46 protein-coding genes (1 of these 46 running past the window's edge) are annotated in these 57,671 nt (G+C 41.8%); 32 read left to right on the top strand and 14 right to left on the bottom strand.

Features of this window, described 5'->3' with window-relative positions; translation table 11 throughout:
• A protein-coding gene (locus EHS13_RS31320; protein ID WP_155704131.1) for an LPXTG cell wall anchor domain-containing protein crosses the window boundary here: on the top strand, positions 1–305 show its end. It extends 871 nt beyond the left edge of the window; the window shows 305 of its 1,176 coding nt (coding positions 872–1,176); its start codon lies off the left edge, out of view; the stop codon is at positions 303–305.
• A 241-nt stretch (positions 306–546) separates the two neighbouring features.
• Here the strand turns inward: EHS13_RS31320 and EHS13_RS31315 are convergent, their stop codons facing one another.
• Positions 547–1,134, bottom strand: a complete 588-nt coding sequence (locus EHS13_RS31315; RefSeq protein WP_155704130.1) for a P-loop nucleotide/nucleoside kinase family protein — start codon at positions 1,132–1,134, stop codon at positions 547–549.
• Positions 1,135–1,325: 191 nt separating this feature from the next.
• Here EHS13_RS31315 and EHS13_RS31310 point away from each other — a divergent pair, with 191 nt between their 5' ends.
• The 10 genes from EHS13_RS31310 to EHS13_RS31260 all read left to right on the top strand — a co-directional run bounded on the left by EHS13_RS31310 (position 1,326) and on the right by EHS13_RS31260 (position 14,414).
• Positions 1,326–2,711, top strand: a complete 1,386-nt coding sequence (locus EHS13_RS31310) for an MATE family efflux transporter (RefSeq protein ID WP_405083598.1) — start codon at positions 1,326–1,328, stop codon at positions 2,709–2,711.
• Between the two features lie 14 nt (positions 2,712–2,725).
• A complete protein-coding gene (locus EHS13_RS31305) occupies positions 2,726–2,983 on the top strand; it encodes a YqkE family protein (protein ID WP_155704128.1) in 258 nt (85 codons plus the stop codon).
• 82 nt (positions 2,984–3,065) lie between these two features.
• Positions 3,066–4,394 (top strand): redoxin domain-containing protein, encoded by a 1,329-nt coding sequence (locus EHS13_RS36490; protein ID WP_193571458.1) that lies wholly within the window; start codon positions 3,066–3,068, stop codon positions 4,392–4,394.
• A 103-nt stretch (positions 4,395–4,497) separates the two neighbouring features.
• Entirely contained in the window at positions 4,498–6,291 is a 1,794-nt protein-coding gene (locus EHS13_RS31290) for a sensor histidine kinase (protein WP_155704127.1), read from the top strand.
• Entirely contained in the window at positions 6,251–7,882 is a 1,632-nt protein-coding gene (locus tag EHS13_RS31285) for a response regulator transcription factor (protein ID WP_155704126.1), read from the top strand. The genes EHS13_RS31290 and EHS13_RS31285 overlap by 41 nt, the downstream gene beginning before the upstream one ends.
• A 114-nt stretch (positions 7,883–7,996) precedes the next feature.
• A complete protein-coding gene (locus EHS13_RS31280; RefSeq protein WP_155704125.1) occupies positions 7,997–9,340 on the top strand; it encodes an ABC transporter substrate-binding protein in 1,344 nt (447 codons plus the stop codon).
• Positions 9,341–9,418: 78 nt separating this feature from the next.
• On the top strand, positions 9,419–10,300 hold the full coding sequence (locus EHS13_RS31275) for a carbohydrate ABC transporter permease (protein WP_155704124.1): 882 nt from the start codon (positions 9,419–9,421) through the stop codon (positions 10,298–10,300).
• A gap of 69 nt (positions 10,301–10,369) precedes the next feature.
• Positions 10,370–11,200 carry a carbohydrate ABC transporter permease gene (locus EHS13_RS31270; RefSeq protein ID WP_227013621.1) on the top strand — a complete coding sequence of 277 codons (831 nt, stop codon included), beginning with the start codon at positions 10,370–10,372 and terminating at the stop codon, positions 11,198–11,200.
• Between the two features lie 6 nt (positions 11,201–11,206).
• A complete protein-coding gene (gene glpK, locus EHS13_RS31265; protein ID WP_155704122.1) occupies positions 11,207–12,703 on the top strand; it encodes a glycerol kinase GlpK in 1,497 nt (498 codons plus the stop codon).
• Between the two features lie 40 nt (positions 12,704–12,743).
• On the top strand, positions 12,744–14,414 hold the full coding sequence (locus EHS13_RS31260; RefSeq protein WP_155704121.1) for a glycerol-3-phosphate dehydrogenase/oxidase: 1,671 nt from the start codon (positions 12,744–12,746) through the stop codon (positions 14,412–14,414).
• 637 nt (positions 14,415–15,051) lie between these two features.
• Here the strand turns inward: EHS13_RS31260 and EHS13_RS31255 are convergent.
• Positions 15,052–15,798, bottom strand: a complete 747-nt coding sequence (locus EHS13_RS31255; RefSeq protein WP_227013620.1) for a polysaccharide deacetylase family protein — start codon at positions 15,796–15,798, stop codon at positions 15,052–15,054.
• Between the two features lie 113 nt (positions 15,799–15,911).
• Here EHS13_RS31255 and EHS13_RS31250 point away from each other — a divergent pair, with 113 nt between their 5' ends.
• A complete protein-coding gene (locus EHS13_RS31250; protein WP_155704120.1) occupies positions 15,912–16,394 on the top strand; it encodes a YhcN/YlaJ family sporulation lipoprotein in 483 nt (160 codons plus the stop codon).
• A gap of 72 nt (positions 16,395–16,466) precedes the next feature.
• Here the strand turns inward: EHS13_RS31250 and EHS13_RS31245 are convergent, their stop codons facing one another.
• Together EHS13_RS31245 and EHS13_RS31240 are read right to left on the bottom strand one after the other, a co-directional pair.
• On the bottom strand, positions 16,467–17,648 hold the full coding sequence (locus EHS13_RS31245) for an MFS transporter (RefSeq protein ID WP_155704119.1): 1,182 nt from the start codon (positions 17,646–17,648) through the stop codon (positions 16,467–16,469).
• 68 nt (positions 17,649–17,716) lie between these two features.
• Entirely contained in the window at positions 17,717–17,998 is a 282-nt protein-coding gene (locus EHS13_RS31240; RefSeq protein WP_155704118.1) for an ArsR/SmtB family transcription factor, read from the bottom strand.
• A 194-nt stretch (positions 17,999–18,192) separates the two neighbouring features.
• Here EHS13_RS31240 and EHS13_RS31235 point away from each other — a divergent pair, with 194 nt between their 5' ends.
• The 4 genes from EHS13_RS31235 to EHS13_RS31220 all read left to right on the top strand — a co-directional run bounded on the left by EHS13_RS31235 (position 18,193) and on the right by EHS13_RS31220 (position 20,397).
• Positions 18,193–18,543: a type 2 periplasmic-binding domain-containing protein gene (locus EHS13_RS31235; RefSeq protein ID WP_155704117.1), complete on the top strand. Its 351-nt coding sequence runs from the start codon at positions 18,193–18,195 to the stop codon at positions 18,541–18,543.
• Positions 18,544–18,552: 9 nt separating this feature from the next.
• Positions 18,553–18,828 carry a hypothetical protein gene (locus tag EHS13_RS31230; protein WP_155704116.1) on the top strand — a complete coding sequence of 92 codons (276 nt, stop codon included), beginning with the start codon at positions 18,553–18,555 and terminating at the stop codon, positions 18,826–18,828.
• 88 nt (positions 18,829–18,916) lie between these two features.
• Positions 18,917–19,852, top strand: coding sequence for an ABC transporter permease (locus EHS13_RS31225; protein WP_162463340.1), 936 nt, complete (start codon positions 18,917–18,919; stop codon positions 19,850–19,852).
• A gap of 11 nt (positions 19,853–19,863) precedes the next feature.
• Positions 19,864–20,397: an ABC transporter permease family protein gene (locus EHS13_RS31220; protein ID WP_155704115.1), complete on the top strand. Its 534-nt coding sequence runs from the start codon at positions 19,864–19,866 to the stop codon at positions 20,395–20,397.
• 40 nt (positions 20,398–20,437) lie between these two features.
• On the opposite strand, the gene EHS13_RS31215 is transcribed toward EHS13_RS31220, so the two are convergent.
• Positions 20,438–20,767: a winged helix-turn-helix transcriptional regulator gene (locus tag EHS13_RS31215; RefSeq protein ID WP_155704114.1), complete on the bottom strand. Its 330-nt coding sequence runs from the start codon at positions 20,765–20,767 to the stop codon at positions 20,438–20,440.
• A 158-nt stretch (positions 20,768–20,925) separates the two neighbouring features.
• Here EHS13_RS31215 and EHS13_RS31210 point away from each other — a divergent pair, with 158 nt between their 5' ends.
• The 3 genes from EHS13_RS31210 to EHS13_RS31200 all read left to right on the top strand — a co-directional run bounded on the left by EHS13_RS31210 (position 20,926) and on the right by EHS13_RS31200 (position 24,008).
• Positions 20,926–22,095: an MFS transporter gene (locus tag EHS13_RS31210; RefSeq protein ID WP_155704113.1), complete on the top strand. Its 1,170-nt coding sequence runs from the start codon at positions 20,926–20,928 to the stop codon at positions 22,093–22,095.
• A 134-nt stretch (positions 22,096–22,229) separates the two neighbouring features.
• Positions 22,230–23,561 carry a multi antimicrobial extrusion protein MatE gene (locus tag EHS13_RS31205; RefSeq protein ID WP_155704112.1) on the top strand — a complete coding sequence of 444 codons (1,332 nt, stop codon included), beginning with the start codon at positions 22,230–22,232 and terminating at the stop codon, positions 23,559–23,561.
• Between the two features lie 33 nt (positions 23,562–23,594).
• Positions 23,595–24,008 (top strand): DUF6855 family protein, encoded by a 414-nt coding sequence (locus EHS13_RS31200; RefSeq protein ID WP_155704111.1) that lies wholly within the window; start codon positions 23,595–23,597, stop codon positions 24,006–24,008.
• Positions 24,009–24,366: 358 nt separating this feature from the next.
• On the opposite strand, the gene EHS13_RS31195 is transcribed toward EHS13_RS31200, so the two are convergent.
• Positions 24,367–25,236 carry an NAD-dependent epimerase/dehydratase family protein gene (locus EHS13_RS31195; protein WP_155704110.1) on the bottom strand — a complete coding sequence of 290 codons (870 nt, stop codon included), beginning with the start codon at positions 25,234–25,236 and terminating at the stop codon, positions 24,367–24,369.
• A 284-nt stretch (positions 25,237–25,520) separates the two neighbouring features.
• Here EHS13_RS31195 and EHS13_RS31190 point away from each other — a divergent pair, with 284 nt between their 5' ends.
• Positions 25,521–28,082: a carbohydrate-binding protein gene (locus EHS13_RS31190; protein ID WP_227013619.1), complete on the top strand. Its 2,562-nt coding sequence runs from the start codon at positions 25,521–25,523 to the stop codon at positions 28,080–28,082.
• Between the two features lie 70 nt (positions 28,083–28,152).
• Here EHS13_RS31190 and EHS13_RS31185 read toward each other — a convergent pair whose 3' ends face one another.
• The 4 genes from EHS13_RS31185 to EHS13_RS31170 form a co-directional block, all read right to left on the bottom strand.
• Complete coding sequence (locus EHS13_RS31185) at positions 28,153–28,977, bottom strand: effector binding domain-containing protein (RefSeq protein ID WP_162463339.1); 825 nt, start codon at positions 28,975–28,977, stop codon at positions 28,153–28,155.
• Positions 28,978–28,993: 16 nt separating this feature from the next.
• Positions 28,994–29,488 (bottom strand): GyrI-like domain-containing protein, encoded by a 495-nt coding sequence (locus EHS13_RS31180; RefSeq protein WP_155704108.1) that lies wholly within the window; start codon positions 29,486–29,488, stop codon positions 28,994–28,996.
• Positions 29,489–29,512: 24 nt separating this feature from the next.
• Entirely contained in the window at positions 29,513–30,298 is a 786-nt protein-coding gene (locus EHS13_RS31175) for a VOC family protein (RefSeq protein ID WP_162463338.1), read from the bottom strand.
• A gap of 88 nt (positions 30,299–30,386) precedes the next feature.
• The gene (locus EHS13_RS31170) at positions 30,387–31,112 is read right to left on the bottom strand and encodes an RNA polymerase sigma factor (RefSeq protein ID WP_155704106.1); all 726 of its coding nucleotides are present in this window, start codon (positions 31,110–31,112) and stop codon (positions 30,387–30,389) included.
• A gap of 257 nt (positions 31,113–31,369) precedes the next feature.
• On the opposite strand from EHS13_RS31170, the gene EHS13_RS31165 reads away from it, so the two are divergent.
• The 4 genes from EHS13_RS31165 (at position 31,370) to EHS13_RS31150 (ending at position 40,747) form a co-directional block, all read left to right on the top strand.
• Positions 31,370–37,330 (top strand): fibronectin type III domain-containing protein, encoded by a 5,961-nt coding sequence (locus EHS13_RS31165; RefSeq protein ID WP_155704105.1) that lies wholly within the window; start codon positions 31,370–31,372, stop codon positions 37,328–37,330.
• Positions 37,260–38,192, top strand: a complete 933-nt coding sequence (locus tag EHS13_RS31160; protein ID WP_319633400.1) for a DinB family protein — start codon at positions 37,260–37,262, stop codon at positions 38,190–38,192. The genes EHS13_RS31165 and EHS13_RS31160 overlap by 71 nt, the downstream gene beginning before the upstream one ends.
• A gap of 120 nt (positions 38,193–38,312) precedes the next feature.
• A complete protein-coding gene (locus tag EHS13_RS31155; protein WP_155704104.1) occupies positions 38,313–38,978 on the top strand; it encodes a hypothetical protein in 666 nt (221 codons plus the stop codon).
• A gap of 434 nt (positions 38,979–39,412) precedes the next feature.
• Entirely contained in the window at positions 39,413–40,747 is a 1,335-nt protein-coding gene (locus tag EHS13_RS31150; protein ID WP_227013618.1) for an ATP-binding protein, read from the top strand.
• A 288-nt stretch (positions 40,748–41,035) separates the two neighbouring features.
• On the opposite strand, the gene EHS13_RS31145 is transcribed toward EHS13_RS31150, so the two are convergent.
• Positions 41,036–41,515: a DinB family protein gene (locus tag EHS13_RS31145; protein ID WP_155704103.1), complete on the bottom strand. Its 480-nt coding sequence runs from the start codon at positions 41,513–41,515 to the stop codon at positions 41,036–41,038.
• A gap of 76 nt (positions 41,516–41,591) precedes the next feature.
• On the bottom strand, positions 41,592–42,017 hold the full coding sequence (locus EHS13_RS31140) for a hypothetical protein (protein ID WP_155704102.1): 426 nt from the start codon (positions 42,015–42,017) through the stop codon (positions 41,592–41,594).
• A gap of 297 nt (positions 42,018–42,314) precedes the next feature.
• Between EHS13_RS31140 and EHS13_RS31135 the strand changes: the two genes are divergently transcribed.
• The 8 genes from EHS13_RS31135 (at position 42,315) to EHS13_RS31095 (ending at position 56,459) form a co-directional block, all read left to right on the top strand.
• The gene (locus EHS13_RS31135; RefSeq protein ID WP_227013616.1) at positions 42,315–45,686 is read left to right on the top strand and encodes a carbohydrate-binding protein; all 3,372 of its coding nucleotides are present in this window, start codon (positions 42,315–42,317) and stop codon (positions 45,684–45,686) included.
• A gap of 703 nt (positions 45,687–46,389) precedes the next feature.
• Positions 46,390–47,892 (top strand): sugar ABC transporter ATP-binding protein, encoded by a 1,503-nt coding sequence (locus EHS13_RS31125; RefSeq protein ID WP_155704101.1) that lies wholly within the window; start codon positions 46,390–46,392, stop codon positions 47,890–47,892.
• A gap of 10 nt (positions 47,893–47,902) precedes the next feature.
• Entirely contained in the window at positions 47,903–48,892 is a 990-nt protein-coding gene (locus EHS13_RS31120; protein WP_155704100.1) for an ABC transporter permease, read from the top strand.
• A gap of 66 nt (positions 48,893–48,958) precedes the next feature.
• Positions 48,959–49,978 carry an ABC transporter substrate-binding protein gene (locus EHS13_RS31115; protein WP_405083530.1) on the top strand — a complete coding sequence of 340 codons (1,020 nt, stop codon included), beginning with the start codon at positions 48,959–48,961 and terminating at the stop codon, positions 49,976–49,978.
• Between the two features lie 93 nt (positions 49,979–50,071).
• A complete protein-coding gene (locus EHS13_RS31110) occupies positions 50,072–52,078 on the top strand; it encodes a methyl-accepting chemotaxis protein (RefSeq protein WP_155704099.1) in 2,007 nt (668 codons plus the stop codon).
• Between the two features lie 16 nt (positions 52,079–52,094).
• Positions 52,095–53,711 (top strand): response regulator, encoded by a 1,617-nt coding sequence (locus EHS13_RS31105; protein WP_155704098.1) that lies wholly within the window; start codon positions 52,095–52,097, stop codon positions 53,709–53,711.
• Complete coding sequence (locus EHS13_RS31100) at positions 53,708–55,486, top strand: cache domain-containing sensor histidine kinase (protein WP_155704097.1); 1,779 nt, start codon at positions 53,708–53,710, stop codon at positions 55,484–55,486. The genes EHS13_RS31105 and EHS13_RS31100 overlap by 4 nt, the downstream gene beginning before the upstream one ends.
• Complete coding sequence (locus EHS13_RS31095) at positions 55,479–56,459, top strand: substrate-binding domain-containing protein (protein WP_227013614.1); 981 nt, start codon at positions 55,479–55,481, stop codon at positions 56,457–56,459. Before EHS13_RS31100 ends, EHS13_RS31095 begins: the two co-directional genes overlap by 8 nt.
• 284 nt (positions 56,460–56,743) lie before the next feature.
• Here EHS13_RS31095 and EHS13_RS31090 read toward each other — a convergent pair whose 3' ends face one another.
• Positions 56,744–57,280, bottom strand: coding sequence for a C40 family peptidase (locus tag EHS13_RS31090; RefSeq protein WP_155704095.1), 537 nt, complete (start codon positions 57,278–57,280; stop codon positions 56,744–56,746).
• A 121-nt stretch (positions 57,281–57,401) separates the two neighbouring features.
• Positions 57,402–57,548 (bottom strand): hypothetical protein, encoded by a 147-nt coding sequence (locus EHS13_RS31085; RefSeq protein ID WP_155704094.1) that lies wholly within the window; start codon positions 57,546–57,548, stop codon positions 57,402–57,404.
• Positions 57,549–57,671 lie beyond the last annotated feature (123 nt).

Genomic DNA, 57,671 nt, shown 5'->3' with positions numbered 1-57,671 from the left:
CGCCATCGGAAGCGCCGACAGCCACACCGACGGCAACGCCAACTATCATTACATCGGATGATGACGATGTACCTACAGGTGCCGTTCCAACACCTGATGTTAATGAAGGTGTTCCAAATGCACCGGGTGCAGGCAGCAATCCCCAGAGTACACCTACTCCTGATGAAATAATAACCGTAGGGGACGAAGAAGTTCCTCTTGGTGTTCTTCCACAGACAGGTGAATCCAGTCGATTGCCCTATTATGTAGCAGGTCTAGCGTTTGTAATTTTAGGAGTAAGATTAGTTAGAAAACGTAGAAATTAACTGACACTGGAGTAAAGAGGGGATTTTCCTTCTTTACTCTTTTTTTGTTTTGGGAGGAAATCTCAGCATACCAAATAAGGTCATAAATTCTACTTATTCTGACAGCCTGATCGAAGTATAAGTACATTTCATGACCTTATTACGACTCTCTGCACCAAATTTAACGCCTTACAGGAATGCTGAGCCAAAGGGATAACAGTCAAAAGAAATAAAAACAACGATCAAAAACAGCAGATGAACATTACTCCCCATAAACAAATTCCTCGATAATCAACGGAATACCCTGAGTTAACATTTCAGAATTATCAAAATATAGAATCGATGCCGGAGGCAGCTTCCATTGAATTTCTCTGCGGATAAGAGACGGACTAAAGCTGCTCCAATTCTCCAGCTTCCAATCATCTAAAGCAGAGTTTCTCTCCTCAAGACGATCACGATAAGCCTGATCATCGGGTAGATAGATAAACAGCACCTTAACCTCAACAGTCTCCAAAGACAATCCTTGCTTCGAGAGCTCTAGCTCAATCCACAAAGGATCCTCTAGCTCTTTAGTAAAAGGGCCAATTACAACAGCATCTATTCCAAGCTGGAGATTCTCAAGCGCAGCATCCATCGTTATTCTATAACCAAGATCACGGCAATATTGCTTATATATAGGCGAATCTCGATCGTTTGGATCTAATCCAGATAGGGTCATGATTGTTTCTGCTGCAGGTCTAGATAAGGTATCCATATCGAAGAAAGCGGCGCGATGCTTCTTCACCAGCAGTTTAGCAAGCGTGGTCTTGCCAGCGCCAGCAGGGCCTAAGAAAAAAACTAATTTGGGCATGATAGTGGATAAACCTCCAGATAAGTATTTTAGAAGCCGACTTCTTCAATAAGCATACCACATTACCCATTCCAAGCTGTATGAGGTTTAATGGCAATTCCTTCATAGTTGTTTTACAATGAGTAAAACGACTAAACGGATATCGAGCAATCCTAATTGTTGGACGTTAACCGTAACGAAGGATGTTTACATTGAGTGAAGCAGCTACTAATGCGAGACCAATAGATAATAAATTAATTACAGGGCCGATTGCCAGTACATTGTTTTTCTTTGCGATGCCTGTGTTGCTGGGAAATGTGCTGCAATCGCTCAATGGATCTGTTAATTCCATTTGGGTAGGGAAGTTTCTTGGTGAAAATGCGCTGGCTGCAACCTCAAATGCAAATATAATTATGTTTTTTCTCTTAAGTACGATTTTCGGAATTGGGATGGCTGCTACGATCTTAATCGGTCAGAGTATCGGTGCTAAGGATGTGGACAAAGCCAAGCGGGTTGTCGGAACAAGCGCTGTATTCTTTGTTATTCTTTCGATCTTCATTACAGCACTAGGGGCTGTGTTTACGCCGCATATCTTGGTTTGGATGAATACGCCAACCGAGGTTATGCCGTTTGCATTGGATTATATGCGGATTATGTTTCTAGGGATTCCGTTTATGTTTGGCTTAAACTATGTGATGACTGTGCTGCGTGGCTCTGGCAATTCGAAGACTCCATTTTACTTTTTATTGCTTGCAGTTTTTCTTGATATTGGGTTGAATCCGCTGTTTATTTTTGGAATGGGTCCGTTTCCTGAGATGGGGATTGCCGGTTCAGCATTATCCACGGTGATTGCTCAGGTTGTAAGCTTGGTGCTATTGATTATATATCTATATAGAAAACAGTACTTTCTGCGAATTAAGCGGGATGAGCTGTATCTGCTTCGTTTGGACCGTGAAATATTAAGTGCATTAATTAAAAAAGGTCTGCCGATGGGGCTGCAAATGATTGTAGTCTCCTCAAGCGGAATTGCTCTAATTAATCTTGTCAACACCTTTGGGGCCGATTCAGCCGCTGCTAATGGTGCTGCGATGCAGCTTTCAAGCTATATCCAGATGCCTGCCATGGCGCTTGGTGCTGCTGTATCGTCGATAACTGCACAGAATATAGGAGCTAATAAATGGGATAGGGTGCATCGGACGACCTTGATCGGGGTTATATACAATTTTCTGATGGCAGGCGTTGTTGCGGGGATTATCTATGTATTCAACCGTGAAGCATTGTCGTTGTTTTTGCCTTCTAATGGTCCGGCAATTGAGATCGGGATCCAGATTAATAATCGGACCTTGGCTGCTTTTGTATTATTTGGAGTTTATATGGTTGTTGCGGGGGTTATCCGTTCCACTGGTTCTGTTATGGTGCCATTGTTAATTACATTTACAGCACTTTGGGTCATCCGAATCCCACTTGCTTATTATCTTGCCGATCAGTATGGCTTTAATGCACTCTGGTGGAGCTTTCCGGCTAGCTTCGGGATGGCTGTAGTTGTAACTTGCTTGTATTATTCCTTCGGTGGCTGGAAAAAAGCGAAAATGATCTAATGGAGATGAAGAGGATGAAGAAAAAGACACATAATGCTCCTAAACAGGCAACCAATCTAGATAAACCTGCTACATTAAAAGATCTTTTGAATCCAGATATTATTAAGAAGCTGCAAGATCAAGTGGATCAAATGAAAGCAGCTGAAGCGGCTGAGCAGGAAAAAGTGCGATTACAAGCACTGGAAGCCAAAAAAGTCGAGCAAAAGAGACTTGATAATGATTTTGAATATTTACTTGAAAACAGCAGCATGGATTGGCGGAAAAATAAATAATAAGGATAGCAATCCAATTCGATTTCAGCTACGATTAATAAAGTAAGTTTACAATTAAATAGCTGAATAGGAGTGTCCAAAGATGGCGAAAAAGGGATTGGCAATCGGTAAGAAAGCAGCTCCATTTAAATTGGATTCTACACAAGGGATCAAGTCATTAGAGGATTATAAAGGCAAGCCGCTGGTGATTGTTTTTTTGCGGGGCACCTGGTGTCAGAATTGCCAAAAGCAAATGCCGGAATTAAATGCATTTTATGAAAGATTCCTCGAAAAAGGGGTTAATCTAATTGCCATTGCGGGTCAGAATTTAAAGGGGATTAAGGTTTACACCGATAGCTTTAAGATTAAATTCCCGATTCTTTCTGATGAAACCAGAGAAGTCATTAAAGCCTATGAGGTTTTTACACCGATTAAATGGGATTCATTTCGCATCGCTATTCCGAGCACTTATATCATTGATGAACAACAAAACATACGCTACTCCTACATAGGTGAAAATCAGTCCGACCGCCCTTCAGCACAAGAGATTCTCGAAATTATTGATACTCTATCCATTGCTAATAACCATCATTCGATGGATGATGAGCTGCCGATTTTTTTATCGAATATGAAAGCGACTTTGAGTTATGCGAGCAGCTCCGCTACCTATGTCACCCAGAACGTGGAGAGTAATCTCAGCCATATGGAAGATTTAAAGAATGTTTCTTTGAAGAATTATGCGCAGCTGGATGGATTCGTTGGTTCTTATCATGATAAATATGAAGAGCTTAACCAATATAGCTTGAAGCTTAATACGACCTCAGATGAATTCACTAATATTCAGCAAATGAATGATATTTTAAGTGGGAATATCCTTAAAACACGTGGTTTAATGGACGAATTAATCAGTATGACGCAAATTGTGAATGAAATGAGCGGAGTGATTACTAAGATCTCGAGCCAAACCAAGGTGCTTGCACTCAATGCTTCGATCGAAGCAGCGCGAGCGGGTGAGCATGGTAAAGGCTTTGCGATTGTTGCACAGGAAGTAACCAAGCTGGCTAATGATACGAAGGATTCGGCGATGAATATCACCACGCAGCTGCAAGCGATTGATGATAAAATCAATGAGAGCTTCTCCTCCTTCACTTCCTTTGAAGAAACGATGAATACCGTGAAGGAACGAATTACGACGAATTCGTCCAATATTATTCAGATATCAAACGGAGTTAAACAAATTGCAATCGATACGCTGCAGCTTGGCAATGAACTCAATGAAATCAAGGAAAGCCAGCAAAAGACGCAAACGGATTTAAGCAAAATCCAAGAGGTCGAAACGACGATTAATAGTGAAGTTGTGGGGATTCTTGCAGACATGCAATATCATGTAGAGCAGCTTAATACGATAGATGAGCGCAGCAGGAAGCAATAAAATTAGTAAACAGCAATTATATAAGACCATCAGGACTTCATGTCTTGTATGGTTTTTTTGTTGTATAATGAACTCCATTAACTCGAAATAAGGGAGATAGACCATGCATATCTTTGCACATGCCTTCCAATGGTTTCACGATCGACGCATACGTTCGAAGATTTTTTTGGTTTATTTGCCCTTGATATTAATACCTTTGCTTGTACTTGGCTACACATCAAGCATCGTTTATTCCAATGCAACTATTGAGAAAACGAAAAAAAGCGTGGCTGATACCTCCTTCCTCATTCAAACCCGGCTCAATGGGATTATTACGAATGCCGAAAGCTGTGCAGCCATGCTTACGTTAAATTTAAATAAAATCATTTCTTTAACCGATCTACCAACAGACGATAATTACAATTTACAGCGTTATACACAGATTACCAACCAACTGGCTTTTGCTTTGCTGGTATTTCCAGATGTCGAATCAGCCGTTTTACTAGATACACAAAATCAGTTATATGGAACAACCCCGGAAATTGAAGCTAATGCAGAAGCTGCTTTTGCAAGTAAGCTTTATGAGGAAACGCAGAAAACCAATGGACGCAATAGCTGGTTCCCCATGGAGAAGCGTGATTTCCTCGTTAAGCAGGCTAATGAACCAGTAATTACCTTAGGTAAAAAAATCTTTAATATCAATACAGGCCAAGAACTAGGTATTCTATTTCTTAATATCAGAGAGAGCTCACTTTCATCGGTGTATCGGACTAATCTTGGAAACGGAGAAGGGGATTATTTTATTACGGATGTGAACGGAACTGTAGTCTCGTCACTGGATTCCCAAAGCTTATTGAAGCCAGTTGCAGATACAGAGCTCAGGCAATGGATTATCTCCAATGAGGAGCGGACGGACGTTCAACAGATTGCTGCCGGGAAAATGCTGTTGGCTAGCAGTACGTTCGAGCGGCTTGGTTGGAGAATGGTAAGTGTAATTCCGATGAGTCAGCTGATGGCGGAGACCGAAAGAATTGCTTTGTTGATTCTGATGATTGGCGTTGTTTGTTTTATATTTGCTGTTTCGGCAGCAGGCATTTTGTCCAAGCTAATTTCCAATCCGATCATAAAGCTTTCTAAGAGTATGAAACGGTTTAGCGAAGGGAACTTGAATGTGGTGATGGAGGTCAATTCGAAGGATGAAATGGGCCTAATGGCGTCGGGGTTTAACACGATGAATCGGACAATCAGCCAGCTGCTGACCAACATTAAGCTTGAACAGAAGAAGAAGCGCGAATACGAGCTTGCTTTGATTCAAGCCCAGATAAAGCCGCATTTTTTATATAATACGCTTGATGTTATTTATGCACTATCGGAGCTGGGAAGAGTGAAGGATGTTCAGAAAACGACAAAAGCACTAGCAGATTTCTATCGAGTTACCTTAAGCAAAGGCAAGGATAGTATTACGATTGAAGAGGAAATGCGCAATGTGAAGGATTATTTAGCGATTCAGCAAATTCGTTATTCCGATGTATTTGATTACACGATTGATGTGGATAACGCCGTGCTGAAGCATTCCATTCTCAAGCTAACGCTGCAGCCCTTAGTGGAAAATGCAATTTATCATGGTTTAAAGGAAAAGGGGGAAATGGGAGCCCTAGTGGTTAAGGCTTATTTGGAGGATGAATGGATCAAGCTGCAAATTATCGATAACGGTGTAGGTATGGATGCGGATAAGCTGGCAGAGGTTTTGCAAACGAATGAAAGCGGGCAAGCCCAGGGAATGTCTTATGGGCTGCACAATGTGGACCATCGGTTAAGACTGTATTTTGGCGAGGATTATGGGTTGATCATAGACAGTGAAAGGGGAAAAGGGACGGTTGTCACGGTACGAATTCCGCTCGATTTCCAAGGTGAATGATATGCAGAAAATTATGATTGTCGACGATGAAGCTATTTTTCGTGATTACTTAAGGCAGGCAATTCCATGGGGAGATTATGATTTTGAGATTTGCTGTGAAGCGAAGAATGGAGTGGAAGCACTTGAGTTGATGCCTATTCATCTGCCGGATATCGCCTTGGTCGATATTAATATGCCTTTTATGGATGGGCTGCAGCTGACCGAGCAATTGAAGGCTCGCTATCCGCGAATGGGAGTTGTGCTGATTACGGGGCACAGTGAATTTGAGTATGCCAGAAAAGCAGTGAGATTAGGTGTGGAGGATTATATTCTCAAGCCATTCTCCAAGGAAGAGCTGATTCTGACCATGCTTAAGCTGCAGAAAAGCATCATTGAAGCGCAGGAGGTTAGCTTAACGCTTAAAGACAATCTGGCCCTGTTGAAGGAAGGAATTCTGAATCAGCTGATTGGCAGTGATTACAATGATAAGGATGAGATTACGGAGCGAAAGCTCGAGGGGATTGGCTTTACCCCTTATTCCAAGTGCTTTCAGGTGACTTGTATTGAGATAGATAATCTAGATCAGAAATGGAATAAAGCCAGTGAGAAGCTGCTGTGGAAATATGCGGTTACGAATATTCTCAACGAACTGATGGAGATATCTGGCAACCATTATGTGTTTAATGGTCCGGAAGGCCGCATTATCTGCATTCTTGAATTTGAGCGTGAAAATGAGGAACGAAAGTCGTATCTAGAAGGGTATGCCCAACTATGCGCCTTGATAAAAAAATACCTTAAATTTACAGTGACAATAGGCGTGAGCAGCAAAAAATCAGGCTACAAAACGATTCGCGCTTCCTATCTGGAGGCATTGGAGGCACTTCAGCAGAAGTTTATTCTTGGCAATGACCGCTTAATTGAATATGGGCAACAGCTGAATAATACCGTGACAAGCGGGTTTATTTCTATGGAGACGAGTGAGCAATTACTGATTCATTTACGAATGGGTGAATGGGAAGCTTTGCATATAAAGCTTAATTTGATCTTCGAGCAAATTCGGCAGCAGCGACTGTCGATTGATTATACGTATGTGATTTGTATGGGACTGGTTTCCTTATGTTTGTCGTATGTGACAGAGAAAGGGCATCCGATTGAGGATTGCTTCGGTGAAGACTTTTTTCCCTATAATGAGATCATGAAGCATGAATCGATAGAAGCTGTGCAGCAATGGATAATCGCGCTTTTTCAGCTTTCCATTCAGTATACGAAGCTGCACAAACCAACCAAATCCAACAAGATGGCTTTGGCAGCCAAGCTCTATATTGAGCAGCATTATTCGGATCCGGAGCTCCAGTTGGAGGAGGTTGCTAAGCATGTGTTCGTAAACTCCAGCTATCTGCGTGCCTTGTTTAAAAAAGAAATTGGCATGACCCTAACCGACTATGTAACTCATGTGCGGATGCAGAAAGCGAAAGAGCTGCTGAGTCGTGGAAGCAGCAAGCTAGCAGATATTGCCGAGCAAATTGGCTATAATGATCCGGCTTATTTCAGTCGCTGCTTTAAGAAATATTATGGGTCTTCCCCCAGCGAGTATGAAAATTCGAAGAAATAGCCGACTAAGAGGATGCGCAGATAATCCAAGAACACAGCGTTTTGTGCATTAATTAGCTGGCTGTTTCCCTGTATACTCATAATTGTTCCTAAACAATATCAGGGAGGTTTCACAATGAAAAAGATTTTAATAGTGGTTTTATGTTTCAGCATTATGATCGTATTGGCAGCTTGCGCCGGTGTTAAGGATGCAGTAGATACAGCAGCGCCATCGAGCGATGCAGCAGCATCAGTTGCACCAGCAGCAACGGCAGCACCAACAGATAAGCCAGCAGATAAGCCGGTAAAATTACGCATTTATGCGCAATACGCTGACGAAGATACTAAGACTCCCTATGATTATGCAGTGGCAGAATTAAAGAAAGAAATGCCAAACGTTGAATTAGAGCTTGAAATTCAAGCTCAGGATGATGGACAGAAGTTAAAGACTTATGCAGCAACAGGCAATTTGCCGGATATCTTCCAAGCAGGCTTGGATCAAATCAATACCTTCAAAAAATCCAATAACATTCTTATGTTAGATGAATATGTTGATAAATTTGGCTTTAAAGACAAAATGCAGCCAAGCGCAATGAACACTTTGTACACAGAAGATGGTCATGCTTACGCCTTTCCATATGCGGGTAATGAGTTGATCTTGTTATATTACAACAAAGAGCTATTCGAGAAAAATAACATTAAAGTGCCTACTACTTACGATGAAATGATGACTGCGGTTAAAGGATTTAAAGCAGCTAACATTACGCCTATGGCTTTGTTCGCAAAAGAGAAATGGCCGGATGTGGCCTTATATGATATTTTCGCATCACGCTACAGCCCAGCAGGTATTCTTGATTTAGACAAAGGCAAAACACAAGTAACCGACCCGATTTATAAATCGGCAGCACAAAATATAATTGACTTAGTGAAAGCCGGTTTGCTTCCAAAAGGAGCAACTAACTTGAACTATGATCAAGCAGCGGCCTTGTTCCATGAAGGCAAAGCAGCGATGTTCATTAATGGGCAATGGGAAATTGAAGCGGCAACTAAAGCTTTAGGCGATAAAGCAGCTTATATGTACTATCCTGCGGCTGATGCAGCAAGCTATGAGAAATCCAAATATGCCTTCAGCGGCAGCGGTGGTCCAGGTGGTTATGCTGTTTCAGCTAACACGAAGGATAAAGAACTAGCAGCTAAGGTGGCAAGCTTCATTTCGTTGAAGTATGCCGAATACAAATACACTCAAAGAGCTAACCCGATCGTAGCTACAAAAGTAGACATTCCAGTAGTAAAAGCTTTCCCAGCGATGATGGAGCAGCTTTCTAAAGATATCCCGAACATTACTAGCACAACTGCTTTTGCTTGGGGCTTATCGAATCCTAAATTTAAAGCTGCTTTGGAAGACGGCTCACAAAACCTGATGACAGGCGCTTATTCAGCAGACAATTTTGTTAAAGATTTAGCAAATGCAATTAAGTAAACCAGATTAGCTTATACAACTCACACCGGTTTTTAATAGCCGGTGTGAATGTATTTTAAGGTACGGGAGGAACTGTTAATGAAGAGTTTTATGGGGAATAAGCTGGCGATTGCGATCTTTATTGTGCCCACCCTGCTGTTATATTCAATCATCGTATTTTACCCGATTCTGCAGGTGTTTTTCCGCAGCCTTTATGAGTGGGATGGCTTGTCGGAAGGTACATTTATTTTTCTGGATAATTATAAGCAGCTGTTTCATGATCACATTTTTTATACCGCTTTATATAATGGGCTGGTATTTGCCGGTATTCTGGCTGTGCTGCAAATTGGGATCGGCACGATTCTAGCTTTGACGATTGCTAATGCCAAATTCCGAGGCAAGAAAATCCTGCGAATCAGCTATTTTATTCCCGTTGTTCTATCGATCACAGTAGTTTGTCAGCTTTGGTTAGCGATGTATAACAGCGAATATGGACTTTTTAATAAAATCTTCGAAGCCTTGGGTTTATCGTATCGTCAAGATTGGCTGACTAATGAAAAAACAGCGATTTATGTGATTGCGCTAGTGAATGCCTGGCAGTTCATGGGGTATCATTTCGCATTGCTGCTGGCAGCAGCCAAGTCCGTGCCTGAGCAATATCTGGAGGCAGCGCGAATTGATGGTGCAGAGGGCTGGAAAGCACATTGGAAAATAACGATTCCGCTTATGTCGGAAACCTATAAATATTGTTTGGTGCTTGCTGTAACAGGCGGCTTAAATGCTTTTGCCAATATGTTCATTATGACCAGCGGTGGTCCAGGTACAACAACCTATACCCTGACTTACTTGATGTATCGCTCCGCTTTCCGTGTTGGCGAATTTGGCTATGGCAGCGCAGCGGCCGCATTTCTCGTCATTGAATGTCTAATTGTCACTCTGGCGATTAATCGGTTGATTGCAAGAGAAAGAATCACCTATTAAGCATATGCTGATCCTAATTAATGTTCAAGAAACTCTGTCCGGAAAGGAATTTACGCTATGAGCTGGGCTATGAAATTACGCAAAAACCAACCGTTTTTCCAAATCTTCCTCTGGGCTTACGCGATAATATCCGTTTATCCACTGATATGGATGATTTTCTATTCTTTAAAAAATAATAATGAGATTTTTGTGACCAATCCGTTTGGCTTCCCGACTCATCTTCGTTTTGAGAATTACGTGGAGGCATGGACACGGTTTAATGTTCCGGTATATTTTTTCAATAGTATGCTGGTTTCTGTATTAACGGTTGTCGGAACTATTACGCTTGCAGTGATGTTTTCCTATGCTTGTGCGAGAATGTTTTGGAAATTTAGAGAAACTGCCCGTACTTATGTTATTATCGGATTATTCGTACCGATTCAAGTGATTATTATTCCACTGGCCATACTGGTGCGGGACTTTCATTTATCGAACACACTGGCTGCGCTGATTGTCCCTTATATTGCTTTCAACCTCAGCTTCTCCACGCTCGTTTTTTATGGGTTTTTTCGGACTATTCCCATTGAGCTTGAAGAATCGGCGTGTATCGATGGAGCTTCCATCTATCAAACCTTTAGACGTATTATTCTCCCGATTGTTAAACCAGCGATTGCAACGATGATTATTTTTGTATTCTTGAATGCTTGGAATGAATTTACGATTGCACTTATGTTAATTACCAAAGAAAGCTTAAAAACATTGCCGCTCGGCTTATTGTTCTTCCAAGGTCAATTCACGACAGATTGGGGAGCAATGGGAGCAGCCATGACTATAGCCAGCTTACCAACTGTGCTCCTCTATATGTTCTTTAGCAGGCAGGTAGAGAATGCCTTGACGGTGGGATCGGCAGTGAAGGGGTAAGGTTCTATGAAACAAACGTTTGTAATGGCCATTGACCAAGGAACGACGAGCTCGCGTGCTGTATTGTTCAATCATCAAGGGGAGCCTGTTCATCTGGCTCAGCAGGAATTCAGACAGTACTTTCCCCATTCTGGTTGGGTTGAACACGATCCTGCAGAGATCTGGCAATCTGTGCTGAATGTGATGACAGAGGTGCTGCGAAAATCGGGAGCAACGCCTGACCAAATCGCGGCTATCGGTATTACCAATCAACGCGAAACAACGATTGTTTGGGATAAGGCAACAGGCAAGGCGATTTATCCAGCGATCGTATGGCAATCACGGCAAACCTCGGCGATTTGTGATGCACTCAAAGCGGATGGCCATCAAACGATGATTCAAGAGAAAACAGGCTTAGTGGTGGATGCTTATTTCTCGGGAACGAAGATCAAATGGATTCTCGATCACGTCGAGGGTTCTCGTGCCAGAGCGGAGCAAGGTGAACTGCTGTTTGGCACAATCGACTGCTGGCTCATCTGGAATCTGTCAGGTGGGTTGGCCCATGTGACGGATTATTCGAATGCATCGCGAACGATGCTCTACAATATTCATGAGCAGCAATGGGATGAAGCTATATTGCAGCTATTGGATATTCCAAGGCAAATGCTGCCTGAGGTGCATGGATCTTCAGAGATATACGCCCATACTGCTGAGTCGTATCTAGATGGCTGTCGAATACCTATTGCTGGTGCAGCAGGTGATCAGCAAGCGGCCTTGTTCGGGCAAGCTTGTTTTGAGAAAGGTATGGCCAAAAATACCTATGGTACCGGATGTTTCATGTTGATGAACACGGGTGAAAAAGCGGTTAAGTCACAGCATGGCTTGCTTACGACAATTGCTTGGGGAATAGACGGCAAGGTTGAATATGCACTGGAGGGCAGTATTTTTTCGGCTGGCTCGACGATTCAATGGTTAAGGGATGAGCTTAAGCTGATTGATTCGGCTAATGATACGGAAGCAAGCGCTATGCGAATTACATCTACTGAGGGAGTCTATCTGATCCCGGCTTTTGTCGGTCTAGGCACCCCTTATTGGGATAGTGATGTGCGTGGAGCGGTATTTGGTTTGTCGCGTGGTACGGGCAAGGACCATTTGGTGCGTGCCGCCTTGGAATCGATTGCTTACCAAACGAAGGATGTATTAACTGTGATGGAGCAGGATTCGGGAATTCCGATTACGGTCCTGCGTGTAGACGGAGGAGCATCAATGAATGATTTTTTGATGCAGTTTCAGAGCGATATGCTGGATACACCTGTTGAACGAGCGGCAGTTAGTGAAACAAGTGTATTGGGCGCCGCTTATTTAGCGGGTCTTGCTGTAGGTTTTTGGGGTCATAAGGATGAGATTACGCAAATGTGGCAATTGGGACATTACTATGAGCCTAAGATGCTTGAAGAAACCAGACAGAACTTATACAAGGGCTGGAAAAAAGCCGTGCATGCAGCAATTGGGTATAAGGCATAGAGCAAGCATTGAGCATAAGCCCCCAAAGGATGGTAGCATAATGGATAAATCTACAGAATTCTCAGGCAAGCGCCGTAACGAAATTTTAGCCTCCATGGAGCAGGAAACGTTTGATTTGCTGATCATTGGAGGTGGCATCACAGGTGCAGGCATAGCTCTTGATGCTAGCGTTCGCGGGATGAAAACGGCACTGGTAGATATGCAGGACTTTGCAGCGGGAACCTCAAGTCGTTCCACCAAGCTTGTCCATGGCGGTCTGCGTTATCTCAAGCAGCTGGAGTTCAAGATTGTTGCAGAGGTCGGCAAGGAGCGCGCGATTGTTTATGAGAATGCGCCGCATGTCACAACGCCAGAATGGATGCTGCTGCCGATAATTAAAGGCGGTACGTTTGGCAAGCTGGCTACATCTTTGGGACTGAAGGTTTATGATTTCTTAGCGGGCGTGAGGAAAGGCGAAAAGCGGCGAATGTTAAATCGCGAGATGACACTGCAGCTGGAGCCGCTGCTCCGCAAAGAAGGTCTTAAGGGCGGCGGATACTACGTGGAATATCGTACAGATGATGCGCGATTAACGATTGAGGTGCTGAAGGAAGCTGTGAAGCGTGGTGCTATAGCGGTGAACTATTGCCGCGTGGAGCAGCTTATTGTCGAGAACGGCAAGGTAGCAGGCGTGCAGGTGAAGGAGCAATTTACTGGAGCGGTCAAGCAAATTCGAGCTCATTGTGTGATTAACGCTGCCGGACCTTGGGTGGATACGATCCGTGAAGTGGATGGCTCCAAGCAAGGTAAGCATGTTCAATTAACCAAAGGAGTTCATTTGGTGTTTGACCAGCGGAGGTTTCCATTAAAGCAAGCTACGTATTTCGATACAGCAGATAAACGTATGGTTTTTGCAATTCCAAGGGATGGCAAAACCTACATTGGGACAACGGATACAACCTATACAGGAGATATTGTACATCCACAGATGACAGTGGAGGATCGGGATTACATTCTCGCTGCAGCCAATTTCATGTTCCCAACACTGGAGCTTACTGCGCAGGACATTGAATCCAGCTGGGCTGGGTTGAGACCGTTGATTCACGAAGAGGGTAAATCGCCTTCCGAGCTGTCACGTAAGGATGAGATTTTTATTTCCGCTTCAGGGCTAATTTCTATCGCAGGCGGCAAGCTAACTGGCTATCGCAAAATGGCAGAACGCGTGGTAGATCTTGCAGCAGAAGCTATTGCTACAGCAGTTCGCAGGTTTCCGCGAAGTTCTACTTCGCAGATTAAGCTATCAGGCGGTGAGGTAGGCGGTTCTCAGAATTATGAACAATTTATTAGCCGTACAATAGCCAAAGGAATTCAAGCTGGCTACTCTGGAAGCGAAGCCGAGCAATTGGTTAGAAGGTATGGTTCGAATGCTGAGCTAGTATTCGCTATGCTGGATAACCACAAAGGTCTTCCGCAAAATACAGAGCTATCCAAAGCAAGATTAGCTTCATTGTATTACGCCATTGAACATGAAATGGTGGTTACACCTGCTGATTATTTCGTGCGACGGACCGGTGAATTGTACTTTGATATTAGAGCGGTGCATGAAGATAAGGATGCGGTAATCTCATTTATGGAAGCTTACTTTGGCTGGGAGCATGCTGAGACAGAGGAACACCGCGCACAACTGGAGTTGCTCCTCAAAGATGCTGTTACACCAATAGACTCACAATAAAGAAGAAGCCGACAATTTCCTTGCTAAAAGGAGAGTTTCGGCTTCTTCTTATTACAGCACGGTACTAAGCCAATTTCCCAGCTCCCACTCCCACCCAAGCGATATTAAATATCTCTACAGACAGTTACTTCAACTAACTTAGATCTGTAGCGATAAATTTGAACGCTACAGCACAGCACTTAGCCAATTCCCAGCTACCACTTCCACCCAAGCGATATTAAATATCTCTACAGACAGTTACTTCAACTAACTTAGCTTTGTAGCGATAAATTTGAACGCAACAGTCAGTACTAAGCCAATTCCCCAGCTTCCACTTCCACGCAAGCGATATTAAATATCTCTACAGCCGATACTTCAACTAACTTAGCTCTGTAGCGATAAATTTGATCGCTACAGCACGGTACTAAGCCAATTTCCCAGCTCCAACTTCCACCCAAGCGATATTAAATATCTCTACAGACAGTTACTTCAACTAACTTAGCTCTGTAGCGATAAATTTGATCGCTACAGCACGGTACTAAGCCAATTTCCCAGCTACCACTTCCACCCAAGCGATATTAAATATCTCTACAGGCAGTTACTTCAACTAACTTAGCTCTGTAGCGATGGCGTTACAGTTCCTCTGCTATCTTACTGCTCACTTCTTAACCGTTGTTGTTTTCCTATAGGTAAGCAATTCGGATACTGTAACGAAACGGTAACCTTTTGCCTTTAGCTGAGGAAGGATTTGTTTCAATGCTTCGATAGTTTGAGTTTCGCCTTCGACGTAATCATGCAAAAGCACGATATCGCCGTTACGCGTTTTTTGAATAACGCTGCTGACGATTCTATCAACACCAGGCCTGTTCCAGTCCTTGCTATCCTGATGCCAAGACCACATGATCATCTGATAGCCTGTTTTTTGCAGGACATGAATGAGATTTTCGCTATAGAAGCCTCCAGGAGGGCGGAACAAATGTGGCTTAAAGCCAGTGGTGTTGATGATCGTTTGCTCTGCTTTGAGGATTTCTTTATGTATGCTGTCTTCCGTCATTCGTTTATTAATATAAAGGTGATTATAGGTGTGATTAGCCAGTTCATGTCCCTCAAAAACCTCTCTTTTGGCTAGCTCGGGGTACATATCCACCTTCTTGCCAACTACAAAAAAAGTTGCTTTCACCTGATATTGCGCTAAAAGATCGAGGATAGTGGGAGTGTCTTCTGGATCGGGTCCATCATCAAATGTGAGTGCTATTATTTTTTCGCTGTTGGGTACTTCCCAAACAATATCACCCCGTTTTTCATAGTAGTAGCGGTTTTTGTTGATAAGTGGCGCCTCTTGAGCATGACTAAGCGTACCTGTCATTAAAGCTGTTATTAGATAAGTGCTGCTTAAGATACCCACTGTACCCTCCTGAATGTTAGTTAATTTGTGCATGTGATTGCATAGGTTTTCCCAAAAACAGTCATAATAATCGAAGGATTTGGGAATAACATGGTAAGAAAGGAGTGGGCTAAATGTTCACTAAAGCAACTAAAGTAATGGTAACACTTGTGTTTGTATTTTCTCTTGTTACAGCAGGCTGTACAAGCAATGCAAAGCATCAAGTGAAGCAGCAAGGAACCACGATGCAGCAAGCTCCAAATAATGTAAACATGAAAATGGATAACCGTTTTGATATTGCTCAAGCTGCGGCTGATCGGATTATTCGAATTACAGGTGTAAAAGGTGCAAATGTGTTAGTGACTAAACATAATGCTTATGTAGCAGCAGTAGTTAATACGCCTGCTAATCAGATTTCGAGAGCTCTTGAGGATCAAATTGCAGCAGAAGTGCGCGCAACAGATCCGACTATTAAGAATGTTTATGTTTCAACAAATCCTGAATTCGTTGATCGAGTTAAGCAATATGTGTATGAAGCAAGAACTGGTAGACCCGTTTCTGGTTTCTTTAATGAATTGAACCAAATGATCCAGCGGATTTTCCCAGTTTCACGTTAAGATCGAATAAACAGTTAACCCCAGCTGAAGAGCTGGGGTTATGCATTATTCAGATTATCTCATCTATGTTGTTTAAACTTCTTCCGCAAGCTGGCTTGCACGAGAGCTGGAGCGGGTTACTCGCAGCGAAGCGAGAGCTGTTGCGGCAGCGACTGTAACTCCGACTGCCCCCATCCAAGTAATGGAGGATAATGAAGCTTGGTTAACGACGATACCTCCGATTCCCGCACCAGCAGCCATTGCAAGCTGTACAGCGGAAGTGTTCAGACTAAGCATAATGCCAGTAGCTTGCGGAGCTAGAGTCATTAAATGGTACTGTTGAGTAGGACCTGAAGTCCAAGCAGAGAATGCCCATAACATAAGTATTGGGAAGACTAGTGCAGGCGACTGAGCAGATAACGACAAGAGGACAAGAGCTACTGCGTGAAGCAGCATACCACTAACTAGTGTACGAGGGAATCCCCATTTGTCAGTACTATATCCGCCGAGCTTAGAACCAAACAAGCTAGCGATCCCGAAAGCGAATAAAGCTATACTAACCGTTTTTCCACTCATACCTGTAACAGTAAGTAAAAAAGGAGAGATGTAGGTGTAGACGATAGAATATCCAAAGATCCAGAAAAAGGTAACCATTAAACCTACTGCAATCTTGGGTTGTTTCATCAAAGCAAGCTGGTTGCGAAGCGGTACCGGTTCATCTCCATTTGATCGTGGAATTACTATTAGAATAAGGAGCATGGCGACTAAACCTAATAAACCAATGCCTCCAAAAATCATTTTCCAATTGTAAGCGGAAGCGACAACTCTCCCCAATGGAACACCGATAATCAAGGAGGTGCTAAAGCCCATAACCAGTGTCGCAATCGCGCTTCCTTGCTTCTCAGGAGAAGCCATCTTGGAAGCTACGGTTAAGGCGGTAACAACGAAAACCCCTGTGCTAAGTGCCAAGACAATTCTTGATGCGATCAGGAATTCAAAGCCCGGTAACGCGACGGCTATTATGTTTCCTACTACGAATATAGCGAGCGCGTAAAGTAACAATTTGCGTTGCTCCAAACGGGCTGTGAACGCTATAAGAAAAGGAGTCCCGAAAGCGTAGGTAAGTGAGAAAACGGTAATTAACTGTCCAGCGGTGGATACTGAAACTCCTGTATCATCGGCTATCTTATCTAGAATGCCTGCAATAATAAACTCTGACGTACCTACTAAAAAGCTGACAGCAGCCAGTAAATAAATTTTCCATGCGTTGGACATGATTTTTCTTCCTTTCTCCATCTAAAAATTCTATATTTCTAGATCTATAGAAATAATAACGAAAAAAATTATTCGAGCAAATAAGATGCGTACTTTTGGGCAATTTCGCGATTCACACTGTAATAGATATAGGTTCCGTCCTTACGAAGATCCAGAAGACCACAATCCATTAGCTGCTTTAAATGGTGTGAGAGAGTTGAGCCAGCTACGGATTCGAGTTTGCTCCCAATATCAGCACAGCATAAATTCTTCTCCTCTACAAGCATTAAGGCAATTTGAAATCGTGTTGGTTCTCCGAGTGCTTTATAAATTTTGACAGCTTGTTGATCTCCCGCGTTAACTGTACCCATCGTAGCATCATCCTTGTCAAAAATGTTATTTCTATAAGTATCGAAATATAGAATACCATACTCTTTTTCAAATGTAAATATTAAAAAAGGAAGCCTTCGGGCTTCTTTTTGCTTAATGTGATGATCATGTTGGATGTATTGATGAATTTTCTTATGCTCTTGCAGGCGGCGGAATTGGCAAGTGGCTGGGAGCGATGAAGGAGAAGGATCCTAAATATAATTTGGTTGGCGTACCTTACCCAGTACTGAATAAAGGAGATACTCCTAAGTTTGGCCAGAAGGATTTCTCGGCACCACAAGGCGGTAATTTTGCGATCTCCCCGAAAAGTAAGAATCCAGAGCTTGCCGTTCAGCTATTGGATTATGGCTATAGTGAGGAAGGCAAGAAATTCTTCAACTTCGGAGCTGAAGGCGTAGGCCACACCATGGTAGGCGATTACCCGACTTATACGGATACAATCAAAAGCAATTACTCGCTAAACCTAGGTTTATATACTCGTGCTACAGGTGGACCAACGATTCAGGACAGACGTTATTATGAGTAATTTGCCGCATTGCCGCAGCAGCAAGCAGCTGTAGCAACATGGGGGAAGACGGATATTGATAAATACTTATTGCCGCCAATCTCAACTACACCGGAAGAAAGCACGGAGTTTGCCAAGATTATGAACGAAGTAAACACGCTAGTGGATGAAACAACGATTAAAATTATTCTTGGAACCGATTCAATTGATTCCTACGATAAATTCCTTGCAAAGTTGAAAACGTTGAAAATTGATCGTGCTTTGGAAATTGAACAAGGTGCTTTAGATCGTTATAACAAGCGCTAAATAAGGAAGGGCAGGGAGGAGTCGCTTCTCCCCCTGCCTTTTTCAACTAATAGCTGCTTATGCAGAAAGGATGGGAGGAAGGTGAAGCATGATGCAAACCACACCGAAAAAAATCAGCTTGCGTAAGTATTTTCTCAAGGACTTATTACGCAATAAACTCTTATATGTCATGATGCTGCCTGCTTTAGCTTACTATTTTATTTTTCAATATGGCCCGATGTATGGAGCGCTTATCGCCTTTAAAGACTATACGCCGTCTGTGGGGATTTGGAAAAGTGAGTGGGTCGGCTTCGTACATTTCAAGGATTTTTTTGAAGGCTTTTATTTCGGGCGGACGTTCAAGAATACGATGATGATCAGCTTGTATACGCTAGTTTTTGAGTTTCCGGCTCCTATTATCCTAGCTTTGTTAATTAACGAGCTGCGCAGCAAAAGGTTCAAAGGTTTTGTTCAATCCGTTACGTATATGCCTTATTTCATCTCACTGATTGTGATTTGCGGGATCGTTAAGGATTTCACCAATAGTGGCGGTCTTATTAATAATATGTTGGGTTACTTCGGTGGGAACGGCAATGCGATGCTGCAAAATCCTGATTTCTTTCGATCGATTTATATTAGCTCTGAGATCTGGCAGCGTTTCGGTTGGGAATCCATTATCTATATTGCGGCGTTAAGTGCCATAGATCAGGAGCAGTATGAAGCCGCGAAGATCGACGGGGCTGGCAGATGGCGGCAAATGTTTAGTGTGACTATACCAGGAATATTGCCTACTATAATGATTTTGTTGATTCTGCGAATGGGGAATTTGTTCAATATTGGGTTTGAGAAGATTATTCTGCTGTATAATCCTGCGATCTACGACACTGCGGATGTTATCTCCTCTTATGTTTACCGAAAGGGATTGCTTGAGTTCGATTGGAGCTTCAGTACAGCGGTCGGATTATTCAACTCGATGATCAATCTAGTTTTATTAATCACAGCAAATTATGTAAGTCGTAGAGTAAGTGAAAATAGCTTGTGGTAAGGAGGCGCAACATGGGCCTGAAGCCTGCGTTTACAGAAAGATTGACTGATCGGATCATTATTGGGTTCTTGCTATTGTTGGTTGTGATTACGGCTTACCCTCTGATTTATGTCGTGCTTGCTTCCGTTAGTGATGGCAGCGCATTGCTGGCGCATTCAGGTATCCTGCTGAAATCCTATGGCTTTCATTTGGCTGCTTATGCCAAGGTTCTCGAAAATCCGGGTATTCTTAAAGGTTACTTAAATACGTTCTATATTGTGTTTGCTTCTGTAGCTGTGAATATGAGCATTACCTCGTTAACCGCCTATGTTTTATCACGTAAGCAGGTATTATGGAACAAAGTGGTTATCTTTAATGGAGCTGAGATTATGAAAGCTTTATTCGAAAACTATACGCCGGATATTCCATCGGAAGAAGGGCTGCTGATGAGAGCAACTGGCAGTGTTCCGCATAATGCTGAAATTGAGGTGCCTATTATTTACGGTGATTATTTCTATGTAGAAGCGCTGTTGAAGTTAAAAGGGGAGACAAAGCTATTTTGGTAGCGAAAATAATAAATTGATCTGGGCAGTCTGGAACTTTATTTCAAGTTCTCGGCTGCCATTTTACGGCCCATTTATCCATTTCCTTTAGGGCAATTTGAAAATCACTGCCTTTTTCCGTTAATGAATATTCAACAGTTACAGGAACGGTAGGGAATACTTCACGTAAGATAATCCCGGTTTGCTCCAGATGGCGCAAGGTATTGGTTAGAGACTGGGTTTTTATAATCGCTACGTCTCTTTGCAGCTGATTAAACCGCTTAGGTCCTTTATATAATTCTGTGATGACCATGAAAGCCCATTTCGTACCAAGGATTTGCAAAACCTCGCATATATTAGAAAACACAATCTCTTCTTTAATAACCGTATTCATCTAAACACATCCTTACTATAAGTTAGTTAATCCAATTAAATGTGCAATGTCCAAATACTTTGCCTTCTTACAATATAATAGCAACGACATTATACTGTCAATTACAAGGACCTCAGCTATTCATTTTATACGGGGATCTGGAGAAGGGGTTGAAGATAATGAATCGTTTGAATATTTTTTTACTTGCTATAGGTGCTTTTGTAACGGGAACTGCTGAGCTGATTGTTGCTGGAATTCTCAACATAATTGCGGATGATATGCACATATCTATTGCACTGGCTGGGCAGCTAGTAACAGCATATTCACTAGCTTTTGCGATTGGGACTCCAATTGTTATTGCATTAACCTCGCGAATAAGGCAGAAAAAATTACTGGTTGGAGCGATGCTGTTGTTTATTGTGGGGTGCTTAGCTTCTTTCGCCAGCTCAGATTTTACGGTTTTGTTGCTGTCACGCTTATTGCTTGGGTTGAGTGCTGGAGTATATACAGTTGTTGCTTTCAGCTCAGCAGCCAAGCTGGTCTCACCTGATAAAATGGGAAGCGCAGTGAGTATGGTAGCACTTGGCATAAGCAGTGCTATGGTATTGGGTGTACCTGCCGGTGTGTTAATTACCCAATGGTGGAGCTGGCAATCTATTTTTATCGTATTAGCAGTTGTCAGCCTACTGATAACGATCGGAATGCTTCGCTTACTCTCTGAAATTGCGGGTGATGATCCTGTCCCTTTAAAAAAACAGCTAACTGTGCTAAGAAATCCGACTATTGTTGCTGGTTTATTTATCGCCTTTTGCTTTAGTACTAGCAGCTCGATGATGTATAGCTATGTTACACCTTATTTTGAAAAAATTCTTCAGCTGAAAATAGAGAACATAGGTGTGATGCTGTTTATTATGGGTATATTCGGAGTGATTGGTTCGCGCTTAGGCGGAATGGGGGTTGATAAATGGGGTGCTGTTCGCATGCTACTGTTGACTTTAGCAGTTAGTTCATTGTCTCTTGTAATAATTCCCCTAGTTACCTCCTCGATATTTGTTGGATTGGGGTTTGTAACTATTTGGGTAGCTTCATTTTCTGCTGCTGTTCCAGCTATTCAGACATATTTTATTCAACTGGCTCCGCAGTCGTCCAATTTGGTGCTTGGTTTGAACACATCGATCCTGCATTTAGGTGTAGCGGTTGGGGCGGGTGTGGGAGGACTAGTTGTCGATTCAACTTCAACTGTCCAATATAATCCGTGGATTGCAGGTTCTATTCTAGCACTCGGATTAATTGTTGCTGTGGTCACTTTTTCAATTCGCAAGAAGAGTCGTAATTCGACAAAAGCCTAATTAATAGAATATGCAATTAATAGAATTTGCAATTACATCAGAGAAATTAATGAAATGACCGAGGCAGGCAACACAATTAAGTGGTATACTAATCGATAGGTTTTAGGTAACGGTGGAAGGAGAAGTCATCGATTATGTCCTTAGGGATAGTAGAAGAACAACCCAAAGCGTTGTCGCAGCAGGTCACTCAGGGGAAGCTTTTTCGATTTTTTATCCCGCTAGGCTTATCTGCTAGCTTGGTCACTATTTCACATGTCATCATTACCAGTACATTAGCTCAGTCCAAGCATCCAGAGATTGTCATATCAAGCTATGCCATTGCGATGAGTTTGATTGGTGTCACAGAGAGACCGGCTGTCTTATTGCGGCAGACCTGCTCCAATCTAGTACGGGACAAGCTTTCTTTTAAGGCAGTATCGGATGTGGCGTTATATGTGTTTATCAGTATTATCGTTTTTGGCTTATTAATTTGCTACACGCCTTTAGGTCGCTGGGTTTTCCAGTATGTATTTGGTGTGAATGATACTCAAGTCCATGCTGTTATTGGGGTATATCGAGTGTTAATGTATGTCAGTATTTTTTCGGGAATTCGTTGTTTGTATCATGGAATTATTATCTATAATCGCAAGACGACATGGCTGACTATCGGGATGATTTTTCGTTTAATCAGTATGTATGCTGTTGCGCAATATTTCATTAGTACGGACAGCGTCAATAGCGGCAAGGTTGGTGCGATTATTTTCTTGATGGGTATGTTTGTTGAGAGCCTTTGTGCTGTTTTTGAAGGGCGTTCTTTACTGAAAAAAACCATTCCGGATAAATTGCAAGACCATCCCGTTGTAGATAAAAAACAGGTGTTTCAATTTTACCGTCCTTTGCTGTACTCATCAGCCATTGCAGTCATTGCGGCTCCTGCGATTAATATAGTTTTAGGCAAAACGCTAGATTTGAATTTAACAATTGCCTCATTTGCCGTAGCCAGTAGTGTCGTGCAGCTGGTTTTAAGTTTTTTCTCCTACATGCACCAGATTGTGCTGAATTTCTATCGGCATGATGAAAAGCAGGCGAAGATATTCTTGCGTTTAATGGGCGGTGTCCCGGCATTATTGCTAGCTGTTCTTGTCTATACACCCGTTGGAGCTTGGCTGATGCAATCTGTTATGGGTGTTAAAGAATCACTAGCTTCCCCGAGCTTAGAAGTGTTAAAAGTATTCTTGCCAATGGCTTTAATTTTTCCGTTATTGGATTTCTTGAATGGGATTTTAATGTTAACGGGGCAAACCAAGGTGATGATATGGTCGCAAGTGGCCAATGTTTTAGCAACATTAATTACTTTAATAATCTGCATAGGGTTATTTCCTAGCTTGAACGGTATCATTGGCGCGCTTGCTCAATCGGCAGGTATCGCGGGTGAATTGGGCATGGTGGTCTACATATTGCAGCGCAATAAAAGAACAATGATTTAGATCATTAGAAATTAACTAATTGGAGGCTATAAGATGACAATCGAACAAGGAACCAAAGAAAACCCATGGAAGCTTCAAACGCCACCACAATCCTCAGAATACGAAATGTACAAAAGTGAAAAAGACGGCAAAGAAATATTGGTGTGCACTGTAGGCAAGACGGTGCTGCATTACGACTATCGTTGTATTGCTGACTTGCATGAAATGCTTAAACAGCATGGGGATTGGATCGATTTAGGAAGCACAGATGAACAAAAGCCTGCAAAAGAAGGCACTGTAGAAGCATGGGGACGTTCGTTGGAGAATCCAGTAGGCGGTTGGTACGGACTGAAAAAGGGACTTCGCGGCCGCTTCGGCATGTACCTGCCTCCTTTGCTGGAAGTGTTGGGGCTTGCAGAAGTTGAGCATAATCCTAAGAATAACCGGATGCGGGCAAGGGTATCTTAAGTAAATTTAATTAAAAAAGTGGATTAGCTGATTTAATAGCTAGTCCACTTTTTTAATTGTCATTTTAATGATAAAAACCAACTCTGTACAGTATCCCAGTCAATTTTCAGTCTCAAGAATTTCCCTAATGATAAAATATATTGCTATAGTGAGTTGCTTTAATAAATATATGTCTGTAGCGATAGTTTATATCGTTGCGGGATAACACTAGGTCAAATGACTGCACAAACCAGTTCCCCAAGCGATAAAAAACATCACTACAACCAGGTACTTTAACTAATATATTACTGTAAGCATAATTCATATCGCTTCGGGTTAGCCCAACTCTATCGCTTCCGGCCACACTTTACCGATAAGGTTATTCAGGCAATTCTGAAGGAACCCACAAGCTGTGAACATCCTCGCCTTGCTCATCTCTTATTTTCAAATCTCTCAGAAACTCTACAAACCCTACGCGCGGCTTCCAGCCAAGCAACCGCTCTGCTTCAGATAGATCATGCTGTTCAACTGTATGTGGAAGCTCGATTTGATATTTACTTATCAGCTCACGTGAGCCAGGAACCATTAGTTCACACCAGTCGGGACCTAACTCTTTAAAGTTAGCAATGACTGCTTCCGGCATACCGTGGTGGGTATGAACAATGGTAGTGAATAAACCAATCTTACGCTCAATAACAGCTTGTAGTGCAGCGACCGTAGCTAGAGCAACATCACTGCGATCGACCCCATTGCGAAGTAAACGTGCACCGAACTCTAAATACGGACGTGGGATAAATTCATGATAACGAAGATTAGCTATGGATGCGCCTGTCATTTCATGATAAGCACGGGATAAATCCTCACCGATAACTTTAGTCACTCCATATACAGAACCATGACCATAAGCCATAGAAGAAGCATAGACAATAGCTTGAATGCCAAATTTACGACAGGCCTCAAACATATGAAAAGTCCCATCGACATTAACAGCAAAAATAGTTTCGTCACTCACAGGGGGCTGATGTGCCGAATGCCAAGCGGCAAGATGGATGACGGCATCGACTCCGTTTACAGCATTTTGAATATCACCAGGAGATCGCATATCGCAGCGCATAAATTCGGTGGATGGAATCACGCCACCAGCTGGTGGCATAACATCTGCCATGCGTACGCTAAAGCCTGCTTCCAAGAGCTTATGACAAATGGCTTGTCCGCCATTTCCGGATGCGCCAGTTACAAGAATCTTCATAATCGAATACCTCCTATATTGGGATATATTCATTTTAACATGTATGGGGGAGTTAGTTTAAAAAAGTAGATAAGTATCGCCTTTAAAATTTAATAATGCCATCTTAAATAGGAGATGGTTTTGAGCTAAACTTAAGGTGATAATCTTCTGCCTCTACAACAGCTCAGAGAATTGGAAAGCAAGCTGCAAAAGGATTTTCATATTTTATAAAAGGTGGTGATGCAAGAATACTTTAGTGTAAGGGCTCATGAAATGATCATCCAAAATTTGAGGAGGAATTGTTTATGTTATTTAATCAAAAATGGTTCAGAGGCAATAAGCTTATGATTGGTTTACTAATGCTCGCGCTTATAGTCACCCAGCTTGCTATTACACCATCGACTACCTTAGCAGCAACGAACTTAGCAGCAGGGAAAGCCATTACTGCAAGCAGTGCTAATAGTGGTTTTGCAGCAACGAACGCTAATGACAGTAATCTAACAACCTATTGGGAAAGTAATAATAATGCATTCCCGCAATCGATTCGCGTGGACTTGGGGAGCGCAAGCTCGATAAACCAAGTGGTGCTTAAGCTGCCTGCAACATGGGGAGCACGAACACAAACTCTTTCTGTACTGGGAAGCACGAATGATACGAGCTATACCACCATTGTTGCATCAGCAGCTTATGTGTTTGATCCGACAAGTGCTAATACAGTGACGATTAATTTTACAGCCACGAGCACGAGATATGTCAGAGTAAATATTACTGCAAACAGTGGATGGACAGCAGGTCAGCTAGCTGAGTTTGAAATATATGGAGCAACTGCACCAACTACACTACCTGGGAAACTTGAAGCTGAAAGCTATACAACCATGAGCGGCATCCAAACGGAAACGACTTCGGATACTGGCGGAGGGCAAAACGTTGGCTTTACGGATACCGGGGATTGGTTGGATTACAGTGTTAATGTGCAAAGCGCAGGTACGTATACTGTCGGTTTCCGCGTAGCGAGTCCCAATACAGGGAGTCAGCTCCAATTGAGGAATTATGCAGGCACCGTTTTAACCACGGTAACCGTACCGAATACAGTCGGTTGGCAGACTTGGACTACTGTAAATGCCAATGTAACCCTAACAGCAGGCACACAAACGTTAAGGGTTTATGTATCCAATACAGGGTTCAACATCAACTGGTTAAACTTTTCCACTAGTGCAACACCGACTCCAACACCCACAGCAACCCCAACAACTAGATCAGCATTTACTCAAATAGAAGCGGAGAGCTTCAACAGCCAAGTTGGCATCCAAACAGAAACTTCAAGCGAAGCTGGTTTGAACGTTGGATTTGTTGATAATGGTGACTATTTAGTTTTTAATAGTATTAATTTTGGTAGTGGGGCCATATCATTCGATGCGAGAGTTGCCAGTGCCGCAACGGGAGGGAACATCGAAGTCAGGCTGGATAGTTTGACCGGAACTCTTGCAGGTACTTGTGCAATAGTAGGCACAGGTGGCTGGCAGACTTGGATAACCAAAACCTGCAGTATGAGCAGCATATCTGGCGTGCATAATCTCTATCTTAAGTTTACTGGCGGGGCAGGCAACCTATTTAATCTAAACTGGTTTAAGTTTGCTGCCACATCGCCAACACCTACTCCAACTCCACCACCTGCTGGCCATGACGTTGTAGGTAAAGTTTTTGCAGGCTATCAAGGCTGGTTCAATGCGACTGGGGATGGTTCACCTAACGGAGGGTGGATCCATTGGTCCAAGAATAGCAGTGCGCCAACAGCTAACTCGAATGTGAATTTTGAGCTTTACCCGGATACTAGAGAGTACACAACGCTATATTCAACCAATTTAGCGAATTTTGGCAATGGGACACAAGCGAAGCTGTTTTCCTCTTATGATCAGAGCACAGTTAACAAGCATTTTGAATGGATGCAAACCTACAATATTAGCGGAGCTGCATTGCAGAGGTTCGGAGCTGATCTTAGCGATACCCCGAATAACTGGAAAACCAATCGCGATAGTGTTGCAGTCAAAGTAAAGAATGCAGCAGAAACCTATAACCGCAAGTTTTATGTCATGTACGATATTACCGATATGAATGCAAGCACTTGGGTAGCTGCGGTAAAACATGACTGGACAACTAACATTGTTAATACTATGCATCTAACCACCTCAAGCGCTTATGCAAAAGAAAGCGGAGAACCTGTTGTTTGTATATGGGGAATTGGATTTACAGATCGACCTGGTACAGCGGCAGAAGCAACCGATTTGATCAATTGGTTCAAAAACCAGGGGATTTATGTAATCGGTGGTGTACCTAATTATTGGCGCACAGGCACTAACGATTCTAAAACAGGGTTTATAGATGTATATAAGAGCATGGATATGGTATCACCATGGTCCGTTGGTCGTTTTGGCGGCTTAGCTGGTGTCGATAACAACAATACCAATCAATGGCAGCCGGATTACACATTCACTCAACAGAACGGGATGGCCTATCAACCTGTTCTCTGGCCGGGCTCAGCATGGTCTAATTTACAGAATGGGAATGCTCCACGGAATGAGAATCCGAGATTTCATGGTGATTTCATGTGGAGGATGGCCTACGATTTAAAGAGCGGAGGCATCTCTACAGGTTATGTAGCCATGTTTGATGAGTACGATGAAGGTACAGCTATTGCCAAAATTGCCGAGAATAGCTCGATGATTCCAACTAATCAATACTTCCTGACGTTGGATGCAGATGGAGTAGCAGTTTCATCGGATTTTTATCTTAGATTAACAGGTGATATTAATCGGCTGTTTAATAATCAATTACCGTTAACGGCTAACCACCCTACAACTCATCAATAACCAACGTTAAAAAAGCTCGCACTCCTAGGTCATTACGGCCAAGTGGAGTGCGAGCTTTATCTTGTTTTCTCTAACTAATCCCTACATATAAATCCAACTCGACTTCGACTTCTTGCAATTCTCCCCAGCTTTTTGCTATTTCAAGATTCCAAGCTTGGAGTTTCAGTTGGCGTGCAGCATTATTAATCAATCTCTGCATTTTTGCATATCGCTTTTTGCTCTCACTTCTATGACCAAAAAACCAATTAACGGCATATTTCTGAGCTGGTATCCTTAAAGCGAGCATTCCCTCTGGGACAGTACCCAATTGTGTTATCTGGACGCAAACCCAGTATCCGGCTTCATCGTCACTGCATTCCCCAGTCTTAAATGCGCCAATCATAGGAGCAGAGTCAATGGTATGTGAGATTTCAGCGAAACGTCGTTTTAATTCATGCGCAGCATGAGGAATAGCATTCGTATTTAGAAGCTCTTGCGGGTTTTTAAGCCTAAATCCAACCAAAAGCAGCTCCTCCAATTGGCTAAATCGTATCTCAAAGCTCTGCGAAATACCCACTTCATTACCCTCTAAATCGCGAAAAGTAAAGGAAGAGTAATCCGGATACCAGCTCATCGGACCAACCTCTACATTTCTGGATTGTAGAATAGCATATGTTTTCTCAATATCTCGTGAGCTAAATTGAAATATCGGTGCCTGAAGCGGGACCAGTCCCTCCCGACCCTGTGAAAGATGAAAAACATACTCTCCATCCATAAACAGCTCAACAAATGAATGATAGTCGTGAGGACCAATTTCAAATCCGAGATTGTCTCTATACCAGTTGGCGGCTTGCTCTAAATTTTTAACATAGTGGATTACTTTAGGACGTGTACGATCAATAAATGCAGATGTCATATGGATTCTCCTTTTACTATATTTCACTTTTAATTGGACCGAATACATCCAACGCGATTTTAACTCCAGGCTCGCAATTCTGATCAAAGCGGTATTTTTCAAGCACCATCCCTTTTTCTTTAAGTTCAATATTGTTCTTCTGGCGGAAAATGGCTAAGTAATCGTAAGGATCCGGGTCCATCGGGTGCGGCCCTGAATAGTGAACTGCTGCATATTCAGCTTCTGGAATCGTAAAGCTCATCATGCCATGCGGAATCTCTGCCCATTCACTAACCTGCAAGCAGTAAAAATAGGTAAACATAACATCACAGCTAAACCACGGAGCCCAGTATATGTTTGGATCAATGACATTTAGAATCTCGTTCCTTCGTTCCATGAACTGCTGTTTAGTTTTATCAATTTTACTGAAATCCCCCTCTTTAAAAGCGACAATTACGGGGAATCCAACCATTTTCATCTCACCAAGCTTAATTAACTTTACTTGTTCATCAACGTTAAGTAATGAATCCATGTTTAACCTCTTTCATCCATTTTATTAGTTAACAACCACAACTTTTTTAACTCCTGAGATAACCAAAAGCCCATGTCCATCTGGATCCGTTAGCCGACAATAGGCAAGAGAGTCCTGCTCCACAGCTGCTGTTGATGCAATCCCTTTTTGCTCTAGTGAGCTTCGTGTTACATCTAAATCGGCTGAGTAAAAGCTGAAATAGCTTCTGCCTACCTCTGCCAATGTCTCTACTCCACCGTCGTTTATTTGAAATAAGGTGATTAAATTATCTTTGCTGTTTACCCCGAGGTCAGCGCCACCACCCCAATGGTGATAAAGGGTCAGACCAAGAGCTTTTTCATAGAAATCCAATGATTTTTGCAGATCGCGTACAGGAATGAAGACAGCGCCAACTCGATCTAATAACGGATGCTGTTCGCTTTCCGGTTTATAATAAGGTGAACTCTCCTTCTCATAACAAACACCAAGCCAATTTCCGTTAGGATCGATTATTTCAAAGCTGTGAAGGTATTCATTTTCAGATATGCTTGAAAGCTTAACTCCCGCAGACTCTAATTCCTCATATGTAAGCTTCAGATTCAAAATGTGAAAATTAAAATAAGGTGCTTTGTGCTGCTCATTAATATAACGAATCGGTTTAAAGTTCATCGTTTCAATGAGCGTAAGCTTCGTAATACCATCATAAACCGAAAATTGTGCGGTGGTTTTTTCCTGAGAGAGCAGCTTTAATCCCAAGTGCTGCTGATACCAGTTAATAGAAGCCTGCAAATCTATTACGGGTACATAAATACTTTCAATTCTTTCAAACATAGCCATTTAAACTCCTCTTCTCTAACCAGATTTTCACTTCATACTTAATAAACGCAGAAGATTTTAAAAAGCATACGCTCGTAAAAAATTAATAGGAGGTTACCATCAATACATGGCCATCCGGATCTCGAAAATATAAATAAAGTGAAGAACCATCGCGCTCCATTCTGGTAAAAGAAATTCCAGTTAGATTAAGCAAATTGTAGGCTGTGAATATTTTCTCGGGGTCTCCAGCTTGAAATGCGCCCAGAAACACTTTGAGAAGATCTCCAATGGAAGCTGATTCACGACTTGATGTATGTTTAATTTTATTTGCAGTTGTTTGTGTGGAAATGAATTGCAGCTTAGCTCTTGCACGATGGAGTGCTGCTTGAACCGCCCCTTCAGTAGCATAAATGCGTTTCGCCGTTTCTTTTGCCGTGAAATGAAAGACATCCATCAGGAGTAGAACAACCGCTTGTCGTACAGGCAGTTGCTCCGCTAGAACCTCTAAAGCTTCTTGGACATCCTCAGAATTAGTTCCTGGTTCGGTTGGAACCAAAAGTCCCTCATCTAAAGGCACATCTACGGCTTTCCTTTTCCGACACCAGTCAATCCAAGTATTTTTGGCAATTCGGCATAGATAGGACGTGGTTATTTGGCGAGCTTCGTTTTTGCATAAGGATGTATAAAATTTCATTAATGTCTCCTGCAGTAGATCATCTGCATCCCAGGAGGTGCCTGTAAGCTTACGGCAATAGGCTTGTAAATAGGGAAGCCGCTGCTCCATTTCACTGTGAAAACGTTCATCTACGTTTGTTGAAAACTCAGGCATTTGCTCCGCTCCTCGCCATAATAATCAACATACATTCGACCTCCTCCCAATTTATTCCTGCCATCTGCAACAAAAAGTCGGAAAATTTAGAAAGAAGCCAAGTATCCCCTTAAAAGTTTAATATTAGCTCATTCAATTGGAAGGCTATTTTAAGCTAAGATTATGATGACCTGAAAATGCGAGATTAAGAGGAGGGATTCCGAGATTAGCTTCAATTAGTAAACCCAATCTGCGTAAAAAAGAAGGAGGACAAATTGATGTATAATTACTCATTGAAAAAACCTATGGAAAGCAAGCTGTTTAAGATTTTGTTGATGCTGTCTATCGTACTATCTCTATTAAACCTGAATGAAGCAAAAGCAGATCCGATAGTTAATGAGGTAAGTATTACACTAGGTGAAACGCCTACGGAAAACGGGATTACGGCCAGAGCCGGGGATAATGGAGATGGCTTGCAAACGGGAAGCGTAACTGGGCTTACTTATTGGCAAACGAACAAAGCCGTGGGCACCAGTTATTTATATATGAATGTCGACGACGCTTTTATTTATGATAATGTGGATCAAGATATTGAAGTGGCGATTTCTTATTATGATGAAGGAAATGGCAGCTTTTCATTGCAATACGATGCACAAGGTGAGGATCATGCTTTCAAGGATGCTCCGATTTTTACTTATGGAAATACACACCAGTGGAAAACCAAGGTTTTCAGACTGCTGGATGGCAAATTTGCCAATCGGACGGGCGGCTCTGATTTCAGGATTAACATTGAAGGCGGTGGAATTAACGCAGACCTCAATCGTGATCTATTGGTTTCATCTGTAACGGTAACTAAGCAAGCTAAGGAAACCGGAGTAAGTGTTAAGCTAGGCGCGACGCCAGTTGAGAATGGCATTTCTCCACGTGCAGGAGATAATGGTACCGGACTTCAAACGGGAGACATTGGCGGTACAACCTATTGGCAAACGAATAAAGCAGCAGGCACGACTTACTTATATATGAATGTCGAAGATTCCTTTATTAACGATAATACCGATAGTGATATCCAAGTAGCTATCACCTATTATGATGAAGGCAGCGGCAGTTTTTCACTGCAATACGATGCTTTGGGAGCGGATAACTCTTTTAAAGATGCTGGCGTGTTTACCTATGGAGATTCACATCAGTGGAAAACCAAGGTGTTTACGTTGCTGGATGGCAAATTTGCCAATCGGACGGGCGGCTCCGATTTCCGGATTAACATTGAAGGCGGCGGAATTAATGCGGACCTCAATCCAGATTTAAAAGTTTCGAAAGTAGCTGTTAACAAAGTGCTGAAGGATAATGGGGTAAGCGTTAAGCTCGGCGAAACACCCGTTGAAAAAGGGATTTCACCACGGGCTGGAGATAATGCTGCTGGACTGCAAACAGGCACAGTAGCGGGTCAACCTTATTGGAAAACAAACAAAAGTATAGGCACAAATTACCTTTACATGAACGCGGACAATTCGTATGTCTATCAAAATGCAGATAAAGATGTAGTTGTTGCCATCGAATATTATGATGAAGGGAATGGCAGCTTTTCGATTCAATATGATGCTCAAGGTGCAAATAGCTTTAAGGACGCGCAAACGGTGCATTATGGAAATACGCTGACTTGGAAGACCTATAGCTATAAACTCGAGGATGCTTTTTTTAGCGATCGCACGAATGGTGCTGATTTTCGAATTGGCATTGATGGCGGAGGGAATGACTTTCCTAACAATAAAGATTTACTGATAGCCTCTGTTACGGTTAAAACGGTAGCAAAGAAGCTAGGAAAAGCCAAGGTCATTAGCACTTTATATGAGACAAATGATGTTGTGATAGCTAATTTTAATGTAATGGATTTTGGTGCTGTTGGTGATGGTGTTGCAGATGATACGGAAAGCTTTCTTAATGTACTTGTAGCTGCAAAAGGGGATGGTGGTGGAGTCGTATTCGTTCCGTCTGGGCAATACAAAATCACGGAAAACCTGCAGATTCCAACCGGAGTTACGTTAAGAGGAGATTGGAAAAATCCTGATTTAGCTGCTGGCGTTGTAGGAACGGTATTAAAGGTTTATCCGAACAAAGGTGTAGAGGATGCTCATAGCTTCCTTTCATTGGAACAATCAAGCGGCATTACGAATTTATCAATCTGGTATCCTGAGCAAGAATATAATAATGTGGTGGCATACCCTTGGACATTGGAACAATTATCCTTGGATAATGCAACCATTGAGAATGTTACACTAGTGAATGCTTATAAAGGGATCAAGATCGGTCCAGATTCAAACGAGCTGCATTACATCAAAAATTTGTATGGAACAACTCTGAAAACAGGCATATATGTCGATGTTACTACGGATATTGGACGGATGGAAGGCATTCATCTTTCGCCAAAGTATTGGAGTGAGAGCTTGTTAACTGGTGCTCCGTCAGGGGTTAATAAAACGGTTTTATCCGAGTATATGACAACTAATTCTGAAGCTATTGTTATGGGTAGATCTGATTGGGAATATATGAGCGATATCCATATCTCCGGCTATAAAACAGGGATGAGAATCACCACAAGGGTAAATTCCTTAGAGGCGGCAAATGCGCAATTATTCCACATTTATATTGAAGAATGTAATGTGGCATTAAAGATTGAAGGTGTGAATGCGTTTGGTTTACTCATTACAGATAGCAGCTTTAAAGCAAGTGTTGGCGTTTCGCCGAAAGCCATCCTAGCTACAAGTGGCTTCAATACAATCGTGCAATTTAATACAGTTACGGTAGGCGGGAACCCATTAAATGCAGTTGTAAATGAAGGTACGGGTGTGTTGTCTTTTGAGAACAGTACGATTGAGAATTGGCAGGAGCTTAATGGTGGTTATGCGATTCATGCCAAAGCCGGCTCATTAATCTTAGGTCAAACCAAGTTCTTAAAGTCGACTAAGCAATTATTACTTGGGTCGGATGTAAGCAAGGTAAATTCACTCAACTCAGGCTATCAGCAGCAAGCTTTAGTAATCGAAGATCATAGTGATGCGGCAGAATTAAATATTCATGCCAATAGCACTTATGCTTTAAAAACGATTCCTACAAATTTGATTACGGATAAAGCTGTGCGTCCGAAACCAACGTCTAATCACTTATATGATGTGACTTCTCCGTTATATAATGCGATTAATGATGGCTCCGCTGATGTTTCCGCTATCGTTATTCAAGCTATAGCTGATGCAGCTTTGACTGGAGGTACAGTATATTTTCCAGCTGGGATTTATCGAGTCGATCAGCCTTTGGTTGTACCTGCGGGGGTTGAATTAAGAGGAATGTGGGATGTTCCACATCATACAAGCGGTAAGGGAAGCGTGCTGTTCACAAATGTTGGTGAAAATGCTCCGAACGGGGTACCTTTCATTACCTTACAAGCCAATTCAGGAATCAATGGGATTTCAATTTATTATGATCAACAAAGCTACAGCAATGTAAAGCCGTATTCTTGGACGATCCAAGGAACAGGGGCAAATGTTTATGTGATGAATACGACATTGGTGAATGTTTATCAAGGAATTGACTTTGGCAGCTTTGATACTAGCGGGCATTATATCGATTACGTAGGTGGATCACCTTTAAAAGAAGGAATATTTGTAGGCGGCGGCTCACAAAACGGCATTCTAAGGAATGTGCAGTTTAACCCGCATTACTATTCAAGGAGCGATTATCCGAACCATGTTCCAGGGGAATTGCAGGATATTGTTTGGAATTATCAAAAAGAGAATTTAGACGCTTTCCAGATTGGTGATGTGGAGAATGAGGTTATTTTTAATACGTTTGTATACGGGTCTAAATATGGGATTCACTTCTACAAACAGAACGGGAATGGACCTCACGCTACGATAGTTGGCCACGGTACGGATGGCAGTAAAAAAGGTGTCTTTATTGAAGGCGCAGATCCGGCTGGCTTGGTATTTATCAATACGGAGCTTGTCTCGATGAGTACTTCGGATAAGGTTTATGTGACGGTAGATAGTGGCTTTGACTCGGAGGCAACTTTCTTTAATACAGCGATGTGGGGTGCGCCTACTCGAAGCATCGACATCTATGGAGGTAAAGTAAATCTGCAGCAAAGTAATTTTCAAGTCGTTGGGGAAATTGGAGTGAATGCTCTGGGCGGGGATGTTACGCTGTATGATTCTTATTTCCAAGAGGCGGGAACTACGCATATATATGCTGGAACAGACATTAACAGCTTACTCGTCAATAACAACCTTTACAATGGTGGATTAAGAATCGAAAATCATTCTTTGGGTAAAGTCAGCGGGATTGATTTGTTCCCAGTTAATATTGAGATTGCGCCTATAGTGTTCCAGCCTGAACAGGCTGATGGACTTTACACGAAGCTCATCTTGTCTAATCTTATGGAGCAGCAAGCGCTAAATGGGCAAATTGAAGTTTTGGAGCCAGTTTCTTATCATGATGCGTTAATTCCGATTCATTTTGAGAATTTGGGCTTTGGCCAGCAGCAGGAAATCAAATTACCTTTTATAGTCAGTGATTCGCTGAAGCTCAAAGTAACTTTAACCGATGGCAGAAGCTTTACGACGCTAGCTCCGATAGGTCAATCCATTGCAATCCCTAAGAATACAGCGGGTACAGGCAATGTCCCAGCCATTAAGCTGGATCGTAAAGACCAGTATATCGATATCGGCAAAAAGTGGGGCGGCACGAACGATCTAAGTGCTACTTCTCAGGTTAAATGGGATGAGAGTAATCTTTATTTATCCATTGCGGTTAAAGATAATACACACTTCCAGAGCTGGACGGGTGGAGACATTTGGCAAGGAGACAGTATCCAGCTTGGCATTGATATGACTAGAGCGGCTGGTGCAGCTAGTACGAATGTAAATGAGCTCGGATTTGCTCTAAAGAATGACGGTACGGTAACCAAATGGAGATGGAAAGCGCCGAATGGCTTAGCTACCGGAGCGTACTCGGAAGTAATTGCTGCGATTACTCGGGACGATGTGACGGGTATCACCCAATATGAGATTACGCTGCCGATTAGCAGCTTGCATGCAGCCGGAGTTGCTTATAATCCAGCAGATCCAATTGGCTTTAGCTTGCTGATCAATGAGAATGACAGCTTGGGTCGCGCAGCATTCATGGAATACAACCATGGAATTGGTTCCAGTAAAGACTTTACTTTGTTCGGAGATTTACATTTGATTGAGCAGAATTATGAGCTTATGCTTGAGAAATCAGCGGCAGCCGCAGTTAATAAAGCGCAGCTTCTGCATGATCGTACGAGTATTGATGCAGCGACAGGATTTGTGAATTTACTGCAGCCTGGAGCTATGAAGCAATCGCTAACTAACACACTTAATGCATTAAACAATCCAATTGGTACTCCTGCCGGTGTGAATGCATCATTAACAAACTCAGGCGCGATTAAGATCAAATGGACGGCAATATCAGGTGCAACGGGCTACAATGTGTATAGATCCACTTCTTTAAATGGGACCTATTTAAAAATAAACACTTCCGCAATAAGCTCCAATTCATACACAAACACAGGCCTAAGCGCAGGAGCAACCTATTATTACAAAGTAACGGCGGTGAAGCCGGGAGTAGAATCGGCCCAATCCAATGCTGTATTTGTAACCTTGAAGCCAAGCGTTCCAGTTGGTCTAAATACAGCTACAAACAGCACCAGCTCAATAACTATTACATGGACGGCGGTATCAGGAGCGGCAAGCTACAATGTATATCGAGCCACCTCAAATGGTGGGAATTATACCAAAATTAATACCACAGCAGTGGGAACTAATTCATACACAAACACTGGTTTAACTGCAGGTAAAACCTATTATTATAAAGTTTCGGCAGTTAACGCCGGAGGAGAATCGGATCGCTCAAATGCCAAGTCTGCCATCACAAAGCCCAATGCACCAACTGGAGTAAAGGCAGACGACATAAGTGACGACAGCATTAAGCTCAAATGGAATGACGTATCGGGTGCAGCAAGCTACAACGTATACAGATCCCTAACTCCTAATGGTACTTTTACCAAGCGCAATTCCTCAGCAATTGGCAACAACAAATATGAGGATCGCAACTTGAACAAAGGAACCACCTATTACTATAAAATAACTGCGGTAAATGCTGGAGGAGAGTCAACTCAATCCAGCACAGTTAGCGAAACAACGAAAGGTAAGAAGAACAATCATTGAGCTAGGGCTGTTTAAGAAAAGAGGCTTGAAAAAGAGGACAAAGCGAAATCTCGCTTTGTCCTCTTTGGAGAGGAAAAGAATAAATAATGTTGAATATATATTAGGAACTAAAAATGGGTTAATGAACCAGATATTTAATAGGAGCGTGTTGATTTTAATGGATCTAAAACAACGAGAAGCTTGGAATGAAAACCATAAGATATTAACAGAAATCATATTAAAGCCTGAAGAACACTCTCGAACGATTCAATTATTTCTTTCTCAGCATGCCTTGCTGCACTCTTCCGCTATTGGGAATACGGGTAAGCTAACACTGGAAGATGAAGTATTGGCTAATCTGGATGAAAAAACATTTAGAAATTACCCAGCAGCTACTCCTGATACGAAAAACTCGATAGCATGGCACCTATGGCATATTGCCCGAATTGAAGATATGACCATGAATATTTTGATCGCTAATGATCAGCAGGTTCTATTTACTCAAAGTTGGTATGAAAAAATGAATAACGATTTTTCTCACTCTGGTAATAACATGAGCGAAGCGGAGATTGCCGAACTAAGTTCAAGAATTGATTTTCATTCGTTAATAGCATATAGAGAAGCTGTTGGCAGGCAAACACGACAAGTCCTATCTTTGTTGAAACCTGGTCAATTTAAGCTGAAAGTTGAACAAAACAGAATTAAACGATTGTTCGATGAAAATGCTGTAACGCAAAATGCTAATTGGTTAACCGACTACTGGAGCAAAAAAAGCATTGCTGGGCTAATACTGATGCCTGCAACAAGACACAATTATCTACACTTGAATAAATGCATCCGTATAAAAGATAAATTCCATAAGCAGATTAAGAATCCACTCTAATCATAAGGAGTGGCTTTTTTTATTGAATAATGCGGAGCACCTCACCAGTAAATTAGTGAAACTTTGTCCTATTTCTCACGTCTAATAATGTATGTAATAAAGTGGAAAGAGTTGAAAAAAATGAAATGGTGGTTATACTTGATCGGAATTAGCTGTTTGATTCTGTTATTGGCTGGTTCTTACTATGCTTTTCAGCAGAAAGAAATCAAGGTGGTAAGAGTTTATGGTTATGGTTCGTCTCAAGACGAATACAGCATTTTGACAAGCCTAGGTGGAGCGAATACAATACCCTGTACTTACGAGCAATACAACACGTTAAGTGATGATTCCTATATAAATATCTCGTATTCCGTTATTTACGAGCAGAATAGATGGTTTAAAAACAATCAGCACACTCTAAAATTACTTCGATTCGAAAGAGAGTTTCCTAATGATCAAAACAAACAAGTGCAAAGCTTTTATTATCGCCTAGTAGGTGAAACGCTTGAACAAGTAAACGACAATACATCCGTTTTCACGAGATTGTATGAAAAGCGTGAAAGTAATAACAATTTATTCGACGTAATTCCCCAGTCCATTGTCATTTCCAGAGTAGGTGATGTCATGCAAGCCAGGCAGCTGGTGCAGGAGCAACATCCCGAGTTTCTAAAGCTAATGAATGAAACCGTAATTGACGATTCAGTGCTGGGCAATTGGAAACGAGACGATTATCAGCAAGCTTACAGCTCGGCTTCACCTGAAGGGTTATTGCTGAAAGATATCATAAAAAGGGAGGGGTCACAATAACTGCTATATTTTGTTGATGGATAGTCATAACTAAAGAATAATTCCTATTGGGAAGCCTAACCAAAGAATATGAAGAAAATTTTGGAAATTTTCTTTTCAAGCTGCCTTTTAGACTGTAGTATATAGTAGTGAGATTTGAAGAATTAAAAGTAAAAATTGTATCTTTTCGGGCTTTAACTTATTGGAGGTGATTTGATTTGATCTTAAAATTTTTTGTGCCTCTAATCTGTCTTTTTACTATATTTTCTTCATTGCTTTTGCATAAAAACACAAATATGTGGATGTTAATCCTATCCGGATCACTTTTCGCACTTAGTGTTGCGTTTCATAAAAGGTACCCAAAGTTTCAAAAATTTCAGATTGTACTACTTGTCATATTTCACTGGTATAGTCATTTGAATTGGTGTCTGATTTTATATGACGTTTTAATTCTAATGGTTGCTCAAAAAAAACAAACGTACAAACAGACCTTACCTATTTCGCTATTATACATAATGCTCTATTCTACCGTCCGGTTAGCCTATCAACCAGTAAATACGTACAACCTATTAGTTGTAGTTTATGATTTTATTGGGGCAGCTTTAATCGTTTTCCTTTATCGTTATTTCGTCAATTTAGAAACGGAAAAAGAAAGCTATAAGGAGAAATATGCTCTTTTAGCAACACACGACCCGCTTACGAAGCTTTTGAATTATGAGGGTTATATCAATTCACTTCAAGCTGTAATTAGTAAGCAGTATAAGTTTGTATTAATTTTACTCGATTTTCAAGATTTTAAGTCCGTAAATAATCAAAACATAAGTACTGGAAATGAGCTATTGATAAATATATCACTTATTCTGAAACGATTATTTCCAGATGCGTATATGATCTCGCGTTATGGGGGAGATCGGTTTGCAATTACCACTCCGTCAAAAGAAAACATTGTAAACGATATTGAGGAGTTACTGAACTCGGATATTTTAGGATTTCAGGTTACCTATAGCATTACCCAATTTCCGCAAGAGTCAACCTTGAAGGAAGAAATTGTCTCTATAGCAGAAGAGAAGTTATTTCAACTCAAACGGATTAAATGGTTGAAACGAGAAGAGGATTTATTCCGATCTGAGAAAATGAGAGCCGTTGGTGAATTGGCGGCAGGAATGGCACATGAGATACGCAACCCACTTACAACAATAAAAGGCTTTATGCAATTTTCGAAACAAAAAGGGTACAATATTGGACCTTGGTACGATATTATTATGAGCGAAATAACCAGAATGAATGAACTAACAGCAGAATTTCTACAGTTTTCAAAACCGAATATCAGTAATATGAAGCCCGAATCCGTAACTGCTTGTTTGGGTAGATTGCTTTTCCTGACAGAATCCGATGCCGTTTTCCGCGGACATAAATTAATTCTTAAGGTTTCCGACGAATCCCTATATGTCTATATTGATCGAGATAAAATGGTTCAGGTTTTGGTGAATCTTGTAAGAAACGGCCTTGAAGCAATGAATGAACCAGGGACTCTTAGCATACGGGCTAATCGAGAAGATGAGTACGTTGTTATAGAAATAGAGGATACTGGTCAAGGAATTTCTTTATTAGAACAGGCTAAAATATTTCAACCTTTCTATACAACAAAAGAGGAAGGCACGGGTCTTGGTTTATCCATATGCCAAAAAATAGCACAGGACCACGGTGGAAGCTTGAATATTGAAAGTGTCCTCGGCCAGGGGTCAGTTTTCAGGTTCAAACTACCCGTATATCATTTGAACAATAAGTAATAAACAGCTAACAAATAGACATCAAATTCAACAAAATGCACCTTTCCTTAATCCCGCCTATATACTATGATTTCCTTAAAAGTATAAAAGGTGGAATGAGCAGACAGCAAGCCCTTCACCTTAATGAAGTTGCCTTGTCTTAAGACCAATTCCCAATACAAAAAGGGCTACCAGCGGTTACCCGCGGCAGCCCTTTTTGTATTGATCAATAGTATCCGTTTGAATAAATAGCTATCTGATTGTTATTGAACTCTCGGTTTTCCGAGAGAGTTTATTGGAATACCAATGTTAACTATCGAACAATCCCCTTCGAATAAAGTTAGCGGTAATCGGCTGCTTTCCGACTTCTCGCGACCAAACGGACAATTGTCCGATGTGGTGGATCTCATGGGCGAGAACATGTCGCATTATCTCCCCGTATTTGAAGCTCTCTGATTCGTCCGTTGCGTTTTCGTCAGCTAAAATAAGAGTTTCCATGCTGCTGTTCCAAGTGTAAATGAATGAGGCGATTTCCTCATGGCACCGTGCGGAATAGTCTCTTAACTTTTGCACATTTGCATAGTCCTCGAAAGAAGGCTCTTGTGGCTCTGGCTTTCCTTGCAATCCACTTATCCAACTGTACTCGACATCCACAATGTGAAACAACGTATAGAGAATGCCGCCTTTTCCCCCTGTGCGTTTTTTAAGCAACTCTTTTTCTGTCACCGCGTCGCACCAGTCGAACCATTCTTTGCGTACTTGCCAGTTATACTCGTATAGTTTCATCATGGCGTATAGCCTCCTGTATTTTTCTACGAAATAGGGTTATTTTCTTTATTCGCTAAATCATTAAGCTTTCCTGCTATCAAGGAGCTTGCAGAATAGAGAGCAATTTTTGACTATCATCCTTAGACAGCTTCCCATAATTGGACGGTGACTGTGATACCACTTCTAAGATGTCCTTCTGGGGTGAGATCCAGATAGCATAAGTCACGGGTTCGTATGAAATAGTGGGGTTAATATTGATGGGGTTAATTCTGTAATCAGGCTGACGGGACATAGATACCGTTGCATTTTCCCAGGATACTTTTAATAGAATGCTCATTACTATTCCGACGGTTTCATTATCCTCAATTTTCTTATAAACGGTGTAGTTTTGCCCATCTGGTTTAGGTTTACTTAGGTGAATATTTAAGTTTTTGTTTTTTGGAAAAGAACCCCCTTGGTCACATGCCGTTAAAAGGCTCATGCTAATCAGGAGCAGTAGTCCAACTAAAAAAGATTTTCTCATATTATTAGCCTCGCTTAATTGTTTTATTTTCCCATATATCTCGTTGTTTAACTAACGAAACCGTCTCTAATAATGTTGCAGACACTGAGAGGCAGTGCCATAGAATCAGAAATGACAACATCATCGTATTCTCAACTTTTTTACAGAGATTATTCTATTCTTTTAACAGCAATTCAACGTTAGAATGAACAAATCAAATACGAAACGGCTAGAGGTGAGAGCGCTTCCAAATTAAGGAAAGATTATTATTTGTCCACTGCATTTTGCAGAAAATCTAAATTAGAAGGAGTTTTATTTATGAGTTATTGGAGAAAAAGGTTAAAGAAAGCATTAGTGCCTGTACTAGCCTTGGCGATTATTACCCCATCGAGCATGATTTCTGGCACGGTTTCAGCAAGCCCAACATCCCACGCGTTTAATACGGCGACAGGTGCGCTAAATGTAGATTATGCTTCTTATCTTGCCAAACATGATGTAGTTTTCAACTCGCCAGTTACGGACACAAAAAGTGCTTTGACTGTAGGAAATGGCCGAGTAGGTGGTATGGTTTGGGATACAGCCAATGGAATTACTATGCAGGTTTCTGGTGTAGATGCTTCTGAGGAAGGCTTTGCTTCGCAAGGCTTGGTCAATTTGTATACGAATCCAGGATTGAATACCGGTTATACGAATTATCAACAAAGGTTTTCTTTATACGACGGTACTCTTACTACTAAATATGATACGAACCGCACGGTTACGATTTTGGGTTCTCCCAATTCTGAGGTAATGGGGATCCATGTGGAAGACAGCCGATCTGGCTTATCCAACGTTTCACTAGATTTGAGTTTGTGGGATGTCAGCGCATTTGGCGGAGGGGATGTGCCGGACATTAATACATGGCGCACGGTCTCGACTTTTGTTGATCCGACAGTAGTTGGCTTTAGTAGAGGGCAAACCGATGCGAATCATTTTGGTTATACGATGGCGGCGACGGTTGAAGGGGCTAGCTTCACTACTCAATCCGTTAATGGCAGCAAAGTAAGACTGAATATCACACCTTCCTCAAGCTATACGATCTGGATTTCCACGGCCAGCAGACTTAATGCACCAAGCTTCGACTCGGTTACTCAAGCCAAAGCTCAGGTAAATAGTGTTAAAGCTACAGGTTATTCCACGACCTTAACGAATTATAAAAACTGGTGGCATAGCTTCTGGAACAAGTCCTTCGTACAATATTCGAATGCTTCGGGCGATGCGGATTATCTAGAGAATTTTTATTACCTCAGTACTTATATGATTGCTGCTGGTGGATACGGCAATTATCCCAACCATTTTATCAATGGTGTGTTCAGTGCAGTGAATGACAATGATAGCGGCAAATGGAGCAATGCTTACTGGTACTGGAATCAAAGGGATGTTTATCATTCATTCTTGACTTCCAACCATGCAGATATGGTCAATATTTTTAACAATTTGTACAGTCGCAACTTCAACACACTTAAGTCATATACCATGACAAGATATGGGATTGACGGCATCTGGGTACCTGAGACGATGGGCTGGAATGCAAGTGCATCGGGCACAATCGGCAGTGATTACACCCAGGACACCCTTTCAACTGCTGCAGAAGCAGCGCTTAATATGTACGCGCAGTATAAGTACACGAATGATTCCTCCTATTTAAGTAATACCGCCTACCCGTTTATGAAGGAAGCGGCCAAATTCTATGCAAGCAAGCTGTCTTTCAACAGCACTACCGGCAAATATTATATGGCATCCTCTAATGCCCATGAACAGCATTGGGATATCCAGAATGCCATTACCGATTTGGCTGCTGTGCGAAGTTTGTTCCCTAAGGTTATTCAAACCAGTTTAACACTTGGGCTCGACAGCACCTTGCGTACTACGTGGCAGAATGTGTTGAATAATTTGATAGCTTATCCAGTTGATCCAGCCAATTCAGCAAAATATTTTCCTCATACTGCACCATTATCACAGAATCGGAACAATGAGAATGTGGTTTTAGAGTTAGTGTGGCCTTACAGTGTTAGTGGGATTGGAGCAGCAGATTATCAAACGCTAGTTAATAATTACAACAGCCGACCTTACGGCTACGGTTCCAATAATGTTTGGGATCCCGCGCCAATTCAAGCAGCACGGCTTGGGCTTGGCGATGAAGCGTATCTAGGTATGAAAAAGATGATTGAGAGGTATCAGGACTATCCAAACGGTAGGACGACGAATTCGAACGGTGAATTTGAATATTTAGGTGTCCACCTTTCAGCTCTGAACGAAGCCCTCCTACAAAGCTATAATGATAAAATTAGAGTTTTCCCAGCATTGCCAGGTGATACTGCTTTTGTCAGTAAATTTACTCTACTAGCCAGCGGCGGTTTTCAAGTAAGCTCTGAGAAAGAAAGCAATGAAATCAAGTATATCGGGATAAAAAGCTTATATGGGAATACAGCTACCGTAATCAATCCTTGGGGCACTCAACAAATTCAGGTTAAAAGAATGTCGGATAACGCGATAGTATTGACTTCATCCAGCAACGAGTTCAATTTCAGCACAACTGCCAATACGGTATACGTAGTAGAAAGAACGGCTAAGCAGCTGAGCAGCTACACCTACCAGGGATTAACCGGAAGTGTGAATAATGGCGTTAAATTGATCACTAGCAGCGGAGTAACTAGAACTCTAGGTAATGGAGCTGCGTATGTAGGGGCAAAGCCGACTTTCTATGATGCAGCTAACTATAGTGGAACTGGGGTTTCACTAGCACCGGGTAACTATAGTATCTCTCAGATGACAGCTGCAGGAATTGCCAATGATAGTGTTTCATCGCTTAAAGTTCCTGCAGGCTTAACGGTAACTGCTTATGGTGATGGTGCTTTTGATGGAGCGTCATGGACTTTTACTTCTGACAACAGCAACCTTGCTAGTACAGGGAATGATAATTCAATTTCATCTATTAGGATTACTGGATCTGGTACAGCCACACCAACTCCTACACCGACTCCTACACCAACACCTGGAGTGTTGACTATTCCTGGGAAGATTGAAGCTGAAAGCTATAGTGCGATGAGTGGCATTCAGACGGAAAATACATCGGATACAGGCGCTGGACTAGATGTTGGATTTACCGATACAGCGGATTGGTTGGATTACAATGTTAATGTACAGAGTGCGGGCACGTATACGGTTGCATTCCGCGTAGCGAGTATTAATACCGGGAGCCAGCTGCAATTAAAAAATAGTGCAGGTACTGTATTAACCACAGTTACTGTACCGAACACCGCGGGCTGGCAAACATTTACGACAGTTAATGCCAATGTTACTTTAACCGCAGGCAACCAAACATTAAGACTATATGTATCTAATGGAGGATTTAACGTAAATTGGCTCAACTTTGCCTCGTCAGCAGCTAGCTCTGTCACTTTCTATCCGAATAGTAGCTATGGAGGTACGGGAGTGGTTTTGCCAGTGGGCAGTTACACCATTGCTCAGATGCAAGCCGCAGGAATTGCCAACGACAGCGTTTCATCGATCAGAGTTCCATCCGGCAGAACGGTAGTCGCCTATGGCGATGGAACCTTCGACGGACCATCGTGGACATTTACTGCAGACAACAGTAATTTGGCCAGCACAGGCAACGACAACACCATTTCGTCATTTGTAATTAGTTAATTAAAACAATAAAAATCCGCTGCAGCCAACTTTCTAGGTGAGTGTTCCGGATTTTTTTTGTTTTGTGTGGAAACTCCATACCGCCTCTACGCTGTAATATCGCAGTTGGTATATAGAGTCGAAAATCGATACTACTGCAGTAAAGTAACCTCGAAGTTAGTCAGTAGAGTCGAAAATCGACACTGTAGTAACAAAGTAACCTCGAAGTTAGTCAGTAGAGTCGAAAATCGACACTGTAGTAGCAAAGTAACCTCAAAGTTAGTTAATAGAGTTGAAAATTGACACTACAACAGTAGAAGTAACCTCAAAGTTAGTAATGTCGAAAATACTCCTCTTTAGAAAAAGTAGACATTTCTAAAGAGTTGTTTTTGTTTCAAAAATTAAAAGTTTAATTTCTGTATTCACTGAGTTTGGTATTAACCCAGTTGAGAAAAGAATAGTGGAAGGTTTGCATGTTGAGTGGAAAGTTTACGTGCCGCCTTTGAATATTGCGTCGTTACCACTTGTTTTATTTCAATAAAAAAGGATGCAATTTCAAGAGTGGCTGGAACCAACATGCAAATCTGCAACGGCTAAAATTTCTTAAGTGTTTGTTTCCAATTCCCCAGAAACAGAGAATTATCGACTTTTTTACATAGATTCCTCCATTCAGCAGAAAGTTGAGCTGACATATAATTGGGTTAAGGAAACGAGGTGATAGCAATTGCAGAAAACACTAGTAACCATGCAAGGAATCGAGAAACACTTCCCTGGTGTACATGCACTTAACCAATGCAAGTTTGAATTATTGGCGGGTGAAGTACATGCGTTAGTTGGTGAGAATGGGGCAGGGAAATCGACGCTGATGAAAGTACTCACGGGTGTTTACCAGAAGGATGCAGGCCAGATTTATGTGAAGGGCAAGGAAGTGGAAATTCCGAATACTAAAGCGGCGCAAAACATGGGCATCAGCATCATCCATCAAGAATTAAACCTAATGCCGGATCTAACTGTCGCACAAAATATATTTATTGGGCGTGAGCCTCTTAGCAAATTTGGATTATTCTTAGATGAAAAAAGGCTGAATGATCAAGCACAACGGTTATTTGATTCAATGAATCTGCAAATGGACCCGCGCACGCAAATCTCAGAGCTGACGGTTGCTAAACAGCAAATGGTCGAAATCGCTAAAGCGCTTTCCTTCCAATCCGAAATCTTGATTATGGATGAACCAACGGCAGCTTTAACAGATGCTGAAATCAACGACTTGTTCCGAATCGTTAACCAATTACGTGACAAAGGTGTAGGCATTGTCTACATTTCACATCGGATGGAAGAGCTGAAACGACTAACGAATCGTGTAACTGTCATGCGGGATAGCTGCTACATTGATACTTTGCAAACGAATGATGTTTCCATTGATCAGATTATTTCCCTGATGGTGGGCCGGGTCATATTCAATGAAGCCAAGCCATCCTCGGATAAAGTTGGAACCGAAACAGTGCTTGAAGTAAAGAACCTTAACAAAGGTGCTGCAATAAAAAATGTGAGCTTTCATCTTAAGAAGGGTGAAATTCTCGGATTTGCTGGACTGATGGGAGCCGGTCGGACTGAAGTGGCACGAGCTATTTTTGGCGCAGATCGGATGGATTCAGGAGAGGTTTTTATAAAAGGCAAAAAGGTCCGAATTAAAGATCCACATGATGCAGTAAGGCTGGGAATCGGCTATCTTTCCGAGGATCGCAAACGTTTTGGAATTCTAGTAGGCATGGATGTTAAGACGAACATTGCGATTACTTCATTTAAGAAGTTTATGACCTTCACGGGGTGGATGAATAAAGGCAAGATTCAAAGCAAGGCTGAGCATTACGTCGATGCGCTAAAAATAAAGACGCCTTCGGTACACCAGTTGGTTAAATTTCTCTCTGGGGGCAATCAGCAAAAAGTGGTTATTAGTAAATGGCTGACACAGGATTGTGAAATATTGATTTTTGATGAACCAACACGCGGCATTGATATTGGAGCCAAAAGTGAGATCTACAAGCTGCTAAACGAATTAGCAGAACAAGGAAAATCGATCATTATGATCTCATCGGAGCTGCCGGAGATTTTACGTTTAAGCCATCGCATTATTACGATGTGTGAGGGCAGAATCACGAGTGTGTTAGCGAATTCGGAAGCATCCCAGGAGCTCATCATGAAATATGCCACTATGCGAGCAGATTAGGGGGGTTAACATGGAATTAGCCATTTTAAAGAAAAGCAAAGCCGTGGAATCCGGAGCCACACAGAAAATATTAGCCTTCGGAAGTTTAATTCTTTTACTTATCATCTTCTCAGCAGCTTCAAGTAACTTCTTTCGTTTTGATAACCTTGTTGCGATTATGTTGTCCACAGCCGTTATTGGTGTTCTAGCTCTGGGGTCAACCTTTGTTATTATAACAGGCGGTATCGATCTTGCGGTGGGAACAGTCATGACATTCTCCGCAGTTATGACGGGCGTACTAATCACCTTTTGGCACACTTGGGTTATTTTTGGAGTGGCAGGCGGGATTGCAACAGGTGCTTTTTGCGGAATAGTCAGTGGTGTTCTAATCGCCAAGTTGAAAATACCGCCTTTTATTGCCACCTTGGCGATGATGATGGTTACCAAAGGGCTTTCGTTGGTAGTTTCGGGAGCTAAGCCGATTTATTTTAACGATACACCTATATTCTCAAAAATCTCTATGGGTAACATATCGGCTTCAATAATCCCAGGCTTTGAGATTCCGAATGCAATCCTGTTATTCTTTGGAGCAGCTATCTTTGCAAGCATTATCCTCTCGAAGACAATCATTGGCCGTTTTAATTTCGCAATTGGCAGCAATGAGGAAGCTACAAGACTTTCCGGCATTAGTGTCGATAAGTGGAAAATAATCATCTACACGATTACAGGTGCATTTAGTGGACTGGCTGGTGTAATGATGGCTTCGCGCTTGAACTCAGCCCAACCGGCTTTAGGAGCAGGCTATGAATTGGATGCCATTGCCGCCGTTATTATTGGAGGCACCTCACTTAGTGGGGGCAAAGGATCCATTCTTGGCACCGTTATTGGGGCTTTAATCATGAGTGTTCTAATTAATGGCCTGCGTATTCTATCCGTTAAACAAGAATGGCAAACCGTTATTACAGGAGCCGTTGTTATCATGGCTGTCTATGTGGATATCATGCGTCGCCGAGGCAAGTAATTAAAGATGCTGTAGTATCTCCGCAAGGAGTTCTATATAAAAAACAAACCGATAGGGGAGATTCAATTGAAAAGTAAAAAGTTAATTATGGTTATGGTCTTCATGTTAGCTGCAGCAACTGTACTAGGTGCATGCGGAAAATCAGACAAAAAGACCGAGGCAACAGCAGCTCCAGTCGTAGCAGCAGCAACTCCAGCACCAGCAGCTGATGGCAAAAAGCTGTACATTCCCGTTATTTCAAAAGGCTTCCAACATCAGTTCTGGCAAGCAGTTAAGCAAGGCGCTGAAAAGGCTGCTAAAGAATTTAATGTAGATATTACTTTTGAAGGACCTGATACAGAAGCACAGGTGGATAAACAAATCGAGATGCTGCAAGCAGCATTAGGTAAAAAAGCAAGTGCAATTGCTTTCGCAGCATTGGATAGCAAAGCCGCTACACCGCTTCTTGAGCAAGCAAAAGCTGCAGGCATTCCAATTGTTGGTTTTGACTCCGGTGTTGATAGCGATATTCCGGTAACTACCGCAGCAACGGATAATGTTGCCGCAGCAGCACTTGCAGCTGACAAAATGGCTGAATTAATCGGTAGTGAAGGCGAAGTTGGCCTAATTGTTCATGATCAAACGAGCCGTACAGGTGTAGATCGTCGAGATGGATTTATGAACAGAATGAAAGAGAAATACCCGAATATTAAAATTCTTAACCCCGAATATGCGGGTGGAGATCAATTGAAGTCAACCGATGCGGCTAAAGCTATGATTCAATCTCACCCTAACTTAAAAGGTATTTTTGGAACTAATGAAGGTTCAGCAATCGGTGTTGTTAACGCTATTACAGAATTGAAAAAAGACGGCAAAATTGTAATTATCGGCTTTGATTCTGGAAAAGCACAAATTGATGCGGTTCGCAGCGGCCAAATGTCAGGAGCAATCACACAAAACCCAATTGGAATTGGCTATGAAGCAGTAAAAGCAGCCGTACAAGCAGTAAAAGGCGAAACAGTTGCCAAAACGATTGACACTGGATTCTACTGGTACGACAAGACTAATGTAGATGAGCAAAAAATCAAGGATGTTCTTTATAACTAAATTTAGTTTGAGTCTGGAAAGAGAATAATTTCAAAGAGGTTGCCTACCCAGGCAGCCTCTATTCCATAATACAAACTGTGATGGAGGTGAAGGATGATGAAAATATCGACCCGATTAAGCCTATTCATTGTTTGTTTATTGTTTCTATCCATTAGTGGCATTAGTTTCATTAGTTATAAGCAATCCAGTAATGCCATTCAAACCAAGATTGAACTATACTCAGAGCAAATAATGAATCAAGTGAGCCAAAATTTGCAGTTGGATCTGAAGCATTTAGAAAATACAATGGAGGATATATCGTCTTCCGAGGATATTCAAGATGGTCTAGCGAACTATAATGCTAAGCCTGAGACCCAATATGTCGTTGATAATAAAGTCAGAAAGATACTAACCCACCAAGTTGTGCTTATGCCTTATATAAAAAGTGCTAATATTGCTATAGACTCTAACACTATTTTAGGCTTGGGTGCAGACTATCTGGAAAAGAGCAAGTATACTAGTATAGTAGATATGGCAAAGAACAACTTTACTTTCAATTATTCGCTAATTAATGACCCAACAGGAACACCGCTTATTTCAATTAGTAAGCGCTTTAAATCAGCAATAAATGGCGCCGTGCTTGGGACAATTGTACTCACATTGGCAGAGGAGCATATTGCTGATATATACAGACAAATTGATATTGGCAAATCTGCAGATATTTTCATCATGGATGAAAAAGGATTGATTATCTCCAGTCGTGACGGTGCAAAAATTCCAGTCAATCAGCTATTAAATGAAGCAACACTAACGGAAGCTGTAATCAGCCACAATGAAGCTAGTAAAACCACATTTACAAGTGCTTTGAAAGGCATCGATTCGCTTATAGCTTTTTCGCCGATTGAGAATTCGAATTGGTTTGTGGTGGCTTCGATTCCACAAGCTTATCTCGATGCTGAATTAAACGCTTCTGCCAAAACGAGTATATGGCTAGGGTTAATCTGCCTGATTGTCTCAGCAGCAATTGCCTATTTGATCTCATTAAGCATTTCATCACCTTCCAAGAAAATTCTCTACGCGATGAATGAAGCCAAAATAGGCAACCTGAACATCCAACTCAATGAACGGAAAAAGGATGAAATGGGCCAGATCGCTGCGAGCTTCAATGAAATGATGATCAATATTCGTTTGCTGGTAAAGCAAGCTACTATTTCCACTCAATGTATCATAGAGCAATCGCAGGTCATGGATTTAGCTTCAGGCCAAATGCGTGAAACAACGGGGCAATTCGTTACTATTATTTCACAGATTACACAGGGTGCAATCGAGCAAGCAGAAGAGGCTAGCCATAGTGCAGCCAGCATGAATGATTTATCGGAAAAAATGGATTTGGTCGGAGTGAATGTGGAGACGGTCTCAGCAAATGTAGAGAAATCCAAACAAATCAGCGAGAATACATTAGACATTGTTAGAGTCCTTAATGAAAAAACCATAACGGTAAATATAGCCTCACAAAGAATTGTTCAAGATATTCAGGATTTTAACGAGGACATGAAGCATGTGAAGAATGTAGTGGAAGTCATTAGTGATATTGCCACTCAAACGAACATCTTGTCGATCAATGCATCCATTGAAGCAGCCAGAGCTGGGTCAGCTGGAAAAGGCTTTGCCGTAGTTGCCCATGAAGTGAAGCGACTTGCTGAGCAATCCAAAAAGGCATCCGTGAGTATCAATCAAATGATTTCGCAAATTCAACACAAATCCGAGCTGACCGTGAATTCAGCGATCGCTGCAAGTGTGATCATCGAGGACCAAAGAAAAGCAGTTCAAGCTACAGATGAATCCTTCCAAACCATCTCTACTGAAATGAACCATATCTCTGGTTATATTCGCAATGTGAATCAAACGGTTAAGGAAATTTTAGCTGTAAAAGTAAGAACATTAGAAGCGATTGAGGTTATCGCAAGTGTTGCCGAGCAAACAGCAGCCACAACAGAGGAAGCTTCTGCAAGCACGCAAGAGCAGCTGCACAGCGCCAATGAGCTAGCTTCACTCTCCCAAGAGTTGGGTCAAACCGCTAATAGGCTTTCGGAAGCGATCTTTAAATTTAAAATCGATTGAATTAGGGGGTAAACAGATGTATAGGATCATTATTGCTGATGATGAAGATGAAGTAAGAGAAGGCATCAAGCTTAAAACCAATTGGGCTGCTTGTGGATTCGAGCTAGTTGGAGACTATGATAATGGTCGAGAAATATACGAAGCTATGGAAACGCTGCAGCCTGATGTGATTATTACCGATATCTGTATGCCCTTTATGGATGGACTCCAGCTAGCTGATCTGATTGCCAAGCAATATCGCGATGTGAAGATCGTTTTTGTGACTGGATTTGAGGATTTTGAATATGCCAAGCAAGCGATTAAGCTCAATGTGAAGGACTATTTATTAAAACCGATAAATGCTCAGGAATTTATGAATCTACTGCTTAACATCAAACAGGAATTGGACGAGGAGCGTAAAAAGAAAGAGGATTTAAACGATCTTAGGATCCAATTGAATCAAAGCTTTCCGCTGTTCAGAGAGCGGTTTCTCGATATTATGATTACTACACGGATGCCAAGAGCGGAAATGGAGCGTAAATTTCGTTATTTTCATTTGTCGCTTTCAGGTCCGTCCTATATTGTGCTTGTTGCAGACATTGATGAGTTTATTTTGGATTCACTAGAAGACCCCGATACCGAATCCGAGCTGCTGCGCTTTGCTTCATTTAATATTTTTAAGGAGATTGTTGAGGATCAGAATGGCGGGATTGTTTTTCGGACGCGTGAGAATAAGATTGTTAACTTAATTGCTGGAGACGCCGAGGAGATTCTAACCCTAAGCCAATCCTTAGCTGAGAAAGCCAAATATAATATTGAGAAATATTTTAAAATAAAGCTGTCATGTGGAATTGGTAGAGTGGTGTCCGATATCGAAGGGCTGGGAAAATCCTATCAAGAGGCGCTTTCTGCGCTGGATTATCGCTTTCTGGTCGGGCGCAATAAGATTGTTTCGATTAACGATTTGGAGTTTGGTAAAAGCTCAGACTCGAACAGCTATAATGAATGGGAAAAAAGACTTTTGTCAGCGATGAAAACGGGCAATAGCGTTATCGTTTCGGAAACGATTCTCGAGTGGATGGAGGATCTCAAAAGCTCGATGTATTCGATCGAGAAATGCTATGGATTAATTCATAAGTTTCTGATTTCTTTAATGAATCTAGTGGAAACTACAGGGTTTGATCACTCTGTCATATTCCCCACAGATCCATTCTCACAAATTATTGGATTGAAGACTTTGGATGACGTGCAAGCCTATTTAATCAATACCTGTAAAGCAATCATCACTTATCTTTCGGAAAAACGGACGGATGTTACTAAATCGCAAATGCTGCTGGCTGAGGCTTACGTACTCGACCATTATGGCGAAGAGGAATGCTCGATTAATCAGGTTTGCAGCCATATTTATATGAGCATTAGCTATTTCAGTGCACAGTTTAAACAACATACGGGGAAAACCTTTGTCGAATATTTAACTCGTTTAAGGCTCGAGAAAGCCAAGGAACTGCTGCAGATCACCCAGCTAAAAACCTACGATATCGCATCTAGAGTGGGTTATGAGGATCCGCAGTATTTTAGTGTGATTTTCAAAAGAAATACGGGGATGACTCCAAAGGAATATAGAGCATTGAAGAAAGGAAGTCTCTCTGTATGAAGATCTGGCGTATTTTCCAATTCAAAAGCATTCATACGAATATTGCCTTTGCTTTTTCCATTATCATTCTCTGTACCACGTTGATTCTGAGTGTCACCTCTTATCGACTGTCTGCGGATGCTGTAACGGAAAATTCATTGGAATATACGGCTGAGCTTATTGAACAGGTTAATACCAATATTCAAACCTATGTAGGGAATATGGAGAGTATTTCGGCCCAAGCGATTGGTCATATTGCTCTCTCGATGCAGAACTCGGATGACATTGGACAGCCTTCAACAAATAAGCAAATTAGTGAATATTTTCGGTCTATTGTGGCTTCGCGCCTCGATATTGTTTCGATTGTGTACATTAATTCCAAAGGAGTTGTGGTCTCGGATCGCGAGACTCCTGCTTTTAAACCCTACAATGAGCTGATCAGTCAAGAGTGGTTTAAGGAAGCCAAAGAGGCAAAAGGGAAAGTCTCGCTTTCGTCGTCACATGTTCAAAGTATCTATAAAAAGGACTATAAATGGGTTGTTTCGATGAGTCAGCTATTGCCGGCGGGTACAAAGGTCAAAGGTGAGCAGGCTGATGGAGTCCTGCTGGTGGATCTCAACTATAATGTCATTACTGATTTGTGCAAACAGATTCATCTGGGCAAAAAAGGCTATATCTTCATTCTCGATTCAGAGGGTGAAATTGTCTATCATCCAGAGCAGCAGAACATCTACAATCATTTGAAGACAGAAGCGATTACAACGATCTTCAACTCCGCAGACAGCACGATTAAGACGGGGAAAACGAATGAGAATAAAATTTATACAATTCGTACTGCAAGCTTTGGTTGGAAAATAGTCGGGGTATCCTACCCGGATGAATTGGTCGGGAAAAAGCAGAAGATGCAGACCTCGGCTGCGGCATGGGGCTTGTTCAGCTTGATTATTGCCTTAGGCTTTTCTATTATATTCTCTTTAACCTTGACTAAGCCGCTTAAAAAGCTTGGAGCTCATATGAAGCAGGTAGAAACGGGAGATTTTGATACGCGGGTCACGATTGAGAGTACGAATGAGATTGGCAAGCTATCGCGAACCTTTAACATGATGATTGGCAAAATAAAAGATTTGATGCAGCAGATTATGGATGAGCAGGAAATGAAACGAGTTAGTGAACTGAAGGCACTTCAAGCGCAAATTCATCCCCACTTTCTTTATAATACTTTGGATTCGATTATTTGGATGGCTGAGATGGGCAAAGTGGAGAAGGTCGTGGAGATGACCTCCGCCTTATCCAAGCTGCTGCGGACAAGCATCAGCAAGGGCGATGAGCTAATCCCAATTTCAGTAGAATTGGACCATATCCAAAGCTACTTGACCATCCAAAAAATCCGCTATCGCGACAAATTTACCTTCACCATCGATATTGATCCCGATATTATTGAGTGCTTGATCCTCCGAGTTGTGCTGCAGCCCTTGATTGAGAATGCGATCTATCATGGGATGAAAGCTAGGGCGGATAAAGGATTCATTCAAGTAACGGGCCGCAAGGTCGATGGAATCATCGAACTGAAAGTAATGGATGATGGACCTGGTATGGACCCGGAAAAAGCACATAACCTGTTGCTAAGAAGCCCTTCCGAAGGCGGGAAAAGTATGGGACTCCAAAATGTAAATCAACGGATTACCTTGTTTTTCGGCAAAGCTTATGGGTTAACCTTTGAAAGTGAGCTAGAAGAGGGGACGACAGTAACCATTCGAATTCCGATTCTAATGCAGGAGGTAAGTGAAGGTGAATAAAACCAGATACCTATTTATAGTTGTAATTATAGTGGCTGTTGGCACGTGGGCCGGAATAAAGCTAATTTCTGATAATTTGGAGCCTGGGCAAGAATTGATTTATTTTGTGCCAAAAACCATGGATAGCCGAATCGAGTTCTGGCAGGTCATGAATCAAGGAATTGCCTCAGCGGCTAAAGAGTTTAATGCCGAAGTGCGGGTATTAGGAACAGACACAGAAACCGATATTGAAGGCCAAATTCGGCTTTTGGAACAGGCCATAGCTGCTAAACCAAGCGCAATTGTTTTGGCGGCAACCGACTATAACCGCTTAATTCCAGTTTCGCAGAAAATCCTCAAATCAGGCATAAAGCTGATAACAGTAGACTCTGGATTAAACGGCGGGATCTCAGCCAGCTTTATTGCTACTGATAATTTTGCAGCTGGTCAGAAAGCTGTGGCCAGCATCCAAAAATGGATTGCGGCAGATGCTTCCATTGCAATCATTAGTATCGTAAAAGGCTCTGCAACAGCATTGGAGCGGGAAAGCGGAGTGCGGGACAGCTTGAAGGCATACAAGGATGTAGAGGTTTTGGAAACCTATTATAGTGAAACATCGGAAGCTAAAGCCTACGACATTGTGAAGACTCTAATTCAGGAGAATTCGAAGCTAAAAGTGATCTTTGGGTTAAACGAACCGGCTACCGTTGGAGCAGCGAAAGCAATTAAAGATCTTGGGGTTGAATCACGCGTTAAACTAGCCGGATTCGATAGCTCGATGGATGAAATCGCACTGTTGGAGGATGGCTACATCCAGGCAACAGTTGTGCAGAACCCATTTAATATGGGGTATCTAGCGATTCAAACCGCGCTCCAAGTAAGCGATGGGAAGAAAGTTAATAATCGGATCGATACGGGTTCCGTTGTTATAACTAAAGAGAACATGTTTACTAAGGAGAATCAGAAGCTCTTGGTTCCTTTTGCGGAGAAGTAGCGATTTAAAGGCAGTGTTCAGCATAAATGTTGCTTAGCCGGTTCCCTTGTAACAATGAGACTGTTACGGACGTGAGAGCCGCTATTTCCTCAAAAGTGACACTTTTAAAGCGCTTACGGACGTCAGGTACGCTATCGACATAAAAACGCATATTTCTTCGCCTATTTAGGACAAATAAGTGCTCCTATGTCCGTTAACAAAAAACATAGGAGATAAATGTTGAAATAAGCGCTTCTAGGTCCGTAACCACGGCCATCCTATTCGGCGATACAGCGTGACAGTATTTATAGCACTCTTCTTGCAGTGATATAACGTTTCTGATAATCTGCTAAATTCAGATTACCAATGGTAACACCATTTGTAGAACCTGTCGTATTATGAATAAATTTTCCATTACCCATATAAATCCCTACATGATTGATTTTTCCTGCTTTACTTACACTAAAGAATATAAGATCGCCTTTTTGAAGGTTCTTTCTAGCGATATAAATTCCTTGCTTGCTTTGGGCAGTAGATCCCGATTTTAAATTAATGCCTTGTTTGGCAAATATGTATTTTGTGAAAGCTGAACAATCGAACAATAGCTGTTTAGGGTCATTTGCACCAAATTTATACTTCACTTTACCTATTGAGCTTTGGGCTGATGCAATAATCTTATCCGCTTTTTTCTGCGTTGATGAACTCGTTATTGCCTGTAAATTCACCCCTTGATTTGTAGAAGCTTGTACCCTAATATTGCTCATTAAAAAGGAACTAGAAAGTAAGATCGAAACGCATCCTACACCAACAATTGCTTTTTTAATTAGTTTTTGTTTAAACATGATTCCTCCTGAATTGCATATTTTAAGGATTTAATTAGTATATCATTCCAATTTTTAAGTTGTTAATGGTAAATCTGTCCACTAAATAATAAAACCGCCATTTGAATGGCGGTTGGAGAGATTATGGCTCATCGATATATTCTTCTTTAGTTACAATGTCTGGAGCTGGTTTTTTCTCATCTTCAAGCAAATTTTTATCCGTTTCACAGTTAACAATACATTTTAGTATTTCTTCGGAATTATCTTCAATATTAGTATATTCAACCATTCTAATTGCCTCCCCTAAGCGGATTTTCGATATGTAATATTACCGATCAAGCTATAGTTTAACCATTATTTAGTGGATTATCCGTGTTAGCAAAGAACGCAAAAAAAGCAATTGTCGCTTAGA

This window comes from Paenibacillus psychroresistens (genome assembly GCF_009728935.1).
Lineage (GTDB): Bacteria > Bacillota > Bacilli > Paenibacillales > NBRC-103111 > Paenibacillus_AC > Paenibacillus_AC psychroresistens.
Note: the sequence above shows the minus strand (reverse complement) of the source record. Positions and strands in the feature narration are given on the sequence as shown.

Excerpts from the sequence above, each read along its gene's own strand:
- EHS13_RS31105 (WP_155704098.1), top strand. The coding sequence starts at position 52,095 with ATGTATAGGATCATTATTGCTGATGATGAAGATGAAGTAAGAGAAGGC.
- EHS13_RS31195 (WP_155704110.1), bottom strand. The coding sequence starts at position 25,236 with ATGAAGATTCTTGTAACTGGCGCATCCGGAAATGGCGGACAAGCCATT.
- EHS13_RS31235 (WP_155704117.1), top strand. The coding sequence starts at position 18,193 with ATGAAGGAGAAGGATCCTAAATATAATTTGGTTGGCGTACCTTACCCA.
- EHS13_RS31280 (WP_155704125.1), top strand. The coding sequence starts at position 7,997 with ATGAAAAAGATTTTAATAGTGGTTTTATGTTTCAGCATTATGATCGTA.
- EHS13_RS31185 (WP_162463339.1), bottom strand. The coding sequence starts at position 28,977 with ATGACATCTGCATTTATTGATCGTACACGTCCTAAAGTAATCCACTAT.
- EHS13_RS31120 (WP_155704100.1), top strand. The coding sequence starts at position 47,903 with ATGGAATTAGCCATTTTAAAGAAAAGCAAAGCCGTGGAATCCGGAGCC.
- EHS13_RS31145 (WP_155704103.1), bottom strand. The coding sequence starts at position 41,515 with ATGATGAAACTATACGAGTATAACTGGCAAGTACGCAAAGAATGGTTC.
- EHS13_RS31205 (WP_155704112.1), top strand. The coding sequence starts at position 22,230 with ATGTCCTTAGGGATAGTAGAAGAACAACCCAAAGCGTTGTCGCAGCAG.
- EHS13_RS31290 (WP_155704127.1), top strand. The coding sequence starts at position 4,498 with ATGCATATCTTTGCACATGCCTTCCAATGGTTTCACGATCGACGCATA.
- EHS13_RS31270 (WP_227013621.1), top strand. The coding sequence starts at position 10,370 with ATGAAATTACGCAAAAACCAACCGTTTTTCCAAATCTTCCTCTGGGCT.
- EHS13_RS31275 (WP_155704124.1), top strand. The coding sequence starts at position 9,419 with ATGAAGAGTTTTATGGGGAATAAGCTGGCGATTGCGATCTTTATTGTG.
- EHS13_RS31170 (WP_155704106.1), bottom strand. The coding sequence starts at position 31,112 with ATGCCTGAGTTTTCAACAAACGTAGATGAACGTTTTCACAGTGAAATG.
- EHS13_RS31165 (WP_155704105.1), top strand. The coding sequence starts at position 31,370 with ATGTATAATTACTCATTGAAAAAACCTATGGAAAGCAAGCTGTTTAAG.
- EHS13_RS31250 (WP_155704120.1), top strand. The coding sequence starts at position 15,912 with ATGTTCACTAAAGCAACTAAAGTAATGGTAACACTTGTGTTTGTATTT.
- EHS13_RS31150 (WP_227013618.1), top strand. The coding sequence starts at position 39,413 with ATGGTTGCTCAAAAAAAACAAACGTACAAACAGACCTTACCTATTTCG.
- EHS13_RS31135 (WP_227013616.1), top strand. The coding sequence starts at position 42,315 with ATGAGTTATTGGAGAAAAAGGTTAAAGAAAGCATTAGTGCCTGTACTA.
- EHS13_RS31200 (WP_155704111.1), top strand. The coding sequence starts at position 23,595 with ATGACAATCGAACAAGGAACCAAAGAAAACCCATGGAAGCTTCAAACG.
- EHS13_RS31180 (WP_155704108.1), bottom strand. The coding sequence starts at position 29,488 with ATGGATTCATTACTTAACGTTGATGAACAAGTAAAGTTAATTAAGCTT.
- EHS13_RS31210 (WP_155704113.1), top strand. The coding sequence starts at position 20,926 with ATGAATCGTTTGAATATTTTTTTACTTGCTATAGGTGCTTTTGTAACG.
- EHS13_RS36490 (WP_193571458.1), top strand. The coding sequence starts at position 3,066 with ATGGCGAAAAAGGGATTGGCAATCGGTAAGAAAGCAGCTCCATTTAAA.
- EHS13_RS31190 (WP_227013619.1), top strand. The coding sequence starts at position 25,521 with ATGTTATTTAATCAAAAATGGTTCAGAGGCAATAAGCTTATGATTGGT.
- EHS13_RS31215 (WP_155704114.1), bottom strand. The coding sequence starts at position 20,767 with ATGAATACGGTTATTAAAGAAGAGATTGTGTTTTCTAATATATGCGAG.
- EHS13_RS31100 (WP_155704097.1), top strand. The coding sequence starts at position 53,708 with ATGAAGATCTGGCGTATTTTCCAATTCAAAAGCATTCATACGAATATT.
- glpK (WP_155704122.1), top strand. The coding sequence starts at position 11,207 with ATGAAACAAACGTTTGTAATGGCCATTGACCAAGGAACGACGAGCTCG.
- EHS13_RS31315 (WP_155704130.1), bottom strand. The coding sequence starts at position 1,134 with ATGCCCAAATTAGTTTTTTTCTTAGGCCCTGCTGGCGCTGGCAAGACC.
- EHS13_RS31175 (WP_162463338.1), bottom strand. The coding sequence starts at position 30,298 with ATGTTTGAAAGAATTGAAAGTATTTATGTACCCGTAATAGATTTGCAG.
- EHS13_RS31260 (WP_155704121.1), top strand. The coding sequence starts at position 12,744 with ATGGATAAATCTACAGAATTCTCAGGCAAGCGCCGTAACGAAATTTTA.
- EHS13_RS31245 (WP_155704119.1), bottom strand. The coding sequence starts at position 17,648 with ATGTCCAACGCATGGAAAATTTATTTACTGGCTGCTGTCAGCTTTTTA.
- EHS13_RS31140 (WP_155704102.1), bottom strand. The coding sequence starts at position 42,017 with ATGAGAAAATCTTTTTTAGTTGGACTACTGCTCCTGATTAGCATGAGC.
- EHS13_RS31225 (WP_162463340.1), top strand. The coding sequence starts at position 18,917 with ATGATGCAAACCACACCGAAAAAAATCAGCTTGCGTAAGTATTTTCTC.
- EHS13_RS31085 (WP_155704094.1), bottom strand. The coding sequence starts at position 57,548 with ATGGTTGAATATACTAATATTGAAGATAATTCCGAAGAAATACTAAAA.
- EHS13_RS31305 (WP_155704128.1), top strand. The coding sequence starts at position 2,726 with ATGAAGAAAAAGACACATAATGCTCCTAAACAGGCAACCAATCTAGAT.
- EHS13_RS31110 (WP_155704099.1), top strand. The coding sequence starts at position 50,072 with ATGATGAAAATATCGACCCGATTAAGCCTATTCATTGTTTGTTTATTG.
- EHS13_RS31090 (WP_155704095.1), bottom strand. The coding sequence starts at position 57,280 with ATGTTTAAACAAAAACTAATTAAAAAAGCAATTGTTGGTGTAGGATGC.
- EHS13_RS31220 (WP_155704115.1), top strand. The coding sequence starts at position 19,864 with ATGGGCCTGAAGCCTGCGTTTACAGAAAGATTGACTGATCGGATCATT.
- EHS13_RS31155 (WP_155704104.1), top strand. The coding sequence starts at position 38,313 with ATGAAATGGTGGTTATACTTGATCGGAATTAGCTGTTTGATTCTGTTA.
- EHS13_RS31160 (WP_319633400.1), top strand. The coding sequence starts at position 37,260 with ATGCTGGAGGAGAGTCAACTCAATCCAGCACAGTTAGCGAAACAACGA.
- EHS13_RS31240 (WP_155704118.1), bottom strand. The coding sequence starts at position 17,998 with ATGGGTACAGTTAACGCGGGAGATCAACAAGCTGTCAAAATTTATAAA.